Origin of the sequence: Intrasporangium sp., from assembly GCF_040414665.1 — a bacterium.
Taxonomy (GTDB): domain Bacteria; phylum Actinomycetota; class Actinomycetes; order Actinomycetales; family Dermatophilaceae; genus Intrasporangium.
This window is the reverse complement of sequence record NZ_JBEDUL010000017.1, coordinates 1-41,103: the sequence shown is the minus strand read 5'-3', so window position 1 is coordinate 41,103 and position 41,103 is coordinate 1. Positions and strand designations below refer to the sequence as shown.

The window sequence follows — 41,103 nt, the reverse complement described above, 5'->3', positions numbered from 1 at the left end:
GTTTGGTCACGAGGAGTGTGGCGGGCTCGAGCGTTCCGTGACCCGGGACCTCGTCGGGAGCAGCGAGGGTGAGGGGTGCGAGCTTGAGTCGCTCGCCCCGGAACGTCGTCCAGGCCCCGGGCGCCGGCGTGCAGGCGCGGACGAGTCGGTCGATGGCCCGCGCTGGCCGAGCCCAGACAACGCGGCCGTCGGCGACCTCGAGCTTGGGAGCATGTGAGACCCCGTCGGCTCGCTGCGGCGTGGCCACGAGGTCGCCGCGTTCGATGCCGTCGAGGGTGGCGACGAGCAGCCCGGCACCGCCCTGGGCGAGTCGGTCGAGGAGGTCACCGGCCGTGTCGGTCGGCCGGATCGCCTCGGTCATGACGCCGTAGACGGGGCCGGTGTCGAGTCCACGCTCGAGCCGGAAGGTCGATGCGCCGGTCACCTCGTCGCCAGCCATGATCGCGTGCTGGACGGGGGCAGCGCCCCGCCACGCGGGAAGCAGCGAGAAGTGCAGGTTGATCCACCCGTGTCGTGGGAGGTCCAGCACGACCTGCGGGATGAGGTTGCCGTAGGCCACGACGGGGCAGGCGTCCGGGCCCAGCCGGCGCAGCTCGTCGAGGAACTCGGGCTCCTTGACCGAGTGGGGGGTCAGGACGGGGAGTCCGAGCTCCTGCGCCCGCACCCTGACCGGGGACGCCTCGAGGCGCCGACCGCGGCCGGCCGGGGCGTCGGGCCGGGTGATGACGGCGATGAGCTCGTGCCGAGACCCTGCAATGGCGTCGAGGCTCGGCAGCGCCGCCCGGGGCGTCCCCGCGAAGACGACCCGCACGTCACATCCCCAGCCCGAAGGTCGAGTGGGGGCTGACCTTCACCGTGGGCGCTGGCTCACCGAACCACTCGGCCTCCCGGATCGCCCGCATGGCCTCCTTGCGTGCCCGCGGGTCGAGCCGGTCGACGAAGAGGATCCCGTCGAGGTGGTCGGTCTCGTGCTGGACCGCCCGGGCCAGCAGCTGCGTGCCCTCGAGCACCACCGGCTCGCCGTGCATGTCCTGGCCCTTGGCGACGACGGACAGGGCCCGCCTCGTGTCGACGGTGACGCCCGGGATGCTGAGGCACCCCTCGGGTCCGTCCTGGGTCTCGTCGGAGAGGTCGAGCACGGGGTTGACGAGGTGCCCCACGACCTCGTCGACGTAGTAGGTGAAGACCCGGAGGCCGACGCCGATCTGCGGGGCGGCCAGCCCGGCGCCGGGCGCATCGAGCATGGTGTCCTCGAGATCCTTGACGAGCGTCCGCAGCTCCTTGTCGAAGTCGACCACCTCGACCGCCGGGGTGCGCAGCACCGGGTCTCCGAAGAGGCGGATGTCCTTGATCGCCACAGGTGTCAGTCCTCGAGGGTCGGGTGCTGTGCCAAGTCTAGGTGTGCCCGCCAAACCCGATCGACTGAACAAGAAGCGGGCCGCAGCAGTTCCTCCTCGACTGTGCAGTCCGCGCCGCACCCTCCCCCTGGGTTGGCCTGCGAAGTGACGCCAACTGCACACTCGACCGAGAGAGTGGGCGCCGACCCGGGCGGGGCAACCCAGGTCGCGCACTCGGGCCGGCTCTCAGGGAAGACGCTCCACCTCGAGCGTGAAGCCGTGCGCCCGCAACCGCTCGACGAGGACGTCCCCGATCGCCGTGGCGGGCGTCAGGACTCCAGCACGGTGCGGGAGGCGGTCCTCGTCGAGGGCGAGAGCCAGCGCACTCTCGCCGAGCATGACCGCCGTGCCCGTGTAGCCCGGGTCGTACGGCGCTCCGACGCGGGCGACGTACCGTGCTCCGGTCGTCGTGGTCGTCCTCGTCTCCATGAGGAAGCGGCCGGTGGCCAGCTGCTGCTCGCTCGGGCCCTCGCCGGGCTTGGGCAGGAACCGGTCGAGGACTGCGCGCGAGGGCGCCCAGGACAGGCCGGCCAGTCCACCGGTCAGCCCGATCGCCATGCCGGCAGCGAGCAGCGGCGACAGCGGTCCCTTGCCGAAGTCGACGACCTCCCGATAGCGGAAGTCCCGTCCGTAGGACCAGTCCGTCAGGGTGTTGGACAGGCGCACGACCCTCGTGTTGAAGCCGGCCATGACGAAGGGCCCGTTCCAGCGCCCGCTGTCCGGGTCCCGGTCGACGGGCATCACCTTGCGGAGCACCCCGGCGAGACCCGCAGGACGCCGGGACGCACTCCTCGGCTCCTGGGCGCGCCTCGGGCTGAGCGCGTAGGGGTCGGCGAGCACGCGCCTGGTCTCCGGCTGCTCCCGGACGAGCATGGCCTGTTGGCGGGCGGAGTCGACGGTGCCACCGCTGAAGCCGCCCGACGCGGTCCGGACGGCGAGGCGGGTGTCCCCCAGGGTGCCCTCGCCGTCCTCGGCGGCACGCCGGGCGAGCAGGTGAACCGCCAGGTCCGACGGGACGGAGTCGTAGCCGCAGGCGTGGACGAGTCGGGCACCCGTCTCGGCGGCTCGTCCGGCCAGCGTGTCCATCGTCCAGCGGACGAAGAGCACCTCTCCGGTGAGGTCTGCGTAGTGCGTCCCTGCCTCGGCGCAGGCCCGGGCGACCTCCTTGCCGTGCACGGTGTACGGCCCGACAGTCGTCGCCAGGACGCGCGTGCGTGCCGCGAGTGCGTCCAGTCCGGAGCCATCCCGCGCGTCCACCTCGATGAGCTCCCAGTCGCTTGCCCGCTCGTCGAGTCGCGCCCGCACGGACTCGAGTCGCGCGCGGGACCGGGCGGCCAGCGCGACGCGGGCTGTCCCAGCCTGCCGCGAGAGGTACTGGGCCGTCAGCGCGCCGACGAAACCGGTTGCACCGTAGAGGACGATGTCGAGGTCGCGGGTGTCCATGGCGCCACTGTGCCATGCCGCCACACAGCTGTTCGGCCCAGCATGAGGCGTGCAGGGCTACCAGCCGTCGACCGGGTCCACCTGCACCGCGACGACGTCGGCCTCCTTGCGGGCCGAGCGGACGGCCTTGAGCGCGGCGAGCGCGTCCGTCAGCTCGGCGGTCGCCTCCAGGGGAGCACGCACGAGGGCATGCCAGCTCCCCGCGTCACCGTCCGAGCCCACCTCGCCGCGGCCGGCGCCGCTGCGGGACCACGCCTCGAGCGGCAGCGGTCCGAGGACCTGGGCCGCCGCAGGCAGGCGCAGCTGACTCAGTGCGCTCTCGACGGCTGCTCGGCTGCCACGAAGCTGCGCCATCCGCACTGCTGGCGGCAGGCCGAGCTCGCGCCGCTCCCCCAGCTCGCGACTGGCGAGCCACCCGGGGTCCCAGCGCACGAGCGCCTCGACTGCTGGCAGCGTGACGCCCTCCGGGGCGCCGGCGAGGACGACGGTGCGGCCGGGACGGACCAGCGCCGCCGCCGCCATCCAGCGGCGGAGCGACTCGAGGGGCGCGTCGAGGACTGGCAGGTCGAGACTCGCCCAGGCGTCGAGGAGCAGCACCGCCGTGTACCCCTCGTCGGCCACCGGCTCGGCACCCGGAGTGGCGAGGACGATCGCCGGCTCCGACCCGACCGAGCCGTGCACCTCTCCAGAACCGGACGTGATCACGGGATGGCCGGGCAGCGAACGCCCGATCTCCTCGGCGCTCCGGCGCGCCCCGGTGACGGCAGCCCGCAGCCGTCGAGAGCCGCAGCTGCGACACTCGAAGCCGGACGGCCCGAGCCCGGCACTGCACCACCGGCACGTGGGCCCGCTCCCGGCGCTGGGTAGCCCCATCGGCCCTTGGCAGCGCGGGCACCGCACCGGCGACCGGCACTCCCCGCAGCTCAGCGCCGGCAGGTACCCGCGTCGAGGGACCTGGACGAGGACGGGTCCGTCCCGCAGGGCGTCCTTGGCCACGCGCCAGGCCCTTGACGGCAGGTGAGCCCGGGCGGCCGGCCCGTCACGCTCCTCGTCGAGCCCCTCCCCCGCGACGACGACCCGCGGCGCCGCAGAGCGGACCGCGTCGTGGTCGGCGACGACCGGGACGAGGCGCCCCGCCTCGACGTCCGCCTCCACCCGGAGGCTGCGGACGAAGCCACCGGAGAGCAGCGCCGCGCCCGTCTGCTCGGCCCGCAGCGAGAGGACGACTCCGGTGTGGTGGTAGGGAGCCCGCGGCTCGGACAACAGGTCGTCGCCGTCGTCCCAGCAGACGACCAGTCCGAGGTCACGGACCGGTGCGAAGGCCGCGGCGCGGGTGCCGATCGCTACCCGCACGTGCCCTCGCAGGACCTTGAGCCAGGCTGTGTAGCGCGCCTGGGGGCCCTGGTCCGCAGTCAGCCTGACGTGCTGCCCGGGACCGAGCCGTCGGACCAGGGCTGTGTCGACCCGGTCGACGTCGCGATGATCCGGGACGACGACGAGCGCGCCGCGGCCACCCGCAAGAGCAGCGTGGACCGCGACCGCGAGCGCCTCCGGCCAGTCGGTGTCGCTGCCCCGGGTCGGCAGCGCCATCCACGCCGCGGCCGGTCCCTCACCGGCCGCGAGGCGGCGCAGCCAGGCGGGGCCTGCCGGATAGTCGCTCCATGGCCCGACGTCGTCGCCGCCACCCGCGGAACTCGACGTCGCGTCGCGAGCCGGCTCAGCGGCATACGGAATCACCGTCGGCGGCAGGAGCGGAAGGTTGCGTTCTGCGGTGGCATGGCGCTTGGGCACGGCGAGGCGCAGGACGTCGCTGAGCGTGCCGGCGTACCGATCGGCCACCGCCCGGCACAGGGCAAGGATCTCCGGCGTGAGCACGGGCTCCGGGCTGACGACCTTGCGCAGCGGCGTCAGGCGCCCCTCGTGCTCGGCCGCCGCGCGCCGCTCGACGATGAACCCCTCGAGGTCCCGTCCGGCGAAGCGCACCCGCACCCGAGCGCCCGGCACGGCAGCCGCGGCCAGCTCCTCGGGGACGGCGTACTCGAAGACGCGGTCCAGGTGGGCGAGCGGCGTGTCGACGACCACGGCCGCGACCGGCCCGCCCGGGATGGGGCGCACCGGTCGCGGCGCAGCAGTGTCATCGCCCACGGGGGCGAATCTAGTGTCAGGCGACGACAGCAGCCCGCAGGGCCTCGATGCGGTCGGTCCGCTCCCACGTGAAGGCGTTGTCCACGCCGTCCGCCTTGGTCCGGCCGAAGTGGCCGTACGCCGCCGTCGGGGCGTAGATCGGGCGCAGCAGGTCGAGCGCGTCGACGATCGCAGCCGGGCGCAGGTCGAACACCATGCCGATCGCGTCCTGGATCCGGTCGACCGGCACCGTCTCCGTGCCGAACGTCTCGATGTAGAGCCCGACCGGCTGGGCCTTGCCGATCGCATAGGCGACCTGGACCTCGCATCGGCGGGCGAGCCCCGCCGCAACGACGTTCTTGGCCACCCACCGCATCGCGTAGGCCCCGGACCGGTCGACCTTGCTCGGGTCCTTGCCCGAGAAGGCGCCACCACCGTGCCGGGCCATCCCGCCGTAGGTGTCGACGATGATCTTGCGACCCGTCAGGCCGGCGTCGCCCATGGGGCCGCCGATCTCGAAGCGACCGGTCGGGTTGATCAGCGTGCGGTAGGCCGAGACGTCGAGGTCGCTCCCCCCGGCGCGCAGCTCCTCGAGGACCGGCGTGAGGACGCGCTCGCGGATGTCCGGCTCGAGCATCCCCTCGAGTGACACGTCCGGAGCGTGCTGGGTCGAGAGCACCACCGTGTCGAGCCGGACCGCCTTGTCACCTTCGTAGGCGATGGTCACCTGGGTCTTGCCATCGGGACGCAGGTACGCGAGCTCGTTGCTCTTGCGCACCTGGGTCAGGCGCTCCGCCAGGCGGTGGGCGAGGAAGATCGGCAGTGGCATCAGCTCGGGAGTGTCGTCGCACGCGTAGCCGAACATCAGCCCCTGGTCGCCGGCGCCCTGCTTGTCCATGGGGTCGACTCCGCCATGCCGGCTCTCGTGGGCGGTGTCGACGCCCTGCGCGATGTCGGGTGACTGGGCGCCGATGGACACCGAGACGCCACAGGTGCGGCCGTCGAAGCCCTTCTGCGACCCGTCGTAGCCGACGTGCAGAATCGTCTCCCGGACGATGCGCGGGATCTCCACGTAGCCCGTGGTGGACACCTCACCGGCGACGTGGACGAGCCCGGTGGTGACCATCGTCTCGACGGCCACACGCGCCTGGGCGTCCTCCGCGAGCATGGCATCGAGGATCGAGTCACTGATCTGGTCGCAGATCTTGTCCGGGTGTCCCTCGGTGACGGACTCGGACGTGAAGAGGCGTGCGGACACGTGGGCTTCCTGACTGTGTGGCGTGCGGGTGACGGCGAGTTTAGCCGCCGGGATGGAGCAGGGAGGCGACAACGTCCAGCACGGCGTGGGCGACGGCATCCTTCGACGCCGGCCCGATCGTGCGGACCTCGTCGCTGCCCCGGGTCAGCAGGTGCACGGTGTTGTCGTCCTGCCCGAAGGTCAAGCCGTAGCCGACCTCGTTGGTCACCTGGAGGTCGCTGCCCTTGCGGGCGAACTTGGCCCGCGCGTGGTCGAGCACCGAACCGGTCGCATCCCCCGTCTCGGCGGCGAAGCTGACGATGACCGGGTGCCCTGACTCGCGTTCCGTGCGCTCGGCGACGAGTCCCTTGACGATGTCGGGATTCTCGACGAGCTCGAGGCGCAGGCCTGCGCCGTCGTCGTTCTTCTTGATCTTGCTGTCGCTCGCGGTCGCCGGGCGGAAGTCCGCGGGGGCCGCGGCCATGACGACGACGTCGGCACCTGCGGCCGCAGCCATCACCGCCTCCTGCAGCTCGATGGTCGTCTCGACGGGGACGACCGCCACCCCGTCGGGCATGGGGAGCGAGACGTTGGCCGCGACGAGGGTCACCGTGGCACCGCGCGCCGCGGCGGCGCGGGCGATCGCGAGGCCCTGCTTGCCGGACGACCGGTTCCCGAGGTAGCGCACGGGGTCGAGCGGCTCACGCGTGCCTCCGGCCGAGACGACGACCTTGCGGCCCTGCAGGTCATTCCTGTCGTATGCCGCTGAGCCGGCTTCCGGGGACCCGGCGCCGTCGGCGCCCTCCCGCGCTCCCACGATGGCGAGCACCGCGGCATACAGCTCGTCCGGCTCCGGGAGGCGGCCGGCCCCGGTGTCCTTGCCCGTCAGGCGACCCTCTGCGGGGTCGATGACGTGGACGCCACGCTCGCGCAGGGCGCCCACGTTGGCCTGCGTCGCCGGGTGGAGCCACATCTCGGTGTGCATGGCCGGGGCGAGCACGACGGGGCAGCGCGCCGTGAGCAGGGTGTTGGTGAGCAGGTCGTCGGCGAGGCCGTGGGCAGCCTTGGCGAGCACGTCGGCGGTCGCTGGGGCGACGACGACGACGTCGGCGGCCTGGCCGATGCGGACGTGGGGCACCTCGTGGACATCCGTCCAGACATCGGTGCTGACCGGCTTGCCCGACAGCGCCGCCCAGGTCGGCGCCCCGACGAAGTTGAGCGCCGCCGCGGTCGGGACGACGGTGACGTCATGCCCGCTCTCGGTGAACAGCCGCAGCAGTGAGCACGCCTTGTAGGCGGCGATGCCGCCGCTCACACCGAGGACGACCCGCATCGGCGGAGGCCTCCTCAGGCCTCGGTCGGCTCGGAGGTCAGCAGACCCTCGTTGATCTCGCGAAGGCTGATCGACAGGGGCTTCTCGTGGACCTCCGTCTCCACGAGCGGGCCGACGTAGTCGAGCAGGCCCTCCTGGAGCTGGGAGTAGTACGCGTTGATCTGGCGGGCGCGCTTGGCCGCGTAGATGACGAGTGCGTACTTCGAGTCGGCGGCGGTCAGCAGGTCGTCGATCGGCGGGTTGGTGATGCCGATGGGAGCGGCCTTGGTACCGGACACGGTGATCTCGTTTCGTTTGGGTTCGTTGCGGGTGACGTCTCGAGCGGTGCCGTCGTCGCGGCGCACCAGACGCGCAGGACCGCCTCAGGAGCGTCCTGATCTCATCAATGATACGAGTTCTTCGCTGGCCCGCCGAACGTCGTCGTTGACGATGACCTTGTCGAACTCCGCTTGGGCCGCCAGCTCCGCGCGCGCGGTGTCGAGCCGACGGGTGCGCTCCACCTCGTCCTCGGTCCCCCGGCCCACCAGCCTGCGGACGAGCTCCTCCCAGCTGGGGGGCTCGAGGAAGACGAAGAGGGCGTCGGGCCACGTCTCCCTGACCTGGCGTGCTCCCTGCAGGTCGATCTCGAGCAGGGCATCCTTCCCCTCCCGGATGGCCCGCTCGACGGGCCCGCGCGGCGTGCCGTACTGCGCGACGCCGTGGACGACCGCGTGCTCGAGGAACTCGCCGGCGGCGACCAGCCGGTCGAACTCCTGGTCGTCGACGAAGTGGTAGTGGACCCCGTCCACCTCACCGGGTCGCGGCGTGCGGGTCGTCATGGAGACGGAGAACCAGACACCGGGGAAGTGGGTTCTGACGTAGGCGGCGATGGTGCCCTTGCCCACCGCTGTCGGTCCGGCCAGCACGGTGAGGCGTCCCGGCTCGCGGGGCGCCGTCCCGGAGGCCGGCGTCACGGCCGCTCGAACTTGTGCAGCAACGCAGCGATCTGGTTGGCGCCCAGCCCCCGGACTCGTCGGGACTCGGCGATGCCCACCTCGGCCATGATGGCCCTGGCCCGGACGCGGCCCACGCCGGGCATCGACTCGAGCAGCTCGGTCACCTTCATCTTGCCGATGACGGGGTCGATCTTGCCGTCCTCGATGACCTCGGCCAGCGATCCGCTGGAGTACTTGAGGCGGTTCTTGACGGCTGCTCGCTCCCGGCGGGCGGCCGCGGCTTTCGCCAGGGCTGCGGCGCGCTCCTCGGGGGTGAGCGGTGGAAGGGCCACGGTGGGAACTCTCCTCGCTGGGCGGGCGCGGTGTCTCGCCGATTCGGTGACTGGGTCTGCGCCGAACCTAGCGACCTTGCCCGCGCTCATGCAACGCGGCACCCTCCTGCCGGGTCGTTACGTGTGGGCGCGCTTGGAGCCCAAGGTGACCCAACGCCGTGGGTCGGTCGACCCAGCCCCTGAGCTCCTCGATGCTGCGCTGCAGCCGGCCGACGAGGCGGTGCGGTTCCGGACCTGCTGCGAGGATGTCGCGGCTCGATGCGGCGAGGACCTGGCTGCGAGCCGGTCCGAACGTGTGCTCGAGGGCTGCGACATCGCCGCCCTGCGCGCCGAAGCCGGGCGCGAGGATCGGCGTCGCGGCCGCGCGCAGATCCAGGGCGAGGTCCGTGACGGCGCTGCCGACGGTGGCCCCGACGACGAGGCCGACATGGCCGAGCTGTCCGCTGGACCGGGCCGCCCGGTTGTCCCCGGCGGCGCCCCTGACGATCGAGCCGGCCACCGACTCGTCACGTCGCCGCGCGTGCTGCACGGCCGCGCCCTCGGGGTTGGACGTGAGGGCCAGCACGAAGACCCCCCGCCCCGTCCGGTGGGCGAGGTCGATCGCGGGCCGCAGCGACTCGTAGCCGAGGTATGGACTCACCGTGAGCGCGTCGGCGGGCGCCGCTGCCTCCGTTCCGAGGTACGCCTCGGCATAGGCGGTCATCGTCGAGCCGATGTCGCCTCGCTTGGCGTCGAGGATGGTCAGCGTGTCGGCCTCCCGCAGCTCGGTGAGGACGCGCTCGAGGACCGCCACGCCCCGGCTGCCGAAGACCTCGAAGAACGCCGACTGCGGCTTGACCGCCGCGACGCGCCCCGCGAAGGCCTCGACGCAGGTCAGGGCGAACCGTTCCAGCCCGGCGACGTCATAGGTCAGGCCCCACCCCTCCACCAACGAGCGGTGCGGGTCGATTCCGGCGCAGAGCGGTCCGGCCGCCGCCATGGCGGCGCCGAGCCTGGTCCCGAACGCGGTCGGCACGGTCGTCATGCCGACAGCTCGACCGCGTCAGGTGTGGCGCCGAGAAGGTTGAGGTCCCGGGCATGGTCCTGGAGGGACTTGACCCGGATCTCCTCGGTGAGGTGGGACTCGATGCCGAGGACCGCGGCCGCGAGCGTGGCGATGGTCGTGATGATCGGCAGGTCCGCGCTCGTCGTGGCCGCGCGGATGGCGTAGCCGTCCGCCCTGGCGTCCTGGCCGGAGGGGGTGTTGACGACCATCTGGACCGTGCCGCCCTGGATGAGCTCGACGATCGACTTCTCGCCCTCGTGCTCCCTGGTCCGTTCTGTCAGCTTGCGCACGAGCGTCGCCTCGATGCCGTTGCGCTTGAGCACCGCCGCGGTGCCTGCCGTCGCAAGGATCGTGAACCCCAGGTCGACGAGACGCTTGACGGGGAAGAGCATCGCTCGCTTGTCCCTGTTGGCCACCGAGACGAAGATCGCTCCGCTCTTGGGTAGCCCGCCGCCGATCGCGAGCTGGGCCTTGGAGAAGGCGGCACCGAAGTCGCGGTCGATTCCCATGACCTCGCCGGTCGATCGCATCTCGGGGCCGAGGACGGAGTCCACCGCGAGCCCTTCCGGCGTCCGGAACCGCTTGAACGGCAGCACGGCCTCCTTGCACGAGATCGGTGCGTGGTCGGGCAGCGAACCGCCGTCCCCCGTGCGCGGGAGGAGGCCCTCCTCGCGCAGCTCGCGGATCGTCGCGCCGAGCATGACGCGCGAGGCAGCCCGCGCGAGCGGGACCCCAGTCGCCTTGGACACGAAGGGCACGGTCCGGGACGCGCGTGGGTTGGCCTCGATGACGTGGAGGATGTCCTGCGCCAGCGCGAACTGCACGTTCATCAGGCCGCGGACGTCGATACCCTCTGCGAGCTTGCGGGTTGCCACCCGGACCCGCTCCAGCTCGGCGTCGCCCAAGGTCGCGGGAGGCAAGGTGCAGGCGCTGTCTCCCGAGTGGACTCCGGCCTCCTCGACATGCTCCATGATGCCGCCGAGATAGAGGTCTACACCGTCGAAGAGCGCGTCGACGTCGATCTCGATCGCGTCGTCGAGGAAGCGGTCGATGAGGACCGGGTGCTCGGGAGACGCCTCGGTGGCCTTCTCGACGTAGGTGACGAGGGAGTCGTCGTCGTAGACGATGACCATGCCTCGGCCGCCCAGCACGTAGGACGGCCGGACGAGCACCGGGTAGCCGATCTCGCGGGCCACCAGCAGCGCGTCGTCCGGGCTGAACGCCGTGCCGTGCTTCGGGGCGACCAGGCCGGCGCGGGCGAGCACCTGGCCGAAGGCGCCGCGGTCCTCCGCGAGGTGGATCGCGCCGGGCGAGGTCCCCACGATGGGCACCCCCTCGTCGGCGAGCGCCTGCGCGAGCGCGAGCGGGGTCTGGCCGCCGAACTGGACGATGACGCCCGCGATCGGCCCGGCCTGGGTCTCCGCGTGGATCACCTCGAGGACGTCCTCGAGCGTCAGCGGCTCGAAATACAGGCGGCTGCTCGTGTCGTAGTCCGTGGAGACCGTCTCGGGGTTGCAGTTGACCATGACCGTGTCATAGCCGGCGTCGCGCAGCGCGAAGGAGGCATGGACGCACGAGTAGTCGAACTCGACACCCTGGCCGATGCGGTTCGGCCCGGACCCGAGGATGATCACGGCGGGTCGCTCCCGGAGTGCCACCTCGGTCTCCTCGTCGTAGGACGAGTAGTGGTACGGCGTCAGAGCGGCGAACTCGGCGGCGCACGTGTCGACGGTCTTGTAGACCGGCCGCACGCCGAGAGCGTGGCGCACGCCGCGGACGACCGCCTCCGGCATGCCGCGCAGCGCGGCGACCTGCGCGTCGCTGAAGCCGTGCCGCTTGACGAGCCGAAGCAGGTCCGGTGTCAGGGTTGGCGCGGCGGCCAGGTGCTCGGCGACCTCGTTGATGAGCTGGATCTGGTCGAGGAACCACGGGTCGATCCCGGTCGCCTCGTGCACCTGCTCGACGCTGCACCCCCCTCGGAGCGCCTGCTGGACCAGCACGATCCGCCCGTCGGTGGGGATCCTTGCCTCGTCGAGGATCCGGGTGGCCGCAGCGGGTGTGACCTCACCGGACCAGTGGAAGGTGGCGTCCCTCTTCTCGAGCGAGCGCAGGGCCTTCTGCAGCGCCTCGGTGAAGTTGCGTCCGATGGCCATCGCCTCTCCGACAGACTTCATCGTCGTCGTCAGCGTCGGGTCTGCCGCCGGGAACTTCTCGAAGGCGAAGCGAGGGACCTTGACGACGACGTAGTCGAGCGTCGGCTCGAAGGACGCCGGGGTCTGCTTCGTGATGTCGTTCGGCACCTCGTCGAGCGTGTAGCCGATGGCCATCTTGGCCGCGATCTTCGCGATCGGGAATCCGGTCGCCTTCGAGGCAAGGGCGCTCGAGCGAGACACGCGCGGGTTCATCTCGATGACGATGACCCGGCCGTTCTCCGGGTTGACCGCGAACTGGATGTTGCAGCCGCCCGTGTCGACGCCGACCTCGCGGATGATGGCGATACCGATGTCGCGCAGGAGCTGGAACTCGCGGTCGGTGAGGGTCAGCGCGGGCGCGACGGTGATCGAGTCGCCCGTGTGGACGCCCATCGGGTCGAGGTTCTCGATGGAGCAGACGACCACGACGTTGTCCCGGTGGTCTCGCATGACCTCGAGCTCGTACTCCTTCCAGCCGATGATCGACTCCTCGAGGAGCACCTCCGTCACCGGTGAGTACTGCAGGCCGGCGCCGGCGATCCGACGCAGGTCGGCCTCGTCGTACGCGAAGCCCGACCCGAGGCCGCCCATGGTGAAGGACGGCCTGACGACGACCGGGTAGCTCAGCTCTTCTGCCGCGGCGACGCACTCCTCCATCGTGTGGCAGATGACCGAGCGAGCCGACTCGGCGCCGCAGCGCTCGACGACGCCCTTGAACTTCTCGCGATCCTCGCCGAGCTGAATGGCCTCGACATTGGCCCCGATGAGCGGGCAGTTGTACGTCTCGAGCACCCCGTTCTCATGGAGGGCGACGGCGCAGTTGAGGGCGGTCTGCCCACCGAGGGTCGCGAGCACCGCATCCGGCCGCTCCTTGGCGATGATCGCCTCGACCACCTCGGGGGTGATCGGCTCCACGTAGGTGGCGTCGGCGAACTCCGGGTCCGTCATAATCGTCGCGGGATTGCTGTTGACGAGGACGACCCGGATGCCCTCGTCGCGCAGCACCCGGCAGGCCTGCGTGCCGGAGTAGTCGAACTCGACCGCCTGGCCGATGACGATCGGTCCAGAGCCGATGACGAGGACGCTCTTGATGTCGTCGCGCTTGGGCATCAGGGTGCCTCCTCGATCTGCTCATCCCGGTCGGGTGTGGGTGTCTCGGTCATCAGCTCGATGAACCGGTCGAAGAGGTAACCGGCATCGTGTGGCCCGGCGGCCGCCTCCGGGTGGTACTGGACCGAGTAGGCGGGCACGTCGAGGCACTCGAGCCCCTCGACGACGTCATCGTTGAGACAGACGTGCGAGACCCGGACCCGTCCGTGGGGCGTGACAGTCACGTCGTCGAGCGGTGCGTCGACCGCGAAGCCGTGGTTGTGCGCGGTGACCTCGACCTTGCCGGTGGCCCGGTCCATGACCGGCTGGTTGATGCCACGGTGACCGTACTTGAGCTTGTAGGTCCCGAAGCCGAGAGCGCGCCCGAGCAGCTGGTTGCCGAAACAGATGCCGAAGAAGGGCAGTCGGGCGTCGAGGACCTGGCGCAGCAGCGCGATCTCCGGCTCAGCTGTTGCCGGGTCGCCCGGCCCGTTGGAGAAGAACACGCCGTCCGGGCCGTGCTCCCCCACCGCCTGGACGTCCTCGAAGGAGGACGTCGCGGGCAGGACGTGCACCTCGATCCCGCGCTCGGACATCAGCTGCGGCGTCATCTGCTTGATCCCGAGGTCGAGCGCCGCCACGGTGAACCGCCTCTCGCCCGTGGCCGGGACGACGTACGGCCCTGTCGTCGTCACCTCCTGGGCGAGGGCGGAACCAGCCATCGCGGGGGCGGCACGCACGACGTCGAGCTGCTCGGACTCCGCACGCTGGGCCGCGGGACCGCTGAAGATGCCGACGCGCATCGCGCCTCGCTCACGCAGGTGGCGGGTGAGAGCCCGCGTGTCGACCTCGCAGATGCCGACGACGCCCTGGTCGCGCAGGTCGTCCTCGAGCTCGCGCGTCGCCCGCCAGCTCGACGACCGCAGCGCAGGGTCCCGCACGACATAGCCGGCGGCCCAGATGCGGTGCGACTCGCCGTCCTCGTCGTTGACCCCGGTGTTGCCGACGTGCGGCGCTGTCATGACGATGACCTGCCGGTGGTAGCTCGGGTCGGTGAGCGTCTCCTGATAGCCGGTCATGCCCGTCGAGAAGACGGCCTCGCCCAGGGTCTCGCCGACCGCCCCGTAGGAGAGGCCGTGAAAGACGCGCCCATCCTCGAGAACGAGCACGGCCGGCTCACGATCGAACCGCCCGACCGCTTGGAGCCCGGTCTGGGTGGTCGGTTGCTGGGTCACGATGCGCTCTCCATCACGGTCTGCTCGGTGCTGTGGGTGACCGTCCCCCGGTGGATGGTCGTGTGCACGGCTCCCCGGAAGGTGCGCCCGTGCCAAGGGTTGTTGCGCGAGCGGCTCCGGCTGGCCGCAGCATCGACGGTGACCTCGCGGTCCGGGTCCACGAGGGTGAGGTTCGCCGGCGCGCCGGCCTCGAGAGGCCGGCCCTGCCCGGCGAGCCGACCGATCCGCGCCGGCGCCGTCGACATGACGCGTGCGACGCCAGCCCAGTCGAGCAGGCCCGGGCGGACGAACACCTCGCTGACGACGTTGAGCGCCGTCTCCAGCCCGAGCATCCCGAAGGCGGCGTCGACGAAGGCGTGCTCCTTGTCGTGCCTGGCGTGCGGTGCGTGGTCGGTCGCGATGGCGTCGATCGTGCCGTCCACCAGCCCGGCTCGAAGGGCCTCGACGTCCTCGGTGGGGCGCAGCGGTGGGTTCACCTTGTAGACGGGGTCGTAGCCGACGAGCAGGTCCGTCGTCAGCGCCAGGTGATGTGGCGTCACCTCCGCCGTGACGTCGATCCCCTGTGCCTTGGCCCAGCGGATCACCTCAACCGTGCCGGCCGTCGAGACGTGCGCGACGTGCACCCGTGAGCCGGTGTGGCGGGCGAGCATGACGTCGCGGGCGACGATGGACTCCTCGGCGACACCGGGCCATCCCGGCAGCCCGAGCCGTCCGGAGAGCTCGCCCTCGTGGCAGCACGCCGAGGAGTCGGCGAGGCGCACGTCCTGCGCATGCTGCGAGATGACTCCGTCGAAGGGCTTGATGTACTCGAGTGCTCGCCGCATGATGCGCGCGTCCTCGACGCACCGCCCGTCGTCGGAGAAGACCCTCACCCTCCCGCGAGATCGCGCCATGAGGCCGAGCTCCGCGAGCTCGGCGCCATCGAGGCCCTTGGTCACCGCTCCGACCGGGACGACGTCGACGAGGCCACTGGCCCGGCCCAGGTCGAACACCCGCTCCGCTGCCTCGCCGGTGTCGGTCACCGGGTTGGTGTTGGCCATGGCGAAGATGGCCGTGAACCCGCCGGCTGCCGCGGCGGCAGACCCGGTCGCTATGGTCTCGGCGTCCTCGCGACCCGGCTCGCGCAGGTGCACGTGCAGGTCGACGAGCCCGGGGAGTGCGACGAGACCGTCGGCGTCGACGACCGCGACACCCGCGGCGACCGTTCCCAGCGACCCGACCTCGCGGATGATGCCGTCCTCGACGAGCAGGTCCGCACCTGCTCCGCCCAGGATGCGGGCTCCTCGGACCAGCAGGCGGGTCATCGCATGGCTCCTTCGGGTGTCACGGACAGGGTTCCCGCAGGCGTCATCGGAGCGTCGTCGCTGCCGGCCAGCAGGTGGTAGAGGACGGCCATGCGCACGGCGACTCCGGCCGATACCTGGTCGAGCACGACGGACTGGGCGCTGTCGGCCGCCTCGGGGGCGATCTCGAGGCCCCGGTTCATCGGTCCGGGATGCAGCACCAGCACGTCCGGGTTGCGTGACACGAGTCGGTCGAGCCGCTCCTCGGTCAGCCCGTATCCCACGGTGTACTCGCGCGGTGTCGGGAAGTAGCCACCGGTCATCCGCTCGCGCTGGACCCGGAGCATCATGACGGCGTCAACGGGGTCCGCGCCCTCGAGCACCGCGTCGAGGTCCCACGAGGTGGCGAAGCCGTCGGCCGCGCTCCAGTCCGCGATTCCGCTCGGCATGAGCGTCGGTGGCGCCACGACGGTGACCCTCGCCCCCAGCGTCTTCAGGGTGATGACGTTGCTGCGGAAGACGCGCGAGTGGGTGAGGTCACCGACGATGACGACGTGCCTGCCGTCGAGCTCCCCCATGCGCGACCGGAGGGTGTAGGCGTCGAGCAGGGCCTGCGTCGGGTGCTCGTGCGTCCCGTCGCCGGCGTTGATGACGGAGCAGCGCACCCACTGCGCGACCTGGTGGCAGGCGCCGGAGGCGTTGTGTCGGATGACGAGCGCGTCAACCGCCATCGCGTCGATCGTCATGGCCGTGTCCCGCAGGCTCTCGCCCTTGGAGGTCGAGGATCCCTTGGCCGACAGGTTGATCGTGTCGGCCGACATCCATTTGCCGGCGATCTCGAACGAGGACCGCGTCCGGGTCGAGTCCTCGAAGAAGAAGTTGATGACGGTCCGCCCCCGCAACGTGGGCACCTTCTTGACCTCCCGACGCTGGAGGTCGTGCATCGATGCGGCGGTGGCGAGGATGTCCTCCACCTCGGCACGCGTCAGGTCGGCGGACGAGATGAGGTGCTTGGTCATCGGCCCGCACCCCCGCTGATGCGCACGACGTCGAGTCCGTCGACCTCGGCCATGCGCACATGGACCCGCTCATCCCGCGAGGTCGGCAGGTTCTTGCCCACGTGGTCGGCCCGGATCGGCAGCTCGCGGTGGCCCCGGTCGACGAGGACGGCCAGGCGCACCGCGCGCGGCCGACCCAGCTCGGACAGCGCATCGAGAGCAGCCCGGATGGTCCGGCCGGAGTACAGGACGTCGTCGACGAGCACGACGACCCGGTCGTCGATCCCTCCATCGGGGATCTCCGTGCGCCCGGCTGCCCGGACCGGGTTGCGGCGCAGGTCGTCCCGGTGGAGCGTGATGTCGAGCTGGCCGACCGGGACGTCGGTCCCCTCGACCGCGGAGATCGCGGCGGCCAGCCGGTGTGCGAGGGGGACGCCACGAGACGGGATCCCCAGCAGGACGAGCCCTGTGGCGCCTTTGTTGCGCTCGAGGACCTCGTGGCCGATGCGCCGGAGCGCTCGGGAGATCTCGTCGGCGGTGAGGACGTCCCGCGCGTCGGGAGGGGTGCTCGAAGGGGCTGGTGCACTCAGGTCAGGGCAGGTCACAGCCGCTGGACCTCCTTCCCCGCCTCACAGGACGGTGGTTAAAGGATGTCTTCCGCCGGTGAGTGTAACCGCCCCAGGGCCGTGGACCCGCTCACGTCTCAGGGGCACGCCGGGCCCAGCCCATCCCGTATGCCGCTGAGCCCGGTCCCACACGAACGCCCGCTCTGCAGGACGCCAAGGACTACCTCAGGCGGACCGGGTCCGACGGGGCCGTGCTGCCGGCCGACTGACCCGCCAGCCGCTCACTCCATGAGTGTGGCCGCCAGTGTGCCGCCGAGCTCGTAGGCGGCCTCCCGCTCCTCCCGGCCCACCGGCCCGACGATGAGCACCGGCGCTGCCGCGAGGGACCACCCGAGGGCGCCCGCGATCGAGTCCACCGATCGTCGGGCGCCCTCGACATCGTTGTTGCCATGGACCCAAAAGCCATACGGCAGAGCCGGTTTCGCGTCCAGTACGGGATAGTAGACGGTGTCGAAGAAGTGCTTCATCGCCCCGCTCATGTAGCCGATGTTCGCCGGCGTGCCCAGCAGCACGCCGTCAGCGGCAAGCACGTCGCTCGCGGTCGCGGAGAGCGCCGGGTGCACGTCGACCTCCACGCCCTCGATCCCGTCCGCACGCGTGCCCTCGAGCACCGCCTCGAGCAGCTCCCGGGTCGCTGGCGAAGCCGTGTGGTGGACGACGAGCAGGTGCGCGGTCACCCCGCCAACCTAGCCGTGGAGGCGTTGTCCGACGCTCACGGAGTGGGGCGCGTCGACCGCTTCACGCGAAGGGTCACCCGTTGCGGTGCCGCCCTCGGAGCGCTGAACCGCGCGGCCCGGCGATGGACCCGACGAGGATGTGGGACCGCGGGGCGAGCAGGAGCACGGCGGGGCCGGGCCACCGAGGGAGCGGGCTCGGGAGCCGGTGCCGCGGCGACCCGGCGGAAGAACCGCCCCTTCGTCAGCTCGGCGAGCACGAGATAGGTGATGACCAGTCCGACGATCGTCGCGAGCACTCCGCCCGGGGGTGGCACGAACCCGAGATCGGTCGAGAGAGGCGTGAACGGCAGCACGGCCCCCAGCAGGACACACCCGACGACTGACGCGAGCAACCCGACGCTCGGCCGGCTCCGGAAGAAGGGCGTCCGCCGGGTGCGGATCACGAAGACCACGAGGGACTGGGTGGCGAGCGACTCGACGAACCACGCCGTCTGGAACAGCGACTCCGAGGCGTGGAAGCCCCACAGCATCAGTGCGAACATGCCGAAGTCGAAGATCGAGCTGAGCGGCCCGAAGAAGAACATGTAGCGCCTGATCAGCCGCAGGTCCCAGTGCGACGGGCGGTGCAGCTGCTCCGGGTCGACGGCGTCTCCTGGAATCGCCAGCTGGCTCGCGTCATAGAGCAGGTTGTTGAGGAGCACCTGGGAGGGCAGCATCGGCAGGAATGGCAGGACGGCCGAGGCACCCGCCGCGGAGACCATGTTCCCGAAGCTGCTCGAGGTGCCCATCAGGACATACTTGATGGTGTTGGCGAAGATCCGCCGGCCCTCGACCACCCCCTCGGCGAGCACTCCGAGGTCCTTCTCGAGCAGGACGATGTCTGCGGCGTCCTTCGCGACGTCGGTCGCCGTGTCGACGCTGATGCCGATGTCGGCCGCGTGGATGGCCGGGGCGTCGTTGACGCCGTCACCGAGGAAGGCCACGTCGAGGCCGTGGGACCGCTGGGCCCGCACGATGCGAGCCTTCTGCTGGGGCGAGACCCGCGCGAAGATGCCGCTTTCCGCGACGGCGACCGCGAGGCCGCTGTCATCGAGCCCATCGATCTCGTCGCCGGTCAGGGCGCGCCGCCCCGGCAGACCGAGCTCCGAGCACACGGCCTGGGCCACGAGCGGGTTGTCGCCGGTGATCACCTTGACGTCCACCCCGAGGTCGTCGAGACGGCGCAGGGCGGCGCGCGCGGTGGCCTTGGGTGCGTCGAGGAACACGAGGTAGCCCACCAGCTCGAGCCCGCTCTCGTCGTCCGGAGTCGGCTCCACCGTGGCCGGCCAAGGCCGGCGAGCCACGGCGACCACGCGGCCACCGGCCTCGAACTCGCGCCGCAACGCCTCAGCTGCTCCGGCCGGGACGTCGGTGCATGCTGCGAGCACCTGCTCCGGCGCCCCCTTCGCCACCAGCCAGCGACGCCCGGCCTCCTCGACGACGACCGATACGCGCCGTCGCACGTGGTCGAACGGGAGCGTGGACACCCGGGCGCTGGCTCGCACGGCCTCCAGCTGGCCCGCCGCGCGCGGCGACTCCCACAGGGCGACGTCCAGGGGGTCACCGCCGCCGTATGCCGCTGGGCCGCCACTGCGTCCACCAGCCCCGCCGTCCCTTCCGTCATCAGGTGGAGTGCTGTTGCAGAGCATCCCGAGGCGGACGACCTCATCGCTCCGCGTGCCCGTCGCGCTCGCCGGAACGGCGCGCATGAAGCTGATCCGACCCTCGGTGAGGGTGCCGGTCTTGTCCGTCATGAGGACCTGGATGTCGCCGAGGTCCTCGATGCACACGAGCCTCTTGACGAGCACTTTCCGCTGGGCCAGGGCCCTCGACCCCGCCGCGAGGCTGGCCGACACGATCGCTGGCAGCAGCTGCGGCGTGATGCCCACGGCGATGGCGAGGGAGAAGAGGACTGCATCGATGAACGGCCGATGCAGCGCGAGGTTGGCGATGAGGACAAAGGTCGTCAGGACGGCGGCGACGACGACGAGCATTCCGGAGAACCTGCGCAGTCCGACCTGGAACTCGGTCTCCGCGTGCCGGGTCCCGAGCGCCACCGCGATCTGGCCGAACTGCGTGCTTGCCCCAGTCGCGACGACGACTCCCGTGCCTGTTCCCGCGGACACGACCGTGCCCATCCAGGCGATCGTGCTCCCTGCACCGCTCCCCGGCATCCCCTCGCCGGAGGGCAGCATCGCGTCGGCGTCCTTGGTGACCGGCAGGGACTCACCGCTGATCACTGACTCGTCGCACTCGAGTCCCAACGTCGAGAGCAGACGCAGGTCGGCGGGGACGACCTCGCCGAGCTGCAGGTGGACGGCGTCCCCGGGGACGACGGCGGCCACGTCCACCCGGCTCGGCGCTCCGTCACGGACGACGGTGACGACGTGCCGGATCCTCGAGTGCAACGCCTCCGCCGCGACGGCGGCGCGGTACTCGTTGACGAAACCAAGACCCACGGAGGCCGTCAGGATGACGGCGATGATGACCGCGTCGGTGCGCTCGCCGAGGAAGAACGAGGTCACCGCCGCAGCGACGAGCAGCACGAGAAGTGGCGAGCGCAGCTGTCGCAGCAGCACGACGCCCCACTGGGCCCGGTGGTTGCGCACCGCGTTGGGGCCGAGGATCGCCAGCCGTCGGGCCGCCTCCACGGAGGCGAGCCCGTGCGGCGTCGTTCCCATCCGCTCGACCACCTCGGCGGCCGACCGATCCTGCGCCTCGGCGGCCGACCACTGACCCTGTTCGGCCCGGCCGGCATCGAGCGCGCCGACGGGCGGACCGGCGATCGGGCGTGAGCTCACTCCTCCATCGTGCGGCCGGGCGGCCGCCACGTCAGGCGACCGTGGCCATGATTTCGGTCAGATGATGGTCGCCTTGACCTCGGACAGCCTGGCGAGCAGGCCGTTGACGAAGGTGGGCGACTCATCCGTCGACAGCTCGGTCGCGAGCGCGACCGCCTCCGAGATCGCGACGGCGTCGGGGATGTCGTCGTTGAAGAGCACTTCCCAGGCGCCGAGGCGCAGGATGGCGCGGTCGACGGCGGGCATCCGCTCGAGCGTCCAGCCCTGGCTGTAGTCGGTGAGTGCTGCATTGATGTCGGCCCACTTCCCGACGACCCCCCGCACCAGCTCGGCGGTGTAAGGGTTGTTGCCCACGCGCGACTCGGGGTCGCCGAGGCGCTGGTCGAGCAGCGTCTCCGCGTTGAGCCCGCGCTGGTCCGCCTCGAAGAGGATGTCGAGGGCTCGGGACCGGGCCTTCGTGCGTGCGGCCAAGGCGATCAGTCGTTCACGCGGCCGAGGTACGACCCGTCGCGAGTGTCGACCTTGACCTTGGTGCCGGTCTCGAGAAAGAGCGGGACGTGGATCTGCGCGCCCGTCTCCAGCGTGGCCGGCTTCGTGCCGCCGGTGGAACGGTCACCCTGCAGGCCCGGCTCGGTGAAGGTGATCTCGAGGACGACCGACGCCGGCAGCTCGACGTAGAGCGGGGTGCCTTCGTGCGTCGCGACGATGGCGTTCTGGTTCTCCAGCATGTAGTTGGCGGCGCTGCCGACGGTCGCCTCGGGGACGTGGATCTGGTCGTACGTGTCGGTGTCCATGAAGACGAAGTCGGAGCCGTCCTTGTAGAGGTACTGCATCGTCCGCTTGTCGACGTTGCTCGTCTCGACCTTGACGCCTGCGTTGAAGGTCTTGTCGACGGTCTTGCCGGACACGACGTTCTTGAGCTTGGTGCGCACGAAGGCGGGGCCCTTGCCCGGCTTGACGTGCTGGAACTCGACGACGGACCAGAGCTGCCCGTCGAGGTTGAGCACCAGGCCGTTCTTCAGGTCGTTGGTCGTTGCCATCAGTGAGTAGTCGCTTTCGTATGCCGCTGGGCTGGGTCACGCGTGCGCCTGCACGAGGGCGCCCAGGACGTGGGAGGAGTTGGCTGGGAAGGTGCCGCGCAAGTCTAACGGCGCGGTCGCACGATCGAGGAATCGCACGTGCGCGCCGCGACTGCCGCCCGGTACGCTGTCCGGCCCCATCCATCGCAGCTGACCGAGTAGGTGCATCGTGTCCGTGCCGTCGCTCGACGCCGACCTCGCAGCCGAGCAGGCGCACCTCGACCGAGCCCGCGCCGAGCTGGCCAGGATGCGTGCGGCGGCCGAGGCGCTCGACGCGTCGAAGGCGAGCGATGCCGTCTCCGGCGAGGTGCTCGGCTGGGTCCTGGCGCGGCGCATCGCCTCGCTCCAGGACGACCCGCAGACGACGCTCTTCTTCGGTCGCATCGACACCCGCCCCCGTGGCTTGCCGGCCGAGGACTTCCACATCGGTCGCCGGCACGTCACCGACGCGGCGGGCGACCCACTGGTCGTCGACTGGCGGGCGCCGATCTCGACCGGCTTCTACCGGGCCTCTCGTGCGCAGCCGATGGATGTCGTGCGACGACGTCGGTTCGGCGTCCACGCCGGACGGCTCACGGCGATCGAGGACGAGTGGCTCATGGGCGACGCGGCCTCCGGTGATGGGCACAGCGCCCTGCTCGCGGCCGAGATCGAGCGCCCGCGCACCGGGCCCATGCGCGACATCGTCTCGACGATCCAACCGGAGCAGGACGAGATCGTCCGCGGGGACGTGGCGACCACGATCTGCGTCCAGGGTGCGCCCGGCACGGGCAAGACGGCCGTGGGCCTGCACCGGGCCGCCTGGCTGCTGTACTCGTTCCGCCATCGACTCGACCGCTCAGGCGTTCTCGTGGTCGGCCCCAACCGTGCCTTCCTCGACCACATCGGGGCCGTTCTGCCCTCCCTCGGCGAGGTCCGGGTCGCCCACGCCACGATGGAGACCCTCGTCGCCCACGCACGCGTGCGCGCCGAGGATCCCGTGGACGTCGCGACACTCAAGGGCGACGGGCGCTTGGCGCAGGTGCTCGCGCGAGCGGTCTGGTCCCAGGTCCGGCCGGCGAGCGAGCCCCTCATCGTCCCCCGCGGGGTTCGCAAGTGGCGGGTGCCCGCGTATGAGGTCCAGGAGGTCCTCGACGAGCTCACGGCGCGCGACATCCGGTACGAGGCGGCGCGGGGCCACCTGCCGCAACGGCTGGCCCATCACGTGCTCGTGGCGATGGAGGCGTCCGGGGAGGCCCCGGACGACCGGGTCCAGGACGCCGTGGCCAGGTCCTCGGCCGTCAGACGCTATGCCGCGTCGGTCTGGCCCACCCTCGATCCCGCGGGCGTCCTGCACTCGCTCTTCGCCGATGCCGAGGCGCTCGCGGCCGCGTCCGCCGACATCCTGACGGACGACGAGCAGCGGCTGTTGTCCTGGGACAAGCCCGCCCGGACCAAGGGGGCGGCACGGTGGACGCCCGCGGACCTCGTCCTCCTGGACGAGCTGTCGGACCTCCTCTCGCGCACGCCGAGCCTCGGCCACGTGATCCTCGACGAGGCCCAGGACCTGTCCCCCATGCAGCTGCGAGCGGTGGGTCGCCGGTGCTCGACGGGTTCGGCGACGGTGCTCGGGGACATCGCCCAGGGCACGACGCCCTGGGCAACGACGTCCTGGGCCGAGGCGATGGCGCATCTGGGCAAGCCGGACCACGACCTGGTCGAGCTCGACCGCGGCTTCCGCGTCCCGGCAGTCGTCATCGACTACGCCGCCCGGCTGCTGCCGCACATCTCCGAAGGCCTCGGTCCCCCGACGTCGGTCCGGGACAACCGGGGCTCGCTCGCGGTCCACCCCGTTGGCCGGGGTGACGTGGCGGACCGCCTGGCCGAGTTCCTGGCCGAACGGGTCGATGAGCCGGGGTCGACCGGCGTCATCGCCCCGGACCCGCTCGTCGACGGACTCGGGGCAGCCCTCGACGAGCGTGGCATTGCCCACGGCAGGCTCGACGTCGACCGCGGCGACGACGCGGACCACCCGGTGCAGCTCGTTCCCGCAACGGTGGCCAAGGGCCTCGAGTTCGACCGGGTCATCGTGGTCGAGCCAGCCGCGATCGCCGCCGCCGAGCCGGACGAGCGAACCGGCCTGCGCCGCCTCTACGTCGTGCTCACGCGTGCCGTCTCAGAGCTCACCGTGATTCACTCCGAGCCCCTTCCCGCCGCTCTGGCGGGGTGAGCCACAGACGCCCGCGGTCAGACGCCGATGGTCAGGTGCGCCGTCCAGCCCTGGTCGTTGTCGCCTGACATCGTCGCGAGCTGGTGGCGTCCGCCGTCGTCACCGAAGACGTTGTCGGTCGCCGGGGAGAGGCCGCTCAGGTTGCGGAGGCTCTCGTCGTAGCCGGTGGTCCCGTAGACCCCCTCACACGCGGCCTGGGGCAACGCCAGCTGGGAGGTCTTGACGATGGGGCCGCTCGACGTCGCATCGTCCACGCCCTCATAGATCTCGAAGTGCACGTGCGGCCACCGCCCCGGGTAGCACCCGGGATAGACGGAGCTGAAGGTCACCGTCCCCGTCGCATCGGTCACCTGGACGCCACGGAGGTAGTTCTCCTGCTCGGCCCCGCTCGAGTACATCGAGTAGTTGCCGTCCCGGTCGCAGTGCCAGACGTACACGGCAGCTCCGACCCGCGCCTGGCTCGTGCCCGCGTCCTTCACCGTGATCCGGATCGTCAGGGGGACACCGTCGGCCACTCGAGTGGAGGTGCCGAAGCTGCCGCGGATGTCCGAGCGCACGATCCCCGAGTCGTCGAGGACGTCCTGGCCGTTCGACCCGTCTCCGGGGAACGGTCCCGCCGTCTCGTCGGGCACCTCGACGAGCGCAGCGCCCCCGGTGGCCGACGTGCCACCATTCGTCGCGGCCGTCGTCTCCGCAGCTGTGGCGGAGGTCGCGGTGCCGGCCCGCGACGCCGGATCGGCCGGTGTGCACGCCGCGAGGGCACCGGCCAGTCCCAGGCCGCCCATCAGGGCCATGGCGCGTCGGCGGTCGAGAAGCGTGGCCACGTCGAACGCGAGCCCGTGGTCCTGCGGGTGGTCCGGCTCCTCGAATGCCTCCATCACGGCCCTCCTTCCAGGGGCGTCAGCTGGTGGTCGGCCCCGTTGTGCTCAGCAGCCTCGATGCCGGAACGGTGCCGGTCATGTGGCTCGCCTGTGCTCTCCGTGTGTGCTCAGACCAGGGCCCGGAGCCCGAGCAGGTAGGACTGCAGGCCGAATCCGGCGATGGTGCCGGTCGCTACGGGGGCGATGACCGAGGTGTGCCGGAACCCCTCTCGCGCAGCCGGATTGGACAGGTGCACCTCGACGAGGGACCGGCCGCTCGTGGTCACGATGGCGCAGGCGTCGCGGACCGCATACGAGTAGTGCGTGAACGCAGCGGGATTGAGCACGACGTCCGCCCGCTCGTCGACCGCCTCGTGGAGCCAGTCGATGAGCTCGCCCTCGTGGTTGGTCTGCCGGCAGTCGGCGATGAGACCGAGGTCCCGCGCCTCCCGCTGGACGGCGGCGTGGATGTCGTCGAGCGTGTCGGACCCGTAGACGTCCGGCTCCCGCGAGCCGAGCCGGTTGAGGTTGGGGCCCGAGAGGACGAAGACCGTGGGTGCCGTCATGGCGGGAGTCTAGAAGCAGATTGCGTATGCCGCTGGGCTCGCGCGCCGACGCACGCCGGCATGGCGTGTGGCTGCGTCAGCGCGTCGACACCCGCGCGTAGGCCTCACGGAGCGCCTCTTCGGAGGGACCGATGAGCCGGCCGGGCCGGGCCAGGCCGTCGAGGACGACGAAGCGCAATGTCGAGCCGCGGGACTTCTTGTCCCGCCGCATGACCGGCAGGAGGGCGGCCCAGCGGTCGCCCCGGTAGGTCGTCGGGAGGCCGACGGACTCGAGGACCATCCGGTGCCGCGCCACCAGCTCGTCTCCCTCCGGGCCGGAGAGGTGACCGGAGAGCCGGGCGAGCTCGGCGGCGTACACCATGCCGACACTGACGGCCTCGCCGTGGCGCCAGGTGTAGCCCTCGACCTGCTCGATCGCGTGCCCGAACGTGTGCCCGTAGTTGAGGATCTCGCGCAGCCAGCTCTCCCTGAGGTCCGCGGCCACGACATCGGCCTTGACCTGGATCGAGCGCTCGAGGAGCTCACGCAAGCGGGGGTTGTCGTACCGGCGGGCCGCGAGGGGATCGGACTCGACGAGCTCGAGGATGACCGGGTCCGCGATGAAACCGGCCTTGATGACCTCGGCGAGGCCACCGGCGAGGTCGGCCTCCGGCAAGGTCGTCAGGACGTCGACGTCACAGAGCACACCGGCCGGCTCGTGGAAGGCGCCGACGAGGTTCTTGCCCTCGGGTGTGTTGATCCCGGTCTTGCCCCCGACTGCCGCATCGACCATGCCGAGCACGGTGGTCGGGACCTGGACGACCTGGACACCACGCAACCAGGTCGCCGCCACGAAGCCAGCGAGGTCGGTGACCGTGCCCCCTCCGACACCGACGATCGCGTCGCTCCTCGTGAACCCCGCGTCGCCGAGCCGGCTCCAGAGCGAGGCGGCGACGGAGGACGTCTTGGCCGACTCCGCGTCGGGCACCTCGGCGAGCTCAGCGGCATACCCCTTGTCGGTGAGCGTCCGGGCCACCCGCGCGCCAAGGCCGGCGAGGGCCGGGGGGTGGACGACGAGCACGCGCTCGACACCGTCGGCGAGCAGGTCGGTCACGCGTGACAGGATCCCGGAGCCGACGAGTACGTCGTAGCGGCCACCGACCGAGATGGCGGTGACGTCGCTCATGCCCTGGCCGCCTCGAGCAGACCGGCGATCTGCTCAGCGATGTCAGCGGGCTCTCGACCAGCCGTGTCGACCCGGTGGGTTGCGACGCGCTCGTAGGTCGCGCGGCGGGCGTTCATCATGGCAACCCAGGACGCCCGCGGGTTGACGGTGAGCAGCGGCCGCGAACGGTCGAAGCCGATGCGCTTGCTCGCGTCGGCTATGGCGACGTCGAGGAACACGACGACCTGGCCGGCGAGGGCTGCCTCCGTCTGCGGGTCCATCACGGCGCCGCCCCCCAGGGCCACCACCCCCGTCTCCTCGGCAAGGACCCGCGCCACCTCCGCGCGCTCGAGGTCCCTGAAGGCGGGCTCACCGTCATCGACGAAGATGTCCGAGATCGACTTGCCGGCGCCCGCCTCGATGGCCGCGTCGGTGTCGTGCAGGGGCGCGCCGAGTCGCGCGGACAGAGCCCGTCCCACCGTGGTCTTGCCGGAGCCCGGCGGGCCGACAAGGACGACGAGGGGCCGGTTCGCCGCCGTCACCATGTGCGCAGGCTCTCAGGGATCGCCGCGAGGTACGCGTCGTGGTTGCGGGCCGTCTCGCTGACCGAGTCGCCGCCGAACTTCTCCACGCAGGCCTCCGCAAGGACGAGGGCGACCATCGCCTCGGCGACGACCCCCGCCGCCGGGACCGCACAGACGTCGGACCGCTGATGGATGGCGGTGGCTGCCTCGCCCGTCGCGACGTCGACCGTGGCCAACGCCCGAGGGACGGTACTGATCGGCTTCATCGCGGCACGCACCCGGAGCGGCTCGCCCGTCGACATGCCACCCTCGGTGCCGCCGGCTCGACCGGTGCGCCTGCTGATCACACCGTCGACGAGGTCCATCTCGTCGTGCGCCTGCGAGCCGCGGCGACGCGCCGTCTCGAAGCCGTCACCGATCTCGACGCCCTTGATGGCCTGGATGCTCATCAGGGCAGCGGCCAGGCGGGCGTCGAGCTTGCGGTCCCAGTGGACGTGGGAGCCCAGGCCCGGGGGGAGCCCGTAGGCGACCACCTCGACGACGCCGCCCAACGTGTCGCCGTCCTTGCGGGCCGCGTCGACCTCGGCCACCATCGCCGCTGATGCACCGGCCGAGAGGGCGCGGACCGGATCGGCGTCGAGGCGCTCGACGTCGTCAGGGTCCGGCACGGCTCCGGTGGGGTCCGCCACGGTCCCGATGGACACGGTGTGCGACACGAGCCGGATGCCGTAGGCCTGCTCGAGGAACCTGGCCGCGACCTCGCCGAGTGCGACCCGGGCCGCCGTCTCGCGCGCGGAGGCTCGCTCGAGGACCGGCCGGGCATCGGTGTGGCCGTACTTCTGCATGCCGACGAGGTCGGCGTGGCCGGGCCGCGGTCGCGTCAACGGCTTGTTGCGCGCGAGCTCCTTCTCGGCGTTGACGTCGTCGGCGGCGAGGAGGGCCTCCTCGCTCACGGGTTCCGGGCTCATGACCGTGGTCCACTTGGGCCACTCGCTGTTGCCGATGCGAATGGCGATGGGTGAACCGAGCGAGACCCCATGGCGTAGTCCGGCGAGGAACTCCACCTCGTCCTGCTCGAACTTCATCCGGGCGCCGCGACCGTAACCGAGCCGCCTGCGGGCGAGGGCGTCCTGGACGTTCTTGGCGGTGACCTCGACACCGGCCGGCAGGCCCTCGATCACGGCCATGAGGGCGGGGCCGTGCGACTCACCGGCCGTCAACCATCGCAGCATGGGACGATCCTCCCACGCGTCTCGCGGCGGCCCGGTGGCACGCCCGCCGACCGGGACGGCTCAGAGCTCGTCGGGCGGCAGGACGGTGAGAACGCGGGCGATGAACTCGTGGAACTCCTGCATGTAGGTCCGCAGGAAGGACTCCAGCTCCGGGTTGGTGATCTCCCCGTTCTCGCCGTAGTCCTCCGGCTTGAAGTGGATGTAGGCCTCGACTGCGTTCATGAGCGGGCTGTTGCAGAAGGCCATCACCTGCTTGAGGCTCTGCTGGGCGACCGCCGTCCCGATGGCGCCCATCGAGGCGCCGATGACCGCGGACGGCTTGCGGGCGAAGGAGTTCTGGCCCCAGGGCCGACTGGCCCAGTCGATCGCGTTCTTGAGTGCTCCCGGGATGGACCGGTTGTACTCCGGGCTGACGAAGAGAACCGCGTCGACGCCGGCGATGGCCTCCTTGAGTGCCCGGCCCTCGGGCGGGTAGTCGGCGTCGTAGTCGTAGCTGTACAGCGGGAGGTTGCCGATGGGGATCTCGGTGAACTGCATGTTCGGGGGAGCGACCCGGATCAGCGCCTTCGACAGCGTCCGGTTGATGGAGCCCTTGGCGAGGCTGCCGACGAAGTAGCCGACCTTCTGCGCTGCCATCCTGTCGGACCCTTCTCGTCGGCGGGATGCATGACGGGACACCCGTACCCGCTTCGGCTGTTGTCACCGCTTGGGCCGGTGCCACCGCGTCGGCGGCGGATCAGAGGAGCGGGCGGATCTCGACGAGGAGCCCGAGGAGGGCCCCGACCAGCATCCACGGGCCGAAGGCGATGTGGTCCTTGCGCGATCCCCGCCGCAGGACGATCCGGCCCAGACCGTAGAGGCCGGAGAGGAGGAACGCCGCATAGGTCGCGATGACGGGCGCCCAGGGCGAGAGGTAGCCGGTGGCGATGCCGATGAGCCCCGCGAGGGTGACGTCTCCGAGGCCGAAGCCACTGCGCAGCAGGGCGGCGACGAGCGCCAGCAGGAAGTAGATGCCCCAGAGCACGGCGCCCGCGACGAGGCCGCGGCGCAGGGCCGCCCAGTCCCCGGAGGCCAACGACGCCAGGGCCAGCTGACCGACGAGCATGGGATAGGCAGGTCGCGTCAGGCCGTGCGGCAGCCGGTGGACGTCGACGTCGACCCAGGCCAGGCCCATGCCGACCGTGGCGAAACCGAGATAGGCCGGCGCGAGGGCGTATTCGGAGGCGGGCCCGAACCGCCACGCGAGCAGGCCCCACAACACCGCGAGCGTCACCGCCACGACCGAGACCGCGGCGCGCGGGCCCGGACCGGTCTCGTGGTCCAGCCGGTAGCCGAGGGTCGCGAGACGCGTGCCAAGCACCCACCCGACGCCGCCGCCCGCGACGCACAGGGCTGCGACGTACCACCACGGCGTCGGTGGGAAGTCGACCCAGGTCACGCTTCGGCCCCGGGCCGCTGCCGCCTCCGCTTCGCGAGCTCGCGGTCGAGCGCGTCCGCCATGGCCTCGAGCGGTGCCGGGCGCCCGGTCATGAGGCAGACCTGCTCGGTCGCCTGGTGCAGCAGCATGACGGTGCCGTCCTGCACCGTCCAGCCGGCGGCCGCAGCCGCGGCCTGCAATGGCGTGCGCCCGGCGCCGTAGACGACGTCCAGCACCGCGCGCCGACTCTCGTCGCGATCGGGACGCGGGAAGGCTCCGAGCCCGATCACCGCGGCCGGGGGAACGGTGCTGATGACGACGTCACTCGGCGACCACGTGCCCATCGAAACCTCCGAGACGGTGATGCCGGCGCGACGGGCCTGGTCGACCGTCTCCGGTCGCGCGCTGGCGCGCACCATGAAGGTGATGTGGCGGGTCCCGGACGAGGCGAGTGCGGCCACGGCGGAGCGGGCCGTGGCGCCGCTGCCGATGATCAACGCTCGGGTCGTGTCGTGACAGCCCGCGTCGCGCAAGGCGCGTGCGATGCCGATGACGTCGGTGTTGTGGGCCGTCCAGCCGGCTGGCTCCCGCACAAGGGTGTTGGCGGCTCCGGTGGCGGCCGCGGTGGCCGTGACTCGGGTGGCCGCGCGGAGAGCCACCTCCTTGAGCGGCATCGTCAGCGAGAGTCCGCGCCACTGGTCGTCGAGCCCCGCGAGCGCGCCGTCGAAACCCGGTGCGTCGACCTCGCGTGCCTCGTACGTCCAGTCGTCCAGACCGAGAGCCGCGTAGGCGGCCAGGTGCAGGACCGGGGAGAGGGAATGCGCGATCGGCGACCCCCACACCGCACACTTCACGCCGCGGCCGCCACGCTCAGCACTGGCCCTTGTTCGCCTGGCACCACTTCTGGAACTCGGCGACGTTCGCCTGGTGCTCCTCGTAGGTGACGGCGAACTTGGTCGTCCCCTTGGTGGGGTCGACCGTGACGAAGTAGAGCCACGGGCCCGGAGCCGGCTGGGCTGCGGCTTGGATCGCGCTCTCGCCCGGGTTGCCGATCGGCCCCGGCGGCAGGCCCGTCACCTGGTACGTGTTGTAGGGGCTCTTGCTGGCCCGGTCCTCATCGGTCGTGGTGATGCCGTGCTTGCCGATCGCATAGTTGACCGTGGAGTCGAACTGGAGCGGCATCTTCTGGGCGAGCCGGTTCTCGACCACCCGGGCGACCTTCGGGCGGTCCTCGGCGAAGCGCGCCTCCGCCTCGACGAGACTCGCCACGATCATGGTGCGCTCCATCTTCTCCGGAGTCACCCCGAGCGCCTCGAGGCGCTCCGTCGACTCGGCGACCATCGTGCGGAGGTGGTCGACTGCCGTGGTGTCCGGCTCGAACTCGTAGCTCGCCGGGAAGAGATATCCCTCGACGTTGCCCTTCGCCGAGGCCGGCAGCCCGAGCGCGGCGGCGTCCTTGGCCGCCTTGGCGTAGTCGGCGACCGGGATTCCTGTCGCAGCGGACAGGATGGGATAGACCTCCTTGGCCCACTTCCCCTCCGGCACCACGACTTTGGTGACGATGCGGTTGGCCGGGTCGACGAGGACGGCGAGTGCGTCGGTTGCACTCATCTGGGAGCGCATCTCGTAGACACCGGGCTGGATGCCGGCACTCTTCGGATCATCCTTGGCCGCCTCGATGAACGCCTTCGTCGTCTTGACGACGTCCTGCTCCACGAGGGCTGTCGCGATGGCCGATCCACCGGCACCGTGGGCCACGGTGACGCGTACCGAGCCCGAGCCCGGACCGGGATAGTCGTTCGGCTCGAAGAACCCCACGACGACCGGTCGCAGGTAGGTGTAGGCGATGGCCACTCCACCACCGACGATGGCCAGGGCAAGCACGATGACGGCAAGACGGCGCAGCACGGAGGGCTTGCTTCGGGGCGAGGTCCGCCGCCGCTTGGCCGCGCGTTGCGCGGCGAGCTCGGCTTCCTTCGCCTCTCGGCGGGTCCGCGGCGGTGGCGGCGGTGGGACCTGCTCGTCCGTGTGGCCCTGGACCTCGCGGGACTCGTCGTGGTCACCGAAGATGGACGCCTCGAGATGGTCCTTCATCGTCGACGTTCCTTCTTCCGTGCTTTGCCGAGCGAGACGATCTCGCCCGAAGGCCTGCCCGACGAGGCTTCCGCATCGAGGGCCGACTGGAGGATCAGCACGGCGGCAGCCTGGTCGACGACGGACCGTTGTCCCCGACCCGGCACACCGCTGTCGTGCAGTCTCTTGTGTGCCGCCACCGTGGTCAAGCGCTCGTCGATGAGCCGCACCGGCACGGGAGCAACCCGGGCGGCGAGCTGGCCGGCATAATCCCGAGCGATCCGGGCCGCCGTGCCCTCCTGGCCGGACAGCAGCCTCGGGAGACCGACGACGACCTCGAGTGCGGCCCGCGCGGTCACGAGGGCAGCGATCGCCTCGACATCGGCGCCGTCGCGCTCGTCCCTGGACAACGTCTCGACGGGGTGAGCGAACGTGCCCGAAGGGTCGGAGGCGGCGACGCCGACGCGAGCGTTGCCCACGTCGACACCGATCCGCACACCGGCTCGGACGCCCACGGTCACGCGCCTCGCTGGCGGAGCTGCTCCTCGACGGCGCCGAGTGCGGTCGAGACCATCGAGGGGTCGGTACCGCCGCCCTGGGCGATGTCGTCCTTGCCGCCGCCGCCGCCCCCGAGGAGCTGTGCGGCGGTCTTGACGAAGACACCGGCCTTGAGGCCGATCTCCCGAGCGCGCTCGTTGGTCGCGACGACGACGATGGGTCGGCCGTTGGCGACACCCGCCATGGAGACGAGCGATGGCCGGTCGTTCCCGAGGCGGCGGCGCACGTCGAGGACGAGGCCGCGCAGGTCGTCGGCCGTGACGTCCGCTCCCGCGTCGTGGCTGACGAACGTCACGCCGCCGAAGTCGCGAGCCGAGGCGACGAGCCCGGGCGCCGCACCGAGGACCTGGGCCTGCTTGACCGCTGCGATCTCCTTCTCGGCTTCCTTGAGCTTGGTGAGGATGCTCGCGATCCGGTCGGGCAGCTCTTCCTTGCGGACCTTGAGCTGGTCGGTGAGCTGGCCGACGATCGCCGCCTCGCGGGCCAGGTAGTGATACGCATCCGAGCCCACGAGGGCCTCGACCCGTCGCACACCGGAGCCGATCGACGCCTCGCCGAGCAGCTTGACGACGCCGAGCTGGCCGACCCGCAGGGCGTGGGTACCACCGCAGAGCTCCCGGGACCACTCGCCGATGGAGACGACCCGGACCCGGTCGCCGTACTTCTCGCCGAACAGCGCCAACGCACCCATCCGCCGGGCCTCGTCGAGCGACATGACGTCGGCCATGACGGGCAGGTCGTCGAGCAGGACCGCGTTGACCTTGGCCTCGATGTCAGCCATCGCCTCGTGCGGCACCGAGCTCTGCGCCTTGAAGTCGAAGCGCAGTCGGCCCGGCGAGTTCTCGGAGCCGGCCTGCGTCGCCGTGTCGCCGAGCTCCTCCCGTAGGGCCTGGTGGACCATGTGCGTCGCGGTGTGCGCGCGCGAGACCGACCGACGCCTCGCCACGTCGACGGCCGCCTCGGCCTCGACGCCCGTGACCGCCTCCCCCTCGAGGACCGTCGCGCGATGGACGATGAGGCCGTTCACCGGCTTCTGGACGTCCCGCACCTCGATGAGCGCACCGCCCGCGAGGCGGATCCGCCCGTGGTCGGCCAGCTGCCCACCGGCCTCGGCATAGAGGGGGGTGCGGTCGAGCACGATCTCGACCTCGTCACCCGCGCTCACGGACTCGACCAGCTCGCCCTCGTGGATGAGGCCGCGAACTCGGGCCTCGGAGACCACCTCGTCGTAGCCGGTGAACTCGACCTCTCGACCGAGCTGGTCCGCCAGCCGGCGGTAGACGGACACGTCGCCGTGCGTCATCTTCTTGGCCTTCGCGTCGGCCTTGGCCCGGTCCCGCTGCTCGGCCATGAGCCGCCTGAAGCCAGCCTCGTCGACGTTGAGGCCCTGCTCGGCCGCCATCTCGAGGGTGAGGTCGATCGGGAAGCCGTACGTGTCATGCAGCTGGAACGCCTCGGTGCCGCCGAGGGTCCCCGACCCGCTGGACTTGGCCCGGGCCACGGCGACGTCGAGGATCGTCGTGCCCGCGCTCAGCGTCCGGTGGAAGGCGTCCTCCTCCGCGTAGGCGACCTGGCTGATCCGGGCGAAGCCGGTCTCGAGCTCGGGATAGGAGGCGCGCATCTGGTCCTTGCTCACGGGCAGCAGGTGCTCGAGAGTCGGGACGTCCACGCCGAGCAGGCGCATCGAGCGGACCGCGCGCCGGATGAGCCGGCGCAGCACGTAGCCCCGGCCCTCATTGCCCGGCGTGACGCCGTCGCCGATGAGCATGAGCGCGGAGCGCACGTGGTCCGCGACGACCCGGAACCTGATGTCGTCCTCGAGGTCGGCCCCGTAGCGGCGCCCTGACAGCTCCTCGGCGGCCGCGATGACGGGGAACACCTCGTCGATCTCGTAGAGGTTGTCGACGCCTTGGAGCAGGTAGGCGACCCGCTCGAGTCCCATGCCGGTGTCGATGTTGCGCTTCGGCAGGGGGCCGGCGATGTCGAAGTCGTCCTTGGCCCGGACCGCGGACAGGTCGTCCTGCATGAACACGAGGTTCCAGAACTCGAGGTACCGGTCGCCCGCCTCCCAGTCACGGTCCGCGCCGAACTCGGGGCCGCGGTCGATGAGGATCTCGGAGCACGGTCCGCCCGGCCCGGCGACGCCCATGTTCCAGTAGTTGTCCTTCTTCCCCAGGCGCACGATGCGGTCGTCAGGGAGTCCCGCGACCCGCTTCCAGAGCGCGATCGCCTCGTCGTCCTCGTGGTAGACGGAGGCGTAGAGGTCCTTCTCGTCGAACCCGTACCCCCCGTCGTGCTGCGGCCTCGTCACGAGCTCCCAGGCGAGCTCGATGGCGCCCTCCTTGAAGTAGTCGCCGAAGCTGAAGTTGCCGTTCATCTGGAAGAAGGTGCCGTGTCGGGTCGTCTTGCCGACCTCCTCGATGTCGAGGGTTCGCACGCACTTCTGCACGCTCGTCGCGCGAGTGAACGGCGGCGTCTCCTGACCGAGGAAGTACGGCTTGAACGGCACCATCCCGGCGTTGACGAACAGGAGGTTGGGGTCGTCGTGGACGAGCGGCGCGCTGGGGACGACGCTATGGCCCCGGCTCTCGAAGAAGGCGAGCCAGCGTCGCCTGATCTCGGCGGTTTCCATGATGGTGTGGTCCTTGCTGGTGGGGTGGATGAGGTCGGGGCGGGATCAGCACTGCTCACGTTTGCTCACGCGCGCGTGACTGACCCCCGGAGAGCTCGTGCCCACCGGACGGCTCGCGCACCCAGTCGGCCCGATGCCAACGGGCCGGTCATCTCGCACCCATCCATGACCTACAACCCTAGCCGACAAGCGGGATACCTCGTTGGGCCGTTGCCTCGTGACCCGGCCACCTTCACTCGTATGCCGCTGTGCCGGCTACCGCACCGAACCGGGCAGAAAGGGTGGTGGCCGGCTCCCGCCTCACTGGCCCAGCCGCTCCCGCAACCACTCCATCCGGCCCCTGAGGCGCTCCTCGAAACCGCGGTCCGTCGGCACGTAGTACGCGGTCTGGCCGTCGAGGTCGTCAGGTAGGTACCGCTGCCGGGCCACGGCGTCCGGCTCGTCGTGGGCGTAGACGTAGCCGGCTCCGTGCCCCAGCCGCTCCGCGCCGGCATAGCCGCTCCCGCGCAGGTGCGGTGGCACCGCACCGCCCCGGCCCGCCCGAACGTCTGCCACCGCGGCGTTGATCCCGTTGTAGGCGGCGTTCGACTTCGGCGCCAGCGCGTTGTGGACCACGGCCTGCGCCAGGATGATCCGCGCCTCGGGCATCCCGATCTGGACCACGGCATGCATGGCGGCGACGGCCGTCTGCAGGGCCGTGGGGTCCGCCATCCCGATGTCCTCGCTCGCCGCGATGACGACTCGTCGGGCGATGAAGCGCGGGTCTTCGCCCGCTTCGAGCATGCGGGCGAGGTAGTGCAGAGCCGCATCGACATCACTGCCCCGCATGGACTTGATGAGTGCGCTGGCCACGTCGTAGTGCTGGTCGCCGGCCCGGTCATAGCGGACGGCCGCGTGTGCGATCGCCTGCTCCACGTGGGCAAGGGTGATGGGGACGGGCGAGTCGTCGCTGCGCCCGGCCGGCTGCGCGTCGAGGGCAACCCCCGCCCCGGCTTCCAGGGAGGTCAGGGCGCGGCGGGCGTCGCCGCCCGATGTCCGCACCACGTGGTCCATGGCGGCTGCGTCCAGCGTGTGCGCTCCGGCCAATCCTCGCTCGTCAGACAGCGCGGACTCCACGACCTCGCGGATGTCCGTGTCGGACAGGGGCTTCAGGGTCACCAGCACGGAGCGGGACAAGAGGGGAGCAATGATGCTGAAGGACGGGTTCTCGGTGGTCGCAGCGACGAGGATGACGGTCCGGTTCTCGACACCGGGCAACAGTGCGTCCTGCTGCGCCTTGGTGAACCGGTGGATCTCGTCCAGGAAGAGCACCGTCTGGCGGCCGTAGAGATCACGTTCCCGGATGGCGGACTCCATGACTGCGCGCACGTCCTTGACCCCGGCCGTCACGGCGGACAGCTCGACGAAGCGCCGATCCGTCGCTGTCGCGACGAGGTGGGCGAGCGTCGTCTTGCCGGTCCCGGGAGGGCCCCAGATGATCGCCGAGAGGGGGCCTGCCGCGCCTCCGCTGCCCTCGATGAGGCGCCGGAGTGGGCTTCCCGGGCGGAGCACCGCCTGCTGTCCCCGGACCTCGTCGAGCGAGCGAGGCCGCATCCGCGCGGCCAGCGGGGCACCACCCGCCGAGGCCGGCAGCCCCTCACGCTCGGCCGCTGATGCGGCACCGAAGAGGTCGTCCGTGGTCACTGTGGAAGGCTATCTGGCGTGCGCGAAGGATCCACCTCGATGACAGCGCCCGGGCCAGAGTTCCCGACCGCGAGCCGGACGTTCCTCGCGCGGCTCGGACGCCATACCGGGCAGCACCCCCTGTGGTGGGTCGCCGGGTGGGTCGCCGCCGCCGTCCTCTGCTTCGCCGTCGCGGTGGGCGGCGTCACCGGGGAGTCCTTGTTCAAGCGGCTGACGTCGGGTGAGCCCCGGGTCCCCGGCCAGTCCCAGACGGCACGGGACATCATCGAGTCGGTCGAGCCCTCCCTGGACAACGTGATGCTCCAGGTCGCCGGGGCTCCGTTGGGAGACCGCCGGGCCGTCGCGGCCGCGGCCGCTGCCTCGGCGCGCCTCATGGACGTCCCGGGGGTCGCAGCGGTGCGGTCACCGCTGCTCTCCCCCACAGGGCTCGATGACCCCGAGGTCCGGCCCCTCCTCGCTGGCGGCACGCCGCAGTCCGGTCGCTCCCTCACGATCGTCGACCTCGATGAGGGACTCAGCGGCAGCGAGCGCGACACGGCGCGATCGGCGGTGGAAGCACGTCTGGCCGACGTGGCGAAGGCTGTCCCGGGCGCGACCGGCTCGGTGGGCAGCTACCACCACGTGCTCAAGGCGGTCACCGGCACGATCGAGCGCGATCTCGTGCGCGGCGAGGGCATCGCGCTCCCGCTGACGTTCCTCGTCATGTTCTTCGTCTTCGGGGGCTTCGTCGCCGCCGGGATGCCGATTGCTGGCGCGATCATCTCCATTGGCGGAGCCCTCCTGTCGCTCTTCGCCTTCTCGCACGCCCTCGATCTCGACGCGACGGTCGTCAACATCGTGACGCTGCTCGGGCTCGGCCTCTCGATCGACTACGGGCTGCTCACCGTCAACCGGTTCCGCGAGGAGCTGGCCGCGATCGCGCCCAGCCACTCCCCGACGCGTGAAAAGGCCGTCCTCGCCGCTGAGCGGACCGTGGCGACCGCCGGTCGGACCGTCCTCTTCTCCGGCATCACGGTCGCGATCGCCTTGTCCGGTCTGCTCATCTTCGAGGCGGAGATCATGCGGGCCATCGGCCTCGCCGGCGTCAGCGTCGTGCTCGTGGCCATGGTGGTGGCCGTCACCCTGGTGCCCGCACTCGCCGTGCTCGGCGCCAATCGCCTGAGCCGCAAGGCATCCCGTGCAGTCGAGGACCATGGTCTCTTCTCCCGGCTCGCGGTCGTCGTGCAGCGCCGTCCCGTCGTCGTCATCCTGACGGGCCTGGTCGTCCTCGTCGCAGCGGCGCTGCCGACGCTCACCATGCGCCTCACCGCGTCGGGCACCGAGCTGCTTCCCGTGACCGCGCCACAACGGGTCTTCTTCGACACCCTGCGCAGCGACTACCCGGACCTCGCGGCACCCGAGGTGACCGTTGTCGCCCGCTCCGCCGACACCGCGGCAGTGAGGGCGGCCCTCGAGCCGCTGCGTCATGAACCGGGGGTCACCGACCTCACCGTCCGACCGCTAGGGACGGACTACCAGCTCGCCGCCTTCCACGTCGATGGGCCCCCGGCCTCGGACGAGGCCCAGGACCTCGTCACGACGATCTCAGGCCTGAAGCCCGGCTTCGAGACGTGGGTCACCGGTCAGGCATCCGGGCAGCTCGACTTCCTCGACTCGATGAGCCGGGGTGCCCCGTATGCCGTGGGTCTCGTCGTGCTCGGCACGTTCGTCCTGCTCTTCCTCATGACCGGCTCGGTCGTCATCCCCGTCAAGGCCCTGCTCCTCAACGTCATCTCGCTCGGCGCCGCGCTCGGGGTCGTCGTCTGGATCTTCCAGGACGGGAACCTGGAGGGGCCGCTCAACTTCACCTCAGTGGGCGCGGTCGAGTCGATGGTGCCTTTCCTCGTCCTCGCGTTCGGCTTCGGCCTGTCGATGGACTACGAGGTGTTCCTCCTTTCCCGCATCACGGAGGAGTACCGCGCAGGTGCGCCCAGCGACCGAGCCGTTTCTCTCGGCCTGCAGCGGACGGGGCGGATCATCACCTCCGCCGCGCTGCTCATCATCATCGTCTTCGCCGGGTTCATCGCCGGGGACATCCTCATCATCAAGCAGATGGGGGTGGCCCTCGTTGCCGCGGTGGCCATCGACGCCACCATCGTCCGAATGCTCCTCGTGCCTGCGACGATGACCGTTCTCGGCCGCTGGAACTGGTGGGCTCCGGCACCGCTGCGCCGCCTGCACCACCGCTTCGGGATCAGGGAATGAGCGACGCATGACCGGCCGGTCCCAACGGGTGCGTTCCAGCCGCCTCACGACCAACGCCGAGCTGCTGGCTGCAACCAGCGGTGACGCCTTCGTCCGCCACGACCTGCCCGACCCCCTCGAGAGCCCCGGCTGGTCGCTCGGCACCGCCGTCATCGTCCCGCGACGGACCCACACTCGCCGCCTCGGCCTCGTCGTCATGGGGCAGCCGGACGACGTCGAGCAGCTCGCGGCCGACCTCGTCGACCGGCGCTTCTTCGACGACCCTCGACTCCTCCACGCCACCGTGGACCGGACCGCCTTCCCGGCCTTCGCCGGGGTCGTACCGCTCACCGAGGTCGGGGGTGACTGGGAGTGGATGTGTACCTCGGCCGATCCTCCTCCGGTCCCCCGCGAGGATCGCGTCGTCGACCTCGACGCGGCCGACGAGGAGGACATCCGCGCCCTTCTCGAGGTGGCCAACGCCCGCACGGATGCCCGCCCCTTCGAGACCCCGGGGCAGCATTGGGTGGGGGTTCGGGACGCCGACGGCGCGCTGGTCGCCTGCGGCGTCCGCGACGAGACCCTCGCCGGCACCCCGATCCTCGAGGGGATCACCGTCCGGGCAGACCAGCGCGGCACCGGGCTGGGGCTTGCCGTCACGGCGCGCCTGACCCGCGAGGCGGTCCGTGCGCACGGCGTCTGCACCCTGGGGATGTACTCCGACAACGACGTGGCCCGGCGGCTCTACCACGGGCTCGGCTACGGCGAGGACCACGTGTGGTCGAGCCGACGCCTCGCCACGGCAACACGCCCGGCACCTCGAAACTCACCACGGTAGCCACAGGGGACGTTTCGAGGAGCCGGGCGTGTTGCGGGGTCGGCAGGCCCAGCCCCGTGCGGAGGTATGCCGCTGAGCTCGGCGAGCTCAGCGGCATACCTCCTGCTGTGGTCGGGTCGTCAGACCCGTGCCGTCGACGGCTCGGGGGTGGCGTCGACCCCCGCTTCCTTCCGCTGCTCAGGCGTGATCGGTGCGGGCGCGCCGGTGAGCGGGTCGAACCCACCACCGGACTTCGGGAAGGCGATGACGTCGCGGATCGACTCCGTCCGCGCGAGGAGCGAGACGATCCGGTCCCAGCCGAACGCGATGCCGCCGTGCGGAGGGGCGCCGTACTGGAACGCGTCGAGGAGGAAGCCGAACTTCTCCTGCGCCTCCTCGTGGCCGATTCCCATGACGTCGAAGACCCGCTCCTGGACGTCACGACGGTGGATACGGATGGAGCCGCCGCCGATCTCGTTGCCGTTGCAGACGAGGTCGTAGGCGTAGGCCAGCGCGGACCCGGGGTCCTGGTCGAAGGTGTCCTCGTACTCCTTCTTCGGGGACGTGAACGCGTGGTGCACGGCCGTCCACGCGCTGTAGCCGAGCGCGATGTCCCCCGAGGCGGTGGCCTCCGCGGCGGGCTCGAAGAGCGGTGCGTCGACGACCCAGAGGAAGCTCCACGCGTCCTCGTCGACGAGTCCGCAGCGCCGCCCGATCTCGAGGCGAGCCGCGCCCAGCAGCGCGCGGGAGGACTTGGTCGCACCGGCCGCGAAGAAGATGCAGTCGCCCGGCTGGGCTCCGACGTGCCCGGCGAGGCCGGCCCGCTCGCCATCGGTGAGGTTCTTGGCCACCGGGCCACCGAGCTCGCCGTCCTCGCCCACGAGGACGTATGCGAGACCGCGCGCGCCCCGCTGCTTGGCCCACTCCTGCCAGGCGTCGAGCTGCTTGCGCGGCTGGCTCGCACCACCCGGCATCACGACCGCACCGACGTACTCGGCCTGGAAGACCCGGAACGGCGTCTCCCTGAAGTACTCGGTGCACTCGACCAGCTCGAGTCCGAGCCGCAGGTCCGGCTTGTCGGTGCCGAACCGGCGCATCGCCTCCTCGTACGTGATCCGGGGGATCGGCGTGCTCAGCTCGTGGCCGGCCAGCCGCCACAGCGCGACGAGGATCTCCTCAGACAGCGCGATGATGTCGTCCTGGTCGACGAAGCTCATCTCGATGTCGAGCTGGGTGAACTCCGGCTGACGGTCGGCGCGGAAGTCCTCGTCGCGGTAGCAGCGCGCGATCTGGTAGTACC

The 41,103-nt window shown here is 71.1% G+C and carries 35 protein-coding genes; 3 read left to right on the top strand and 32 right to left on the bottom strand.

What is annotated here, in order from left to right; translation table 11 throughout:
* The 19 genes from fmt to efp form a co-directional block, all read right to left on the bottom strand.
* A partial coding sequence (gene fmt, locus ABF401_RS02150; RefSeq protein WP_353507885.1) for a methionyl-tRNA formyltransferase occupies positions 1-811 on the bottom strand: 811 nt, incomplete at its 3' end.
* Between the two features lies 1 nt (position 812).
* Positions 813-1,358, bottom strand: coding sequence for a peptide deformylase (gene def / locus ABF401_RS02145; RefSeq protein ID WP_353507884.1), 546 nt, complete (start codon positions 1,356-1,358; stop codon positions 813-815).
* Positions 1,359-1,583: 225 nt separating this feature from the next.
* Positions 1,584-2,840 carry a saccharopine dehydrogenase family protein gene (locus tag ABF401_RS02140; RefSeq protein ID WP_353507883.1) on the bottom strand — a complete coding sequence of 419 codons (1,257 nt, stop codon included), beginning with the start codon at positions 2,838-2,840 and terminating at the stop codon, positions 1,584-1,586.
* Between the two features lie 57 nt (positions 2,841-2,897).
* Positions 2,898-4,985, bottom strand: a complete 2,088-nt coding sequence (locus ABF401_RS02135; protein WP_353507882.1) for a primosomal protein N' — start codon at positions 4,983-4,985, stop codon at positions 2,898-2,900.
* Between the two features lie 16 nt (positions 4,986-5,001).
* Positions 5,002-6,222: a methionine adenosyltransferase gene (gene metK, locus ABF401_RS02130; protein ID WP_353507881.1), complete on the bottom strand. Its 1,221-nt coding sequence runs from the start codon at positions 6,220-6,222 to the stop codon at positions 5,002-5,004.
* A 40-nt stretch (positions 6,223-6,262) separates the two neighbouring features.
* Positions 6,263-7,534 carry a bifunctional phosphopantothenoylcysteine decarboxylase/phosphopantothenate--cysteine ligase CoaBC gene (gene coaBC, locus ABF401_RS02125; RefSeq protein ID WP_353507880.1) on the bottom strand — a complete coding sequence of 424 codons (1,272 nt, stop codon included), beginning with the start codon at positions 7,532-7,534 and terminating at the stop codon, positions 6,263-6,265.
* Between the two features lie 14 nt (positions 7,535-7,548).
* Entirely contained in the window at positions 7,549-7,812 is a 264-nt protein-coding gene (gene rpoZ / locus ABF401_RS02120; RefSeq protein WP_324143469.1) for a DNA-directed RNA polymerase subunit omega, read from the bottom strand.
* A gap of 84 nt (positions 7,813-7,896) precedes the next feature.
* The gene (gene gmk / locus ABF401_RS02115) at positions 7,897-8,487 is read right to left on the bottom strand and encodes a guanylate kinase (protein ID WP_353507879.1); all 591 of its coding nucleotides are present in this window, start codon (positions 8,485-8,487) and stop codon (positions 7,897-7,899) included.
* On the bottom strand, positions 8,484-8,801 hold the full coding sequence (mihF, locus tag ABF401_RS02110; RefSeq protein ID WP_353507878.1) for an integration host factor, actinobacterial type: 318 nt from the start codon (positions 8,799-8,801) through the stop codon (positions 8,484-8,486). The genes gmk and mihF overlap by 4 nt, the downstream gene beginning before the upstream one ends.
* Positions 8,802-8,868: 67 nt before the next feature.
* Complete coding sequence (gene pyrF, locus ABF401_RS02105) at positions 8,869-9,825, bottom strand: orotidine-5'-phosphate decarboxylase (RefSeq protein ID WP_353507877.1); 957 nt, start codon at positions 9,823-9,825, stop codon at positions 8,869-8,871.
* On the bottom strand, positions 9,822-13,148 hold the full coding sequence (gene carB / locus ABF401_RS02100) for a carbamoyl-phosphate synthase large subunit (protein WP_353507876.1): 3,327 nt from the start codon (positions 13,146-13,148) through the stop codon (positions 9,822-9,824). The genes pyrF and carB overlap by 4 nt, the downstream gene beginning before the upstream one ends.
* Positions 13,148-14,365: a glutamine-hydrolyzing carbamoyl-phosphate synthase small subunit gene (gene carA, locus ABF401_RS02095; RefSeq protein WP_502908182.1), complete on the bottom strand. Its 1,218-nt coding sequence runs from the start codon at positions 14,363-14,365 to the stop codon at positions 13,148-13,150. Before carA ends, carB begins: the two co-directional genes overlap by 1 nt.
* Positions 14,359-15,666 (bottom strand): dihydroorotase, encoded by a 1,308-nt coding sequence (locus tag ABF401_RS02090; protein ID WP_353507874.1) that lies wholly within the window; start codon positions 15,664-15,666, stop codon positions 14,359-14,361. The genes carA and ABF401_RS02090 overlap by 7 nt, the downstream gene beginning before the upstream one ends.
* Positions 15,663-16,664, bottom strand: a complete 1,002-nt coding sequence (locus tag ABF401_RS02085; RefSeq protein ID WP_353507873.1) for an aspartate carbamoyltransferase catalytic subunit — start codon at positions 16,662-16,664, stop codon at positions 15,663-15,665. Before ABF401_RS02085 ends, ABF401_RS02090 begins: the two co-directional genes overlap by 4 nt.
* Positions 16,661-17,248 (bottom strand): bifunctional pyr operon transcriptional regulator/uracil phosphoribosyltransferase PyrR, encoded by a 588-nt coding sequence (gene pyrR / locus ABF401_RS02080; protein ID WP_353507872.1) that lies wholly within the window; start codon positions 17,246-17,248, stop codon positions 16,661-16,663. Before pyrR ends, ABF401_RS02085 begins: the two co-directional genes overlap by 4 nt.
* Positions 17,249-17,490: 242 nt before the next feature.
* Positions 17,491-17,946 (bottom strand): flavodoxin family protein, encoded by a 456-nt coding sequence (locus ABF401_RS02075; protein WP_353507871.1) that lies wholly within the window; start codon positions 17,944-17,946, stop codon positions 17,491-17,493.
* Between the two features lie 35 nt (positions 17,947-17,981).
* On the bottom strand, positions 17,982-20,786 hold the full coding sequence (mgtA, locus tag ABF401_RS02070; protein WP_353507870.1) for a magnesium-translocating P-type ATPase: 2,805 nt from the start codon (positions 20,784-20,786) through the stop codon (positions 17,982-17,984).
* A 57-nt stretch (positions 20,787-20,843) separates the two neighbouring features.
* On the bottom strand, positions 20,844-21,257 hold the full coding sequence (gene nusB / locus ABF401_RS02065; protein WP_353507869.1) for a transcription antitermination factor NusB: 414 nt from the start codon (positions 21,255-21,257) through the stop codon (positions 20,844-20,846).
* Between the two features lie 5 nt (positions 21,258-21,262).
* On the bottom strand, positions 21,263-21,826 hold the full coding sequence (gene efp / locus ABF401_RS02060) for an elongation factor P (protein WP_353507868.1): 564 nt from the start codon (positions 21,824-21,826) through the stop codon (positions 21,263-21,265).
* A 214-nt stretch (positions 21,827-22,040) separates the two neighbouring features.
* On the opposite strand from efp, the gene ABF401_RS02055 reads away from it, so the two are divergent.
* Positions 22,041-24,074 (top strand): HelD family protein, encoded by a 2,034-nt coding sequence (locus ABF401_RS02055; protein ID WP_502908181.1) that lies wholly within the window; start codon positions 22,041-22,043, stop codon positions 24,072-24,074.
* Positions 24,075-24,091: 17 nt separating this feature from the next.
* Here the strand turns inward: ABF401_RS02055 and ABF401_RS02050 are convergent, their stop codons facing one another.
* From ABF401_RS02050 to ABF401_RS01995, 12 genes are all read right to left on the bottom strand, one after another.
* Positions 24,092-24,952, bottom strand: a complete 861-nt coding sequence (locus ABF401_RS02050; protein ID WP_353507866.1) for a dioxygenase family protein — start codon at positions 24,950-24,952, stop codon at positions 24,092-24,094.
* Between the two features lie 110 nt (positions 24,953-25,062).
* Positions 25,063-25,500, bottom strand: a complete 438-nt coding sequence (gene aroQ / locus ABF401_RS02045; RefSeq protein ID WP_353507865.1) for a type II 3-dehydroquinate dehydratase — start codon at positions 25,498-25,500, stop codon at positions 25,063-25,065.
* 76 nt (positions 25,501-25,576) lie between these two features.
* Complete coding sequence (gene aroB / locus ABF401_RS02040) at positions 25,577-26,665, bottom strand: 3-dehydroquinate synthase (protein WP_353507864.1); 1,089 nt, start codon at positions 26,663-26,665, stop codon at positions 25,577-25,579.
* Positions 26,662-27,189: a shikimate kinase gene (locus ABF401_RS02035; RefSeq protein WP_353507863.1), complete on the bottom strand. Its 528-nt coding sequence runs from the start codon at positions 27,187-27,189 to the stop codon at positions 26,662-26,664. Before ABF401_RS02035 ends, aroB begins: the two co-directional genes overlap by 4 nt.
* Positions 27,183-28,400: a chorismate synthase gene (gene aroC / locus ABF401_RS02030; protein ID WP_353507862.1), complete on the bottom strand. Its 1,218-nt coding sequence runs from the start codon at positions 28,398-28,400 to the stop codon at positions 27,183-27,185. Before aroC ends, ABF401_RS02035 begins: the two co-directional genes overlap by 7 nt.
* 60 nt (positions 28,401-28,460) lie before the next feature.
* On the bottom strand, positions 28,461-29,036 hold the full coding sequence (locus tag ABF401_RS02025; RefSeq protein WP_353507861.1) for an NADPH-dependent FMN reductase: 576 nt from the start codon (positions 29,034-29,036) through the stop codon (positions 28,461-28,463).
* Between the two features lie 100 nt (positions 29,037-29,136).
* Positions 29,137-29,838 (bottom strand): A24 family peptidase, encoded by a 702-nt coding sequence (locus ABF401_RS02020; protein WP_353507860.1) that lies wholly within the window; start codon positions 29,836-29,838, stop codon positions 29,137-29,139.
* Positions 29,835-30,671 carry a shikimate dehydrogenase gene (locus ABF401_RS02015; RefSeq protein WP_353507859.1) on the bottom strand — a complete coding sequence of 279 codons (837 nt, stop codon included), beginning with the start codon at positions 30,669-30,671 and terminating at the stop codon, positions 29,835-29,837. Before ABF401_RS02015 ends, ABF401_RS02020 begins: the two co-directional genes overlap by 4 nt.
* Positions 30,672-30,687: 16 nt before the next feature.
* Complete coding sequence (mltG, locus tag ABF401_RS02010) at positions 30,688-31,911, bottom strand: endolytic transglycosylase MltG (protein WP_353507858.1); 1,224 nt, start codon at positions 31,909-31,911, stop codon at positions 30,688-30,690.
* Positions 31,908-32,405: a Holliday junction resolvase RuvX gene (gene ruvX / locus ABF401_RS02005; protein ID WP_353507887.1), complete on the bottom strand. Its 498-nt coding sequence runs from the start codon at positions 32,403-32,405 to the stop codon at positions 31,908-31,910. Before ruvX ends, mltG begins: the two co-directional genes overlap by 4 nt.
* 2 nt (positions 32,406-32,407) lie before the next feature.
* Positions 32,408-35,080, bottom strand: coding sequence for an alanine--tRNA ligase (alaS, locus tag ABF401_RS02000; protein ID WP_353507857.1), 2,673 nt, complete (start codon positions 35,078-35,080; stop codon positions 32,408-32,410).
* Positions 35,081-35,380: 300 nt separating this feature from the next.
* Positions 35,381-36,763: a replication-associated recombination protein A gene (locus ABF401_RS01995; RefSeq protein WP_502908180.1), complete on the bottom strand. Its 1,383-nt coding sequence runs from the start codon at positions 36,761-36,763 to the stop codon at positions 35,381-35,383.
* 39 nt (positions 36,764-36,802) lie between these two features.
* Between ABF401_RS01995 and ABF401_RS01990 the strand changes: the two genes are divergently transcribed.
* Together ABF401_RS01990 and ABF401_RS01985 are read left to right on the top strand one after the other, a co-directional pair.
* Positions 36,803-39,007, top strand: coding sequence for an MMPL family transporter (locus ABF401_RS01990; RefSeq protein WP_353507856.1), 2,205 nt, complete (start codon positions 36,803-36,805; stop codon positions 39,005-39,007).
* Positions 39,008-39,014: 7 nt separating this feature from the next.
* On the top strand, positions 39,015-39,824 hold the full coding sequence (locus ABF401_RS01985; protein WP_353507855.1) for a GNAT family N-acetyltransferase: 810 nt from the start codon (positions 39,015-39,017) through the stop codon (positions 39,822-39,824).
* A gap of 119 nt (positions 39,825-39,943) precedes the next feature.
* Here the strand turns inward: ABF401_RS01985 and aspS are convergent.
* A partial coding sequence (aspS, locus tag ABF401_RS01980; RefSeq protein ID WP_353507854.1) for an aspartate--tRNA ligase occupies positions 39,944-41,103 on the bottom strand: 1,160 nt, incomplete at its 5' end.

Coding starts and splice junctions, on each gene's coding strand:
- ABF401_RS02140 (WP_353507883.1), bottom strand. CDS start 2,840: ATGGACACCCGCGACCTCGACATCGTCCTCTACGGTGCAACCGGTTTC.
- coaBC (WP_353507880.1), bottom strand. CDS start 7,534: ATGCGGGTCGTCCTCGGTGTGAGCGGCGGCATCGCCGCCTACAAGGCG.
- pyrF (WP_353507877.1), bottom strand. CDS start 9,825: ATGACGACCGTGCCGACCGCGTTCGGGACCAGGCTCGGCGCCGCCATG.
- carB (WP_353507876.1), bottom strand. CDS start 13,148: ATGCCCAAGCGCGACGACATCAAGAGCGTCCTCGTCATCGGCTCTGGA.
- ABF401_RS02090 (WP_353507874.1), bottom strand. CDS start 15,666: ATGACCCGCCTGCTGGTCCGAGGAGCCCGCATCCTGGGCGGAGCAGGT.
- ABF401_RS02085 (WP_353507873.1), bottom strand. CDS start 16,664: ATGACCAAGCACCTCATCTCGTCCGCCGACCTGACGCGTGCCGAGGTG.
- efp (WP_353507868.1), bottom strand. CDS start 21,826: ATGGCAACGACCAACGACCTGAAGAACGGCCTGGTGCTCAACCTCGAC.
- ABF401_RS02050 (WP_353507866.1), bottom strand. CDS start 24,952: ATGGAGGCATTCGAGGAGCCGGACCACCCGCAGGACCACGGGCTCGCG.
- aroQ (WP_353507865.1), bottom strand. CDS start 25,500: ATGACGGCACCCACGGTCTTCGTCCTCTCGGGCCCCAACCTCAACCGG.
- aroB (WP_353507864.1), bottom strand. CDS start 26,665: ATGAGCGACGTCACCGCCATCTCGGTCGGTGGCCGCTACGACGTACTC.
- ABF401_RS02035 (WP_353507863.1), bottom strand. CDS start 27,189: ATGGTGACGGCGGCGAACCGGCCCCTCGTCGTCCTTGTCGGCCCGCCG.
- aroC (WP_353507862.1), bottom strand. CDS start 28,400: ATGCTGCGATGGTTGACGGCCGGTGAGTCGCACGGCCCCGCCCTCATG.
- ABF401_RS02025 (WP_353507861.1), bottom strand. CDS start 29,036: ATGGCAGCGCAGAAGGTCGGCTACTTCGTCGGCAGCCTCGCCAAGGGC.
- mltG (WP_353507858.1), bottom strand. CDS start 31,911: ATGAAGGACCATCTCGAGGCGTCCATCTTCGGTGACCACGACGAGTCC.
- alaS (WP_353507857.1), bottom strand. CDS start 35,080: ATGGAAACCGCCGAGATCAGGCGACGCTGGCTCGCCTTCTTCGAGAGC.
- ABF401_RS01990 (WP_353507856.1), top strand. CDS start 36,803: ATGACAGCGCCCGGGCCAGAGTTCCCGACCGCGAGCCGGACGTTCCTC.
- ABF401_RS01985 (WP_353507855.1), top strand. CDS start 39,015: ATGACCGGCCGGTCCCAACGGGTGCGTTCCAGCCGCCTCACGACCAAC.